This window comes from Streptomyces sp. NPDC031466 (assembly GCF_055581265.1).
Window position 1 is genome coordinate 56,024 of the sequence record NZ_JBVIJT010000005.1, and the last position, 55,242, is coordinate 111,265.

Sequence of the window (55,242 nt, forward strand, 5' to 3'; positions counted from 1 at the left end):
CCCCGGACGCCGGCGGGCCGGTGGAGACCGCGGCCGTGACCGAGCGGCGGCTGCATCCCGTGACGCCGCTGCGGCGCGCCTGGGCGCCCTTCGCGGTCCTGGTGGGCTGGTCCGTCCACGACCCGAACGGCACCCAGCAGCGCCTGACCGAACTGACCGCCACCACACTGCTGCTGGGCTGCCTGGCCGTGGTCCTCGGGGGCGCCGCGTACGGCTTCCTGAGCTGGTGGTTCACCCACTTCGCGGTCACCGAGACCGAACTGCGCATCCGGACCGGGCTGTTCTTCCGGCGCACCGCCCACATCCGGCTCGACCGGCTCCAGGCCGTCGACGTGACGCGGCCGCTGCTCGCCCGCATCGCGGGGGTCGCCAAGCTGAAGATGGACGTCGTCGGGGCGGACACGAAGGACGAGCTGGCCTATCTCGGCGAGCGCGACGCCGCCGAACTGCGGGCCGAACTGCTCGCGCGGGCCGCCGGTTTCACCCCGGCGCGGGCCCGCGAGGTCGGCGAGGCGCCGGTGCGGGGCCTTCTGCACGTACCGCCGCGCATGCTCGCCCTCTCCCTGATGCTGACCGGTGCCCCCTGGGCGATGCTCGTCGCCGCGGCCGTCGTACCGGCCTTCCTGTGGTTCGTCACCCACAACCTGTGGACAGTCCTCGCCACCGGGCTGCCGATCCTGGGCGGCGCGTTCGCCGGCAGTGTCGGCCGCTTCGTCAAGGAGTACGACTGGACGGTGGGCGAGTCCCCCGACGGTCTGCGCATCGACCGCGGGCTGCTCGACAAGGCGCACGAGACGGTGCCGCCGGGTCGTGTCCAGACCGTGCACATCGTGCAGCCGCTGCTGTGGCGGCGGCGCGGCTGGGTGCGGGTGGAGCTGGACGTGGCGGGTTCGGCGGGCGGCGTGCTGGTGCCGGTGGCGCCGCGGGAGCACGCCGAGGCGGTCATCGGGCGGATCCTGCCGGGCACGCGCGTGCCGGACCCCGCGGAGCTGTCCCGGCCTCCCGCGCGGGCGGCGTGGTGCGTGCCGCTGTGGTGGAAGGGTTACGGCCTCGCGGTCACGGACACGGTGTTCGCGGCGCGGCACGGCCTGCTCAAGCGCCGCCTGTCGCTGGTGCCGCACGCCAAGGTGCAGAGCGTACGGCTGTCGCAGGGGCCGTGGGAGCGGTTCAGGGGCGTGGCCGATGTACGCGTCGACACCGGGGCCGGCAAGACGGTGACGGCCCGCCTGCGGCCCTTCGCCGAGGCGGCGGAACTCCTTCACTCCCAGGCGGACCGCTCCCGCACGGGCCGCAAATCGGCCCGCCCGGACCGCTGGATGGCCCCCTAAGGGGCGGAGGCCGGCCCCCGCAAGGGGCGGGGAACTGCGCGACCAGCTCAGAACAACCCGCGGACGACTCACGACCGACGAGCCGGTGCCCCGCACGGTCAGCGAGACGCCTACGCGCGGAGCGCCGTCCGCAGGCCCGCCACGTCGATCTGCTCCGTCTCGTCGTGCGCGGTCAGGTCGATGACCTGGCCCACGCCCCGCGCCGCGTCGCCCTCGGGCGCGTCCTTGAACTCGGCCTCGGCCTGCGCCTTGTGGACCGCGAGGGCCTCCTCGCCCACCACGTCGGCGAGGTCCTCGTTCTGCACGGACTCCAGCGCGGCCGGGGCCGCGCCCTTCGTGCCGAAGAAGTCGAACTCTCCCTGGGGCGCCGTGCGCCGCGCCGGTACGGGCGGCGCGACGGCGACCGCGCGCTCGTGCCCGCCGAATCCATCGGCCGCCCCGGACTTCCCCCGCGACTCGTCCTCCGCTTCCCGGCGCGCCTCGGGCGCCGGTGCCGGCTTGGGGGCCAGGCGGTCGAGCGCCGTGTTGGCCCGCAGGAAGAGCGACGACGTCAGACGCGCGTCCGCCCGGGCGGCGGACGGCCCTGCGGCACGACCACCCCGCGCACCGGCACTGTCATCCCGCGAGGCCGATTTCTCGGCGGCGCTCGTGGCGCGCGCCGTCGGCACCGGCGCTCCCGCCCGTACGGCGGGCACCAGTTCGGACGCTCCCGTACCGCCGCCCGCCGCGGAGCCCTCCTCGGGCGCCGACAGTTCGGGCGTGGACGAGGTCGCCTCGATGGCGAGCAGCCGCCGCCCCTCGAGGGCGCTGGCCCGCTCGGTCTCGGCGGTCGCGTACCGCCGCAGCAGCGCGGCGTGTTCGTTGCGCAGCGCGGCCAGCTCGGCCCGCTTGGCGCGCAGCTTGGTCTCCAGCCTGCCCCGCAGCTCGCGGGACTCCTCGAGGTCGGACTCGGCCTCGGCCAGCCGCTCCTCGTAACGCCACTCGTCGCTCGCTCGCGCGCGCGTGAGTTCGGCGACGCGCCGGCCGGCCGCCTGGTCCCAGCGGCGCATGACGACCGAACCGACGACGGCGGCGGCCGCCGCGGCCGCGACGAGCCCGCGGAGCACGACCGGTTCCGCGAACATCCAGGCGCCGCCGGCGCACAGAACGGAGACGCCTGCGACCGTCGAGGGGGGAAGCAGCCTGTGCAGGGGTGGGGAATGGCGGTGACGTCCACGTGGCATGGCCAGAAACTTACCGCGCGTAGGCGAAGTATGGTGCCCCGCCCGCCAAAAAGCAGGCCTCTCATCGGTGACTCGCCGCAACTCCCCGCCCCTTCCCCGCTTTACCGCCGTCTGATCGACTTCCTGATCCAGATCCTGATCGGGTTGCTGACCGGGTTCCTGTCCGGGTTCCTGATCAGGATCTCGACCGGGTTCCTCGTCAGCCGTCGATCAGGCCCTTGGACTCCAGATACTCCTGGGCGACATCCGCCTCCTTCTGCCGCTCCTCGTCGACCTTCCGGTTGAGTTCGATGAGGTCTTCCGTCGTGAGCGTCTTCGTCAGCTTCGCGAGCGCGGCGGCTATCTCCTTGTCGCCCGCCTCCTTGGCGTTGACCACGGGAAGGATGTTGTCCGCGTTCTGCAGCTTCTTGTCGTCCTCGAGGATCACGAGGTCGTAGTTCTTCAGCGTCGCGTCGGTCGTCGTGGTCAGCACCAGCTGGTCCGTGCCGTTCTTGACGGCCTGCTTGGACTGCGTGGTGCCGACGCCCTTGGGGTCGATTCCGGCGACATCGATCCCGTACTTCTTCTTCAGGCCGGGCGCGCAGAACGGCCGCGACTCGCATTCGTCGCCCGCCGCGATCTTGACCTTCTCGCCCGACCTGCCGAGATCCGAGAGCGTCTTGAGCTTGTGCTTGTCGGCGTATTCCTTGGAGACCGCGAACGCGTTCTGGTCGACCGCCTCGCCCGCCGGGAGGACCTTCAGCCCCTGCGGCTTCGCGAGCTTCTCCAGGGCGCTCACCGTGGCGTCGAGATCACTGGAGGCGACGGCCTCGGCCTTCGGGCCGTTCTTCTCCAGGTTGAGGAATTCCGCGAGGGTCGCCGCGTATTCGGGCGCGACGTCGATCGAGCCCTTCTTCAGTTCGGGCTTGTAGATCTCGCGGTTCTGCACGGTCTTGACCTGCGTGTCATATCCGGCGTCCGCGAGAACGCCCGCGTACAGCTCGGCGAGCACCTTCTGCTCGGTGAACCGCGCCGAACCCACCACCAGCGAGCCCTTCTTGCCCCCGCCCGCCTTGTCCGAGCCCTTGCCGTCGTCCTCCAGGCTGTCCCCGCCGCACGCGGCGAGCCCCGCGGTCAGCGCCACGACGGCCGCGGCCGCCCCTGCCATCCGTCGCGCGCGACGCGTTGTGCTGTTCATCGGTGAACCACCATTTCGAAGGGAGAGAAGTCAGATCTCAGGTAGACAGAACTCGGGTGGGCAGAACTCAGCGGGTCGCCCCGCCCGACCGCCGCATGGGATCGAAGACGCGCCCCGCCACCGCGAGGACGCCCTCCACCAGGAGCGCGAGCAGCGCCACCAGGAAGGCCCCCGCGACCACTTGGGGTGTGTTCTGGAGGTTGAACCCGGCGGTGATGATCCGGCCGAGGCCGCCCTCGCCCGCCATCGCGGCGAGCGTGGCCGTCGCGACGACCTGCACCCCGGCGGACCGCACCCCGGTCATGATCAGCGGGTACGCGAGCGGCAGCTCGACCCCCACGAACAACTGGCCGCCGCTCATGCCCATCCCGCGCGCGGCCTCCACGACCGCCCGGTCCACCTCGCGCATCCCGAGGTAGGCGTTGGTCAGCAGCGGCGGCACCGCGAAGAGGACCAGCGCGATCAGCGTCGGGGCGTCGCCGTGCTCACCGAGCGGGGTGAGCGTGAGCAGGATCAGCAGGGCCAGCGTGGGCACGGCGCGGCCGACGTTGGAGATGTTGACCGCGAGGGCGCCGCCCTTGCCGATGTGCCCGAGCCACAGCGCGAGGGGCAGCGCGATCAGGCAGGCGACGGCGAGGCAGACCCCGCTGAAGTAGAGGTGCTCGGCGAGGCGGTGCCACACGCCCTTCTCGCCCTGCCAGTTGGCGCCCGTGGTCAGCCAGTCGTACGCACCGGTGATCGCGTTCATGCGGGTTCAGCCACCTTGGCCGCGGCCGCGTCGCGCGCGGTGCGGTTCGTCCGTATGCGATGGACCCGCGTCCACGGCGTCAGCCAGCGCTGGAGTCCGAGCAGCAGCAGATCGGCGACGACGGCGAGGAGCACGCACAGCACGGAGGCCGTGAGCACCTGGGCCTTGAAGGTCGTGTCGAGGCCGTCGAGGATGAGGGTGCCGAGCCCGCCGTAGTCCACGATGGCGCCGACCGTGGTCAGCGCGACCGTGGAGACCGTGGTGATGCGGACGCCGGCCAGCAGCGCGGGCAGCGCGAGCGGCAGTTCCACCTCCCACAGCAGGCGCAGCGGGCCGTACCCCATTCCCCTGGCGGCGTCACGCGCCTCGTCGGGGACGGCTTCCAGGCCGGCCAGGATGTTGCGCACGAGGACCGTGAGGGAGTACAGCACCAGGCCCGTGACGACCAGCGAGGCGGAGAGGCCGAAGAACGGCAGCAGCAGCGAGAACATCGCGAGCGAGGGGACCGAGTACAGCACGGTCGTCACGCCGAGGATCGGGCCCGTCAGGAAGCGCCAGCGCCGGGCGAGGAGCGCCAGCGGCAGCGACACGGCGAGGCCGATCGCCACCGAGGCGAGCGTGATGCCCACGTGCTGGAGGGTCGCGTCGGTCAGCTCCTGGCTGCGGGTGCGCAGGTACTCCCCGCAGATCCAGTCGTTCGTCACGAGACAGTTCCGCTCGGCCACGCGCCCACACCTCCCCCGAATCCGCGAACGTATGCCGCACACACGTCCCCCCGTGTCTGGCGACCCTAACGCGCGGCACCGACAATCGCCGAGAGTCGTTGTACGGCCGCAACACCGCCGTCACGCGCAGCCCGCCGCCGCCCGCCACAATGGGGAAACATGATCCGGTTCGAGCACGTCACCAAGCGCTATGCGGACGGCACCACCGCCGTCGACGATCTGTCCTTCGAGGTCGCCGAGGGCGAACTGGTCACCCTCGTCGGCCCTTCGGGGTGCGGCAAGACGACCACGATGAAGATGGTGAACCGGCTCATCGAGCCGAGTGAGGGCCGGATATCCGTCGACGGCGACGACATATCCGCGATCGACCCCGTGCGGCTGAGGCGCCGCATCGGCTATGTCATCCAGCAGGTGGGCCTCTTCCCGCACAAGACCGTCCTGGAGAACACGGCGACCGTCCCGCACCTCCTGGGCGTCAAGCGCGGCAAGGCCCGCGAGCGCGCCGCCGAACTCCTCGACCTCGTCGGCCTCGACCCCGCCGTCTTCGGCGACCGCTACCCGGAGCAGCTCTCCGGCGGCCAGCGCCAGCGCGTCGGCGTGGCCCGCGCCCTGGCGGCCGATCCGCCGGTGCTGTTGATGGACGAGCCGTTCGGCGCGGTCGACCCGGTGGTGCGCGAGCACCTGCAGAACGAGTTCCTGCGGCTCCAGCAGGCCGTGCGCAAGACCGTGCTCTTCGTCACGCACGACATCGAGGAGGCGGTCCGCCTCGGCGACCGCATCGCCGTCTACGGCCAGGGCCGCATCGAGCAGTTCGACACCCCCTCGACGGTCCTCGGCGCCCCGGCGAACGCGTACGTGGCCGACTTCGTCGGCGCGGACCGGGGTCTGAAGCGGCTCTCCGTGACGCCCATCGAGGAGGGCGACCTGGAACAGCCCCCCGTCGTGCATCTGGACGACGTGCTGCCCAGGGAACTCGACGCCCGCTGGGCGGTCGTCCTGGACGGTGCCGACAACCTGCACGGCTGGATCTCCGCCGAGCACGCGCGCGCGGGCAAGGGCACGGTCCGCGAACACGCCCGCCGCATGGAGGCGTGGCTGCCGGTGGGCGCGAGCCTGAAGCAGGCGTTCGCGACGATGCTCCAGCACGACGCGGGCTGGATCGCGGTCATCGACAAGGACAGCGAGGGCCGCTTCCTCGGGGTGCTCACCCCGGCCCGGCTGCACGAGGCGCTGCGCCGCTCGACGGCGGCGGACGCGCGGGACATCGCGCGGGCGGAGGTGGAACTGGAGACGGTCGCGGCCATCGCCGCCGACTGACCGCCGCTCACCTCGGCCGCCCGGTGCGTCAGTTGTCGTTCAGGCGCCCGCTCAGCCACTGCAGGGTGGCGGGGATCTCCCTGCGCCAGGTGTTGAAGTTGTGCCCGCCGCTGTTGAGCGTGATCGACGACACGCGCGTGGGCGCCTTCACCTTGTCGATGAACCTCAGGGTGTCGCGGTAGTTGTCCTCGCCCTTCTTACTGCTGGTCACCAGGAGGGACGTCTTGGGCGCCGGCTTGTGGTCGAGGTACCACATGAGGTCGGCGTCGCGCTCCAACTGCTCGTCACCGTGGAAGAGATCACCGGTGGTGACGTCGATGGGCGCCTTGTAGTACGCGGACAGGCCCGCGGCGGCGCCGTACCGGTCGGGGTGGTGGATGGCGAGCTTCAGGGCGCAGTAGCCGCCGGTGGAGTCACCGATGACGCCCCAGTTCTGGGCCTTGGTGCCCACCCTGTAGTGCTGCGAGATCGCGTCGGGCAGGTCCTTGGCGAAGAACGTCTCGGTCTGCGGGCCGCCGGGGATGTTCACGCACTCCGTGTCACGCGGCGGTGCCACGGTGGGCCGCATCATGATCAGGATCATCGGCTGCATCCTGCCCTCGCCGGCCAGCCGGTGGGCGGTCTGGGGGTAGTGCAGCCCTTTGATGAGCGCCTCGGCGGTGCCCGGGTAGCCGGTCAGGGCCACGGTCGCGGGGAACGTGCGGTTGCGGTACTGCGGCTGGAAGTACTCGGGGGGCAGGTAGACGTAGGCGGGGCTGCCTATCTTCGACTCCCTGCCGCCCACCTCGATCTTCTGGATCTGGCCCCCGGTGACGGGCCGGCCGCCCCCGGGCACGTTCACGGTCTGGGTGTCGACGACCTTCACGGGCCCCGAACCCCCTTTGGCCGGATCGTGGTCCACCACTATCCCCGGACTCGTCTCCTGCCCGAAGAGGTCGGCCCACGTGGCGTAGAAGCCGAAGGCCTGGTTGGCCGCGAGGCCCACCGCGGCGAAGACCATGACCTGGGTGGCCAGGAGCAGGCCGACACGGCCCGTGACCGCCTTCCAGGTACGGCCGGCGAGCCGCGGCCAGAGCCAGATGGTGCCGACGAAGAGCACTACGGCCAGCAAGACCGCAAGGGCGAGGACCTTGTTGCTCGTGAGACCCATGGGGTGTTCCTGCCTGCGCTTTCTACGTGCCGTCGCCCCGGGCGGACCGCGGCGTCACTTACCGTCGCCACGGACGTGCCGCGGCGTCACCTATCATTGCCCCGGGCCTGCCGCGGCTTCTCCTCACGTTGCCCCGGGCCTGCCGTGGCGCGACCGACCGGAGCCGAGGCCTCGTCGGCACCCGCCGAAGGCCGTGCCCTACTTTTCCAGCGGTTTCCGGTCGGGAATGAACCCGTTCCCCTGAAGGACCGTCCTAGAGGGCGCAATGGTGCCGGATGCCGCTTTGGCACCGGATTCAAGCTCTCTCGCACAACTACGGGATGCGATGTCTGTCAGGATAGATGGGGAAATGTCGGGTGGGGTTCCGGGCGGTGACGTCCGCCACCGCGACGGCCGCCTCCACCGGATCACGCGCGGCCCGCGCCCCGAGGCCGTGCCGACCCTCGTCGCCAGAGCCTGCACGCTCGTAGGCCTGCTGAACGTCGCGGCGGGTGTCTTCCCGCGGTTCAGGTACAGCCGCATGCACGCCCTCGCCGAGGTGCTCCCCGGGGCGCTCGGCCCCTTCGCGGCCGCGCTCGCGCTCAGCTCCGGCATCCTGCTGCTGCTGCTCGCGCACGGCCTGCGCCGCCACAAGCGCCGCGCCTGGCGGGCCGCCGTGGTGCTGCTGCCCGCGGGCGCCGTGGCGCAGTTCGCGTACCGGCACTCGGTGATCGGCGTGCTGATCTCACTGGCGCTCCTCGCCCTGCTGCTGCGCCACCGGAGTGAGTTCACGGCCCTGCCCGACCCGCGCAGCCGCTGGCGGGCGCTCGCCAACTTCGTTCTCCTCGGCGCCGGATCGATCCTGCTCGGCCTGGTGATCGTAAGCGTCCACCCCGGCAAGGTCATCGGGGACCCCAGCATCACGGAGCGCCTGGAGCACGTCCTGTACGGCCTCTTCGGCTTCGAGGGCCCGGTCGGCTACTACGGCAGCACCTCCTGGACCGTCGGCTTCTCGCTGGGCGCCCTCGGCATGCTCACCGCCCTCACCACCATCTACCTGGCCTTCCGCCCGGAACACCCGGCCGCGCGCCTCACCGAGGACGACGAGGCGAAGCTGCGCGCGCTGCTCGACAAGCACGGCGCGCGCGACTCGCTCGGCCACTTCGCGCTCCGCCGCGACAAGGGCGTCGTCTTCTCCCCGAGCGGCAAGGCCGCCGTCACCTACCGCGTCGTCTCCGGGGTGATGCTCGCCAGCGGCGACCCCATCGGGGACGTCGAGGCCTGGCCCGGCGCCATCGAGCGCTTCATGGACGAGGCGAAGGCCCACTCCTGGACGCCCGCCGTCATGGGCTGCTCCGAGACGGGCGGCGAGGTCTGGACCCGCGAGACCGGTCTGGACGCCCTCGAACTGGGCGACGAGGCGGTGGTGGACGTCGCGGATTTCTCCCTGTCCGGGCGTGCGATGCGCAACGTACGCCAGATGGTCAAGCGGATCGAGCGCAATGGCTACGAGACGCGCGTACGGCGCATCCGTGACCTCGGTGAGCGGGAACTCGCCAAGATCCAGCGGGCCGCCGACGACTGGCGCGGCACCGACACCGAGCGCGGCTTCTCCATGGCGCTCGGCCGCATCGGCGACCCGAACGACGGCGACTGCCTGATCGCCACCGCCCACAAGGCGGACGAGGAGCCGGGGGCCTACGGAGACCTCAAGGCCGTCCTCCACTTCGTCCCCTGGGGCAAGGACGGCGTCTCCCTGGACCTCATGCGCCGCGACCGCTCCGCCGACCCCGGCATGAACGAACTGCTCATCGTGGCCGCCCTCCAGGCCGCCCCGAAACTGGGCATCACGCGCGTGTCCCTCAACTTCGCGATGTTCCGCGCGGCCCTCGCCCGCGGCGAGAAGATCGGCGCGGGACCGGTGCTGCGCGCCTGGCGCGGCCTGCTCGTCTTCCTCTCCCGCTGGTTCCAGATCGAGTCCCTGTACAAGTTCAACGCGAAGTTCCGCCCCCGCTGGGAGCCTCGCTTCGTCGTCTACCGCTCCAGCAAGGACCTGCCCCGCATCGGCTTCGCCGCCATGCAGGCCGAGGGCTTCGTGACCCTCGCGCTGCCCCGCTTCCTGCGCCGGGGCACCCCGCAGCGCCGTCCATGCTCGCACCAGAGCGCCGAACGCGAGATGCAGGCGGCGTAACCCGCCGCCGTCCGGGCCTACGCTGGAGGCATGAGTACGTTGCGCGGGCGGGGAACGGTCCAGGGGCTTCCGGGGTGGGACCGCTGTGCGGTCATGGGCGTCGTGAACGTCACGCCCGACTCCTTCTCCGACGGCGGCCGCTGGTTCGACACCACGGCCGCCGTCAAGCACGGGGTCGACCTCGTCGCCCAGGGCGCCGACCTGGTCGACGTCGGCGGCGAGTCGACCCGTCCCGGCGCCACCCGCGTCGACGAGGACGAGGAGCTCAAGCGCGTCGTCCCCGTGGTGCGGGGCCTGGCCGCCGAGGGCGTCACCGTCTCCGTGGACACCATGCGCGCCACCGTCGCCGAGCAGGCGCTCGCCGCGGGCGCCGTCCTCGTCAACGACGTCAGCGGCGGCCTCGCCGACCCGCACATGGTCCCCGCGGTCGCCGCCGCGGGCGCCCCCTTCGTCGTCATGCACTGGCGCGGCTTCCTCACCGACATCCACGCCGAGCCGGTGTACGAGGACGTGGTCCGCGAAGTCGTCGACGAGCTGCACGCGCGCGTGGCGGCCGCCATCGAGGGCGGCATCGCCCCCGAGCACATCGTGGTGGACCCCGGCCTCGGCTTCTCCAAGGAGGCCGAACACGACCTCGCGCTCCTGGCCGGCCTGGACCGGCTGCGCGGGCTCGGCCACCCCGTCCTGGTCGCCGCCTCCCGCAAGAGGTTCCTCGGCCGTGTCCTCGCGGGCCCCGAGGGCGCCCCGCCCCCGGCCCGCGAACGGGACGCCGCCACCGCCGCCGTCTCGGCCATCGCCGCCCACCAGGGCGCCTGGGCGGTCCGCGTGCACGAGGTGCGGGCCACGGCGGACGCTGTGCGCGTCGCCCAGGCCGTGACGGACGCCGGCGGCCACCGGTGACCGGGACGGCGCGAACCGACGTCGAGCAGGTCGAGCTGGCCAACACCGCCTTCTACGAAGCGCTGGAGCGCGGTGACTTCGACAAGGTCTCCGAGCTGTGGCTGGACTCCGCGCCGGACCTCGGGGCCGACGCCCCCTCGGCGGACGACATCGCCGACGAGAGCGCGGACGACGGCGAGGGGGACGCGGTCTCCTGCGTCCACCCCGGCTGGCCGGTCCTCACCGGCCGCGGCGAGGTCCTCAGGTCGTACGCGCTGATCATGGCGAACACCGAGTACATCCAGTTCTTCCTCACCGACCTGCGGGTCGGCGTGTTCGGTGACACCGCCCTGGTGACCTGCACCGAGAACATCTTGAGCGGCGGCCCGCCCCCGGCGGGCGGCGGCGAGCTGGGCCCGCTCGTGGGGCAGCTCGTGGTCGCCACGAACGTGTTCCGCCGCACCCCCGACGGCTGGAAGCTGTGGTCGCACCACGCCTCGCCCGTCCTGGCCGAAAACGACGACGAGGAGAGTGACGAGACTCCCTCCTGAATGGGTAGGGGCGAGAGGGAGAGCGGGGACGAGGGGGCCGGCGGGCCCCGTCGCGAGGCCCCGCGGGCGGGCGCTGTCAGTGCCCGCAGGTAGATTCCATCGAGGCCGGTGTGCCGACCGCACTCGGCGCAGGCCTGCCGATACCGACGATTGCAGGAGTGATTCGCGTGGATCGTGTCGCGCTGCGCGGCCTCAAGGCCCGCGGGCACCACGGTGTCTATCCGCGGGAGCGCGAAGAGGGTCAGACCTTCATCGTGGACCTGGTTCTCGGCCTGGACACGCGAGCGGCCGCGGCCGACGACGACCTGGCGAAGACCGTGCACTACGGCATCGTGGCCGAGGAGGTGGTGGCCGTCGTCGAGGGCGAGCCCGTCGACCTCATCGAGACCCTCGCCGAGCGCATCGCCCAGACGTGTCTGAAGCACGAGGGGGTCCTGGAGGTCGAGGTGTGCGTGCACAAGCCGGACGCCCCGATCACCGTGCCCTTCGACGATGTGACCGTCACCATCACCCGGAGCCGAGTATGACCGCGCCTTTCCCGGGTCAGAGCGACCCGACCGTCCAGCCGGTGCCGACCTCCGTGGTCGAGCAGGTGGACGCCGCGGACAGCACCCTGTCCAACCCCCACCGTGCCGTGATCGCCCTCGGCAGCAATCTCGGCAACCGCCTGGAGACGCTCCAGGGCGCCGTCGACGCCCTGGAGGACACCCCCGGCCTGCGGGTCAAGGCGGTCTCCCCGGTGTACGAGACCGAGCCGTGGGGCGTCGACCCCGGCACCCAGCCCTCGTACTTCAACGCCGTCGTCGTGGTGAAGACGACCCTGCCGCCCGCCTCGCTCCTGGAGCGCGCGCAGGCCGTCGAGGAGGCCTTCCACCGCGTCCGCGACGAGCGCTGGGGCCCGCGCACGCTCGACGTGGACATCGTGGCGTACGCCGACGTCGTCTCCGACGACCCGGCGCTCACGCTCCCCCACCCCCGCGCGCACGAGCGCGCCTTCGTCCTCGCCCCCTGGCACGACGTCGAGCCCGAGGCCCGGCTGGCCGGCCGCGGCCCGGTGGCCGAGCTGCTCGCCACGCTCACGCGCGAGGGCGTCGCGCCGCGCGCCGACCTGGAACTCCGGCTGCCCGAATAGTCGTTAGGGTCTACAAGATCCGTACGACGATGAAGGCGCCGAAGGCAATGAAGGGTCACCCGTGAAGCAACTGCGCATCAGGACACTGGCCGGCCTCTTCGTCGTGGCCGGAGTGCTGTCCTGGTCGGGCGCCCGGCTGTGGGACTCCGTCGGCACACTGCCCCGGGTCCCGCTGGCCGCGCCCGTCGTGCTCGCGGTGATCGCCGCGGTGCTCCTGGCGACGGCGCTCTCGCTGCGCTCGCGCCTGCGCGCCCAGCGTGAGCGCCGCCCCGGCGCGAAGGGCGTGGAGCCGCTGATGGCGGCCCGCGCCGTCGTCTTCGGCCAGGCCAGCGCCCTGGTCGTGGCGCTCGTCGCGGGGATGTACGGCGGCGTGGGGGCGTTCCTGCTGGAGTTCCTCGACCTGCCGCCCCGCCGCGACCAGGCGATCTACGCCGGGCTCTCGGTCCTGACGGGCATCGCGGTGATAGCGGCGGCCCTGTTCCTGGAGCGGGTCTGCCGACTCCCCGAGGACGACGACGAGAGCGGCGGCGGCCAGGCGGCCCCGGCGGCCTGAAGCCACCGAGGACCGCCCTGGGGGCCGTGGGCGCGGATCAGAGCAGCGTTCCGCCCTCGACCTCGTATCCGAGCGCGGAGACCTCCAGGCCGCCGAGCATGCGGGTGGGCAGCGGACGCTCGCCGGCGGGCGACTGTGTGTTCGCATTCGTCATGCGCACAGTCTTTCGGCAGGAGCCGATGGGCGTCCGGGCATTCCCCGACAACGTCCGGTCACCCGGGGGAAGTCGAGAGGATCAGCCGAATCCGGGGGATGCTCAGCGGGCCATGATCAGGCTCATCGCCTCATTGCGGGTGGCGAGGTCCCTGAGCTGACCGCGCACCGCCGAGGTGATCGTCTTCGCGCCGGGCTTGCGCACCCCGCGCATCGTCATGCACATGTGTTCGCACTCCACGACCACGATCACCCCGCGCGGTTCCAGTATCCGCATCAGGGAGTCCGCGATCTGCGTGGTCAGCCGCTCCTGCACCTGCGGGCGCCGGGCGTAGACGTCCACGAGCCTGGCCAGCTTCGACAGGCCGGTGATCTTGCCGTCGGTGGACGGGATGTACCCGACGTGGGCGACGCCGACGAAGGGGACCAGGTGATGCTCGCAGGAGCTCATGACCTCGATGTCCTTCACCAGGACCATCTCGTCGTGCCCGAGGTCGAAGGTCGTCGTCAGCACCTCCTCCGCCGTCTGCCGCAGCCCGGAGAATATTTCGCGGTACGCCCGCGCGACGCGCGCCGGGGTCTCCCGAAGACCTTCCCGGTCGGGGTCCTCCCCCACGGCGATCAGCAGCTCGCGCACGGCGTTCTCGGCCCGCTTCTCGTCGAACTCGCCGATCGAGTGCCCGCCGTCCAACGTCACCGGGTCGGTCATGTTGTGCCTCGTTCCTGTGCGTCCCACGCGGGAGTACGAAAGTGCCGCGCCCCCCAAGGCTAAAACCTGGGGGGCGCGGCGTTCATTCCGGGCCTGACGAGGCACTCGGATCAGCTCTCGGGGCGGTCCTCCGGGGCCACCTCGAGGGACTTCTCCGGGCCACTCGGCGTCACCGAAGGGGTGGCGCCGTTCGCACCGTTCGTCAGTGACAGCTCCTTGGGGGAGAGCACCGGCGGGCGGGTCGAGGGCGTGCGCCGCGAGGAGCCGGTCCACGCCGGGCGGGCCGGGCGCTTCACGATCCCCGCGAAGACCTCGGCGATCTGCTCCTTGCCGAGGGTCTCCTTCTCCAGGAGCTGGAGCACCAGGTTGTCGAGGATGTCGCGGTTCTCGACGAGGATCTCCCACGCTTCGTTGTGCGCGGTCTCGATGAGCTTCTTGACCTCTTCGTCGACCAGCGCGGCGACCTCTTCCGAGTAGTCCCGCTGGTGCGCCATCTCGCGCCCGAGGAACGGCTCGGTGTTGTCCCCGCCGAACTTGATCGCGCCAAGGCGCTCGGTCATGCCGTACTGCGTGACCATCGCGCGAGCGGTGGCCGTGGCCTTCTCGATGTCGTTCGCCGCGCCCGTCGTCGGGTCGTGGAAGACGAGCTCCTCGGCCGCGCGCCCGCCCAGCATGTACGCCAGCTGGTCGAGCATCTCGTTGCGCGTGGTGGAGTACTTGTCCTCTTCGGGCAGGACCATGGTGTAACCCAGGGCCCGGCCGCGGGACAGGATCGTGATCTTGTGGACCGGGTCCGAGTTCGGCAAGGCCGCCGCGACCAGGGCGTGTCCGCCCTCGTGGTACGCGGTGATCTTCTTCTCCTTGTCGGACATGATCCGGGTCCGCTTCTGCGGGCCCGCCACGACGCGGTCGATCGCCTCGTCCAGCGCGTGGTTGTCGATCAGCTTCTTGTCGCCGCGCGCCGTCAGGAGCGCCGCTTCGTTCAGCACGTTCGACAGGTCGGCGCCGGTGAAGCCCGGCGTGCGACGGGCCACCGCGCCGAGGTCCACGTCCGGGGCGACCGGCTTGCCCTTCTGGTGGACCTTGAGGATCTCCAGACGGCCCTGCATGTCCGGGCGGTCGACGGCGATCTGCCGGTCGAAGCGGCCGGGGCGCAGGAGCGCGGGGTCGAGGATGTCGGGGCGGTTCGTGGCGGCGATCAGGATGACGCCACCCTTCACGTCGAAGCCGTCCATCTCGACGAGCAGCTGGTTCAGCGTCTGCTCGCGCTCGTCGTGACCGCCGCCGAGGCCGGCGCCGCGGTGACGGCCGACCGCGTCGATCTCGTCCACGAAGACGATCGCCGGGGCGTTCGCCTTGGCCTGCTCGAAGAGGTCGCGCACCCGGGAGGCGCCGACACCGACGAACATCTCGACGAAGTCGGAACCGGAGATCGAGTAGAACGGCACCCCGGCCTCACCGGCGACGGCGCGGGCGAGGAGGGTCTTGCCCGTGCCGGGCGGGCCGTACAGGAGCACACCCTTGGGGATCTTGGCGCCGACGGCCTGGAACTTCGCCGGCTCCTGGAGGAACTCCTTGATCTCGTGGAGCTCCTCGACGGCCTCGTCCGAACCGGCCACATCGGAGAACGTCGTCTTCGGGGTGTCCTTGGTGATGAGCTTGGCCTTGGACTTGCCGAAGTTCATGACCCGGGAGCCGCCGCCCTGCATCTGATTCATCAGGAACAGGAAGACGACGACGATGAGGACGAAGGGGAGGAGGGAGAGCAGGATGCCGACGAAGGGATTCTGCTTCGACGGGGAGACGGTGTACCCGTCCTTGATCTGCTTGTTCTCGAACTTGGCCTGCAACAGCTTGGCGAGGTCGACGCCCTGGTCGCCGATGTAGCTCGCCTGGATCTTGCTGCTGTCCTTGACCTTCTGGCCGTCCTTGAGCTCGACCTTGACGATCTCCTCGTCACCGGTGGTGAGCTTGGCCGATTCGACCTTGTTGTCGTTGATCGCCTGGACGACCTCGCTGGTGTCCACCGTCTTGTAGCCACCGGACGAGCCGACGACCTGCATCAACACGACCACGGCAAGGACGGCCAGCACGATCCACATGACTGGCCCACGGAAGTATCGCTTCACGTCCATCCATACGGAGCGAAGACGCCCCGTCCCTCCTGCCATAGTGAGTTTGATAAAGACTGTTCTTCGGACGGTACCCCAGCATTGTGACCCGAAGCCGCACGGGACGGCTGGCAAACCCGCCTTCGCAGTGTTCAACGGCGGGAAACGGGTGAGGGTTCCCCACCGCCGTACGCAGTCCCGCGGCTTGCGGCCCCGAAGGGGTCAGCCGCCGTAGACGTGCGGGGCCAGCGTGCCGACGAAGGGGAGGTTGCGGTACTTCTCCGCGAAGTCCAGGCCATAGCCCACGACGAACTCGTTGGGGATGTCGAAACCGATCCACTTCACGTCGATCGCGACCTTCGCCGCCTCCGGCTTGCGCAGCAGCGTGCACACCTCCAGGGAGGCGGGCTCGCGCGAGCCGAGGTTGGACAGCAGCCAGGACAGCGTCAGACCGGAGTCGATGATGTCCTCGACGATCAGGACGTGCTTGCCCTTGATGTCCGTGTCCAGGTCCTTGAGGATCCGGACCACGCCGGAGGACTGGGTGCCCGCGCCGTACGACGACACTGCCATCCAGTCCATCGTGACGGGGGTGGACAGCGCACGCGCCAGGTCCGCCATGACCATCACGGCGCCCTTGAGCACACCGACGATCAAAAGGTCCTTGCCCGCGTACTCCGCGTCGATCTTCGCGGCCAGCTCGGCCAGCTTCGCGTCGATCTCTTCCTTGGTGATGAGCACCGACTTGAGGTCGGTGCCCATGTCTTTCGCGTCCACCCGCATCACTTTCGGTCGTCCCACCGGCCGACCGGCCCGCGATGAGCACGGGCCTCCGGTCAGCCTTGCCGGATCACCAGTCTGCCACCCTGGCGCCGAGCCACGACTTTGCCCGGGAGATTGATGGCTCCCTGGCCCCGCCAGCCGGTGATCAGACGGTCGACCTCTTCGATGTGCCGGGCGAAGAGCGAACCGGCGGGCGCCCCCGCCTCGATGGCGGCTCTGCGCACGATGCGGCGACGCACGGCGGGCGGCAGGGCGTAGAGCTTGGCGCACTCCAGGCCGCCGGTCTCGTCCCGTACGGACGCCTCGGCCCGGGCGGCCCAGGCGTCCAGGGCGTCGGCGTCGTCCCGGGAGAGCTGGGCCGTGCGGGCGAGGGCTTCGACGACGCCCTTGCCCAGCGCCTTCTCCAGGGCGGGCAGCCCTTCGTGGCGCAGCCGGGAGCGGGTGTACGCCGGGTCGGCGTTGTGCGGGTCGTCCCACACGGGCAGCGACTGGACCATGCACGCCTTGCGGGCGGTCTGGCGGTCGATGTGCAGGAAGGGGCGGCGGTAACGGCCCGCGACCCCCGAGGTCGCGGCCATTCCGGACAGGGAGCGGATGCCGGAGCCGCGGGCGAGGCCGAGCAGGACGGTCTCCGCCTGGTCGTCGCGGGTGTGCCCGAGCAGGACGGCGGCCGCCGCGTGCCGTTCGGCGGCGGCGTCCAGGGCCGCGTAGCGGGCGTCGCGGGCGGCGGCCTCGGGGCCGCCGTCACGGCCCACGCGCACGGTGACGGCCTCGACCGGTTCGAGGCCGAGGGCCGTCATGCGCACGGCGACCTCGGCGGCGCGCAGGTCGGAGCCGGGCTGCAGGCCGTGGTCGACGGTGACGCCGCCGGCGCGGATGCCGAGCTTGGGGGCTTCGAAGGCGAGGGCGGAGGCGAGCGCCATGGAGTCGGCGCCGCCGGAGCAGGCGACGAGCACGAGCGGCGCCTGGGGGTGCTCGCTCGCGGCACGCGGGGGGACGTGCTCGGAGCTGCGCTGTACGTCGGTCAGAACGTCATGGAGTACGCGGCGGACCGCCAGGCGTATCGCCGCGACCGCAGGATGGGGACCCATGTCCGGTTCCCTTCGTGAATTTCGGGGGGTGAGCCTCGGACCAATCACTCAGGACCCACTCCGGAGACCGGGTCCGGTCACCCGGACCCCGGAAACCCGAGCGTTCAGTCACTCAGAGTGTGTCGATGGTGACAGAGCCGAGCCGTTCCCCGAGCATTGCACGCCTACCCCTCGCCCACGGTCCCTCGGACGGGTGATTACGGGGGCGTCCTCCTGCCATCGGCCGCATCCGGCCCCTCAGTCTCCCTTACGGTGCACCCTCGCGACCCAGTCCGCCGGTTTGGCGATCTCCGCCTTCGTGGGCAGGGTGTTCGGCGAAGTCCACACCCGGTTGAAGCCGTCCATCCCGACCTCCCGCACGACCGCTCGCACGAAGCGCTCGCCGTCGCGGTATTGGCGCAATTTCGCGTCGAGGCCGAGGAGCTTGCGCAGGGCCTGGTCGAGGCGGCCCGCACCGCGCGCCCTGCGCTCCGCGAACTTCTCCCGGATCTCCGCGACGGAGGGCACCACGTCGGGGCCGACGCCGTCCATCACGAAGTCCGCGTGGCCCTCCAGGAGGGACATCACGGCTGTCAGACGGGCGAGGATCTCGCGCTGGGCGGGGGTCTGCACCAGCTCCACGAGGGAACGGCCCCCCTCGTCGGCCTCCTCGTCCTGCGCCTCGGACCGTCCGCCGGCGAACGTCTGGGCGGCCTCCCTGACGCGCTCCAGGACCGTCATCGGATCGACCTCGGTCTCACCGAGGAACGACTGGATCTCGCCTTCGAGGTGGTCGCGCAGCCAGGGCACGGCGGTGAACTGGGTGCGGTGGGTCTCCTCGTGCAGGCAGACCCAGAGCCGGAAGTCGTGGGGGTCCACTTCCAGTTCGCGCTCGACGTGCACGATGTTCGGCGCGACGAGCAGGAGCCTGCCGCCGCCGTTCTCCCCGGCGGGCAGGTCGCGGGTGGCCGGGGCGAAGGTCTCGTACTGCCCGAGGACGCGGGAGGCGAGGAAGGACAGGAGCATCCCCAGCTCCACACCCGTCACCTTGCCGCCGACCGCGCCGAGGACCGCGCCGCCGGGGCCGGAGCCCCGCTTGTCCTGCATCTTCTCCAGGAGGGGCTTGAGGATCTCGCGGAAGCCCGCGACGTTCGCCTTGATCCAGCCCGCTCTGTCCACGACGAGCACAGGGGTGTCGTGGGTCTGCTCCGTGCCCATTCCCGTGAAGGAACGGACGTGCTCCTGCGAGGACTTGGCATGCCGTCGCAGCTCGGCGACGACGGCGCGCGCCTCGTCCCGGCTCACCTCTGGGCCCGGCCGCACGAGCCGGGTCGCGGTCGCCACCGCGAGATTCCAGTCGACCATCTCCGCACCACCGATGCTCGTCATGCGTCAACGGTACGTGCTCCCCCTCCCGTGCGGAGGGTGTTGACCCCCCAGATTGCCCCGGTCCCGGCCCCTAGGGGGCCGCCGGTCTCAGCGGCAGCCGCAGTTCGCCACCGTCGAGGCCATCTGGTCCAGGGCCTTCTGGGCCCCCTGGGCGTCCGTGGTGCCGGTGGTCATGAAGGCGAAGAGCAACAGGCGGCCGTCCGCGTCGACGACCGTGCCGGCGAGGGTGTTCACGCCGGTGAGGGTGCCCGTCTTGGCGCGCACGAGGCCGGTACCCGGGGAGTCCTTGGGGTAGCGGTCGACGAGTGTGCCGGTGAAGCCCGCGACGGGCAGGCCCGTCACCACGGAGCGCAGCTCGGGGTGGGAGGGGTCCGCGGCGCGCTCCAGGAGGGCGGCCAGGAGTCCGGCGGAGACGCGGTCGGCGCGGTCCAGGCCGCTGCCGTCGGCGAATCGGGTGCTCGAAAGCGGCAGGTCCAGCTTGCCGAGCCGGGCGGCGACGGCCCGTCCGGCGCCGTCGAAGCTGGCCGGCTCCTTCGCGGCGAGGGCCGTCTGGCGGGCCAGGGCCTCGGCGATGTCGTTGTCGCTGTGCGTCAGCATCCGCTCGACCAGGGCGGACAGGGGCGGCGACTCGACCTTGGCGAGGGTCCGGGCGCGCGGGGAGGCCTTGGTGGGGCCGACGGCGTCGGCCGCCGCGGTGATGCCGTGGTCCTTCAGGAGGTCCGCGAACTTCCGCGCCGCGTCGCCCGCCGGGTCCCCCGCGCGCGGGGCGGGGCCGCTGGTGGAGTCGTCGAGGCGGCCCTCGTCGATCATCAGGGCGCTGACCTGGGTGATGTTCTCGTTCGGGCCGATGGGGTGCTGCGGCGGCCCGGAGTACAGCGAGGTGTCGTAGGAGAGCGTCACCTTGTCGATGTCGCGGGCCTTGAGGGCCCGCGCGGTGTCGGCGGCCAGCGTGCGCAGGCCGGCGGCGGTGTCGGTGTAGCGGCCGTCCTTGCGGGCGGTCAGGGTCGGGTCGCCGCCGCCGACCAGGACGACGTCCTCGGAGTCCGGCTCGACGACCGCCTTGGTGGCGATGCGGTGGTCGGGGCCGAGCGCCGACAGCGCGGCGACGGCAGTGGCGATCTTGATCGTGGACGCCGGCGTCAGGCCGTCGCCCGCGCCCTTGCCGTAGACCCGCTTCCCGGAGGTCGCGTCGAGGACGACGGCCGAGCGCTGCGGGCCGAGGGCCGGGTCCGCGAGGAGCGGATCGAGTACGTCGGCCAGGGCGCGGTCCGTCGGTCTCGGGGCCGTCCCGGCGGGCGCGCCGAGTCCGGCGAGCACGGAAGGGGCGCTCGGGGCGGCCTCGGGGCCCTGTCCGGACGTGCGGCCTCCGTGATCTGCGCCACCTGCGGCCTCCTGGGCGGCGGCCCGGTCCCGCTCCGCCGTACGCTGGCCGGAGGAGTCCCAAGGGCCGGCCGCGGCCACCGCCCCGGCCGAGATCACCAGGCCGATGGCGGCGGCACCCGCCGTGAGCTGCCAGGTCGTGAGCTTCCCCGACATCCGGGGGAGCTTGCCGGCGGAGGGCTTGGGCAGCTGTTCCCACAGCTGCCGAGGCCGCCGCCAAGGCTTGAGCTCCGGCATGACGACCAGCCCCTTTCGCGATCACACATGTGCGTGAGGGACACTTAATCACCCGAAGTATGTGCTGATCATGGAGGAGCCACCCGTGGAGTTCGACGTCACCATCGAGATTCCGAAGGGTTCGCGGAACAAGTACGAGGTGGACCACGAGACCGGTCGGATCCGTCTGGACCGTCGCCTCTTCACGTCGACCAGCTACCCCGCGGACTACGGCTTCGTCGAGAACACCCTCGGCGAGGACGGTGACCCGCTGGACGCCCTGGTCATCCTGGACGAGCCGACCTTCCCCGGCTGCCTCATCAAGTGCCGCGCGATCGGCATGTTCCGGATGACCGACGAGGCGGGCGGCGACGACAAGCTGCTGTGCGTCCCGGCGTCGGACCCGCGGGTGGAGCACCTGCGTGACATCCACCACGTCTCGGAGTTCGACCGCCTGGAGATCCAGCACTTCTTCGAGGTCTACAAGGACCTGGAGCCCGGCAAGTCCGTCGAGGGCGCCGACTGGGTCGGCCGCGCGGACGCCGAGGCCGAGATCGAGAAGTCGTACAAGCGCTTCGAGGCGCAGGGCGGCCACTGAGCCTGCCGCCTCGAACGGGCCGCGCGATCCGATCACCGGGCCGCGCGGCCCATTCGTGTATCTGTGCCCATACTGGCCATACGGGAGGGTGCGTAAGAGTCGTTTGAGAAGTGAGGGCAGTAGTGGCCGAGCACGAGGCCGAGGACCAAAAGCCTCAGTCGGACGAGGCCCGCAGCGCGTTCGTGCAGCCCAGCGGGGTGGCGACGCAGCCGGTGGCGTCCGAGGAGGAGTCCCAGACCACCTCTGAGTTCGCCCTCCCGACCGGTCTGGCCGCCCCCTCGCCCTCGACGACGCAGGAGACGGAGAGGTCGGCGAAGTCGGCCTTCACGACCCCGAACACCTACAGCGCCCGCAACGCGCCGCCGGCCTTCACGCCCGCCCAGGGCATCCCCCTGGTGAAGCTCACCAAGGAAGCGCCCTGGCAGGACCAGATGCGCACGATGCTGCGGATGCCGGTCACGGAGCGGCCCGCTCCGGAGCCCGCGCAGAAGCAGGAGGACGAGAGCGGGCCCGCCGTGCCGCGCGTCCTGGACCTGACGCTGCGTATCGGGGAGCTGCTGCTGGCCGGCGGGGAGGGCGCCGAGGACGTGGAGGCGGCGATGTTCGCCGTCTGCCGGTCCTACGGGCTCGACCGCTGCGAGCCGAACGTGACGTTCACGCTGCTGTCCATCTCCCACCAGCCCTCGCTGGTGGAGGACCCCGTGACGGCCTCGCGGACCGTGCGCCGCCGCGGCACCGACTACACCCGCCTCGCGGCGGTCTTCCATCTGGTGGACGACATCAGCGACCCGGAGCTGGAGGTCTCCCTGGAGGAGGCCTACCGCCGCCTCGCGGGCATCCGGCGCAACCGCCACCCCTACCCGGGCTGGGCCCTCACGGCCGCCGGCGGGCTGCTGGCGGGCTCCGCGTCCGTCCTGGTGGGCGGCGGGGCCCTGGTCTTCGTGGTGGCCGCTGTGGGCGCGATGCTCGGCGACCGCCTGGCGTGGCTGTGCGCGGGGCGCGGGTTGCCGGAGTTCTACCAGTTCGTGGGGGCCGCGATGCCGCCGGCCGCGATGGGCGTCGCGCTGAGCTTCGCGCACACCGAGGCGACGATGGCCTCCGCGGTCATCACCGGTGGGCTCTTCGCGCTGATTCCCGGTAGAGCCCTGGTGGCGGGCGTGCAGGACGGGCTGACCGGTTACTACATCACCGCGGCCGCCCGCCTGCTGGAGGTCATGTACCTGATCGTGGGGATCGTCTGCGGTGTGCTGTTCGTGCTCTCGCTCGGCGTGATGCTGGACGCGACGAACCTGACGCCGGAGACGGCCTTCGGGGTCTCGTCCTCGCGCCCGGTCATCCAGATCCTGGCGTCGATGGCGCTCAGTCTCGCCTTCGCGATACTGCTCCAGCAGGAGCGCAACACCGTCCTGATCGTGACGCTCAACGGCGGCATCGCCTGGGTGATGTTCGGGGCCCTCGCGCACACTCCGCTGGGGCTGTCGCCGGTCGCGGCGACCGCCGTGGCCGCCGGTCTGGTCGGCCTGTTCGGGCAGCTCTTCTCGCGCTACCGCTTCGCGTCCTCGCTGCCGTACGTGACGGCCGCGATCGGGCCGCTGCTGCCCGGCAGCGCGACGTACTTCGGGCTGCTCGCGCTCGCGCAGAACGACCTGAACACCGGCATCAACTCGCTCACCAAGGCCGTCGCGACGGCGCTGGCCATCGCGATCGGCGTGAACCTGGGGAGCGAGGTGTCCCGGCTGATCCTGAAGGTGCCCGGGGCCGCCAGCGCGGCCAATCGCCGGGCGGCGAAGCGGACCAGGGGGTTCTGAGCCCGGGGCCCGGCCGGCTTCTCAGCGCTTCGCGTGCCGGCCGCGCTGGCCCTGGGGGGCGCCTTCCGCCGACGCCGCCTTCTTGGACTTGCCGCGCGCCCGCAGGAACTCGATGGCGATCGGGATCACCGAGATCAGGACGATCAGGATCAGGATCGCCTCGATGTTCTTGTGGACGACGTCGATGTTGCCCAGCCAGGCGCCGAGCAGCGTGACGCCGGCGCCCCACAGGACGCCGCCGATGATGTTGAACGTGATGAACGAGCGGTACCGCATGCCGGAGACGCCGGCGATGATCGGCGTGAACGTCCGGACGATCGGCACGAAGCGGGCGAGGACCAGGGACTTCGGGCCGTACTTCTCGAAGAAGTCGTGCGCCTTGACCACGTTCTCCTGTTTGAAGAGCTTGGAGTCCGGGCGGTTGAAGAGCGAGGGGCCGACCTTCTTGCCGAAGAGATAGCCCGCCTGGTCGCCGAGGACGGCCGCGAGGCAGATGAGCAGGCAGGCCAGCCACAGCGGGGTGTCCAGCTTGTGGGTGGTGATCAGCAGGCCCGTGGTGAACAGCAGCGAGTCGCCCGGCAGGAAGAAGCCGATGAGCAGGCCCGACTCGGCGAAGACGATCACCAGCAGGCCCCAGAGACCGAACTGGTTGAGCAGGTGGTCCGGATCCAGCCAGCTTGGTCCGAGCGCAAGCGTCGTCACGGTTCCGGGCTCCTGAGGGTGAGGGGGCGGTGCGGCGGCGGGGTGCAGCCGCCCAAAGTTATCAACGCCAGGCGGCCCGGCCGGGTTCCACCGTGCGCGAAGGCACCGCGGTAAGGGGCGCTTTCCCCTGAAAACGCCCCTTACCGGTCACCTGTTCCGTGCCGCGTTCGCCAGGATCGCGTCCCGCGTGTACACCGCGAGCCCCGGCCGGATGGCCTCGTAGAACGCGGTGAACCGCTCGTCGTCCACGTACATCCGCCCGAGGCAGGCGTGCATCTCGTGCGGGCACTCGTAGTGGTGCCGGCAGATGTGGCGGCGGTGCTCCTCGGCGCCGTCCATGGCCGCCACGGAGTCCGCCGCGACGCCCTGGGCCAGCAGGTCCGCCAGGTGGGCGTGGACCGCCGCCAGCTCGTCGTTGATCCGCTTCCAGTCGTCCTTGGTGTACGAGGCGGACCTGCGCCGCGACTCGCGGTAGGCCTCGGTGTCGCCCCAGCGCTCCTCGACCTCCTGCGCGTACTGGTCGGGGTCGTGGTCCCCGAAGACCTCGAACTTCTCCTCGGGGGTGAGGTTGATGCCCATCTTCTTCGCCTCCATGGCGCTCTCGACGGCGGCGGCCATCTTCTGGAGCCTCGCGATGCGGGAGGTCAGCAGCTCGTGCTGACGGCGCAGGTGCGCGCGCGGGTCCGCGTCCGGGTCGTCCAGGAGGGCCGCCACCTCGTCGAGGGGGAAGCCGAGCTCGCGGTAGAACAGGATCTGCTGCAACCGGTCCAGGTCCGCGTCGCCGTAGCGCCGGTGTCCCGCGTGGCTGCGCTCGCCGGGCACGAGCAGGCCGATCTCGTCGTAGTGGTGCAGCGTGCGCACCGTCACCTTGGCGAAACCGGCGACCTGTCCCACGGAGTAGCTCATGGCTGCCGCCCCTCTCTTCTCGGTACGCGGATCAGCCTGGGCCCTCACGTCGCGTGAGGTGCAAGCCCGGCTCGTGGGACCGCCCCCTCAGCCGTGGTCCCCCGCGTGCCGCTCGCCGGTCGCGTACGGGTTCTGTTCGCCGTCCGCGAGCACCGCGACGAACGGTTCGCCCTCACCGGCGAAGGTGTACGCGCCGCCCCGGATCCGCTCGATCAGGCCGCGCGTCCATTGGGCGCCGCCGTCGGCCTGGTGCACCCAGAGGTTCATGATCTCGCCGATGTGCCCGAGCTGCCCGGGGCCCCCCTCGGGCGTGTAGTACTCCGTGACGGACGCGCGCCACGCCTCGATGCGCTCCACCCGCTCCGTCAGGAGGGCGACCGCCTCCTCGCGCGGCAGGTCGACGATGAAGCCGAGGGCGGCCGTGAGCATGTCCGGCTTCTGGCCGTGTTCGACGAGGGCGCCGCGCAGCAGCGTCAGATACTCCTCGGTGCCCCGGTCCGTCACCTCGTACTCGGTGCGCGGGGGGCCGCCCGCCGTGGACGGGGCGATCTCGTGGGCCAGCAGGAGGCCTTGCTTGGCGAGCTGCTTCAGCGCGTGGTAGATCGAGCCGGGCTTGGCGTTGGACCACTCGTGGGCGCCCCAGTACTCCAGGTCGTTGCGGACCTGGTAGCCGTGGGCGCGGCCGTGCTGGCGCACGGCCCCGAGAACCAGTAGCCGGATCGCTGACATGTACCGCGCCCTTCGCCAGTCCCCCAGTCATCAATTTTGACTAGGGTAGCCCCGTTCCTGCGCCACCAGCTCGAAAGCCGTCTTTCCGTCCAGGGACTCGCGGATGATGTCGGCGTGGCCCGCGTGCCGGGCGATCTCCTCGACCAGGTGCAGCATCAGCCAGCGCATGGACACCTCGCCGTCCTTGGGGAACCACGGCGCCTCGGGCAGCGGGAAGGTGTCGTCCAGGCTCGGCACCGCGCGCAGGAACTCCTCGGTCTCGTGGGCGACCCGGTCCCAGAAGGCCAGGGTCTCGGCGAGCGTCTCGCCCTCCACCAGCCGGAAGCTCTCCCGCCAGGTCTCCTGGGTGCGGGCCTTCTCGTTGGGCTTGCGCTGTGCCATGCGCAGCCAGTTCAGCTCCATCTCGGCGACGTGCTTCACCAGGCCGGACAGGGACAGTTCGCTGGCGCTCGGCCGCCGGCCGGCCTGCTCGTCGGTGAGCCCGAGCACCGAGCGGCGGATGCCGCCGCGCTGGGCCTCGACGAAGGCGAGGAGGGCGCCGCGCTCGTCGCCGCGGGCCTCCGAACTGACGTGGGTGACCATCTGATCCGCCTCTCTTGGGCCTGCTGTTCGCAGGCTGCCCTCGCGGGCCTTTCCCCGACACCTCACACGCTACGGACCCTTGCGGTCAGGTTCTGTCCGCAAGGGTCCGGGGAAGCACCGTGGAATCCGAGAGGGGGCGGGCGGTTCAGAACGGGAAGCGGGAGCGCCCGTGCTGCACCGAGATCCACTTCTGGGTGGTGAAGGCGTCCACCGTCGCCTCGCCGTTCAGCCGGCCCACGCCGGAGCTCTTCTCGCCGCCGAAGGGCACGATCGCCTCGTCGTGCACCGTGCCGTCGTTCACGTGGATCATGCCGGTCCTGATGCGCTTGGCGATCCGCACACCGCGCTCGATGTCGCCCGTGTGCACGGCGCCGCTCAAGCCGTACGGGGTGTCGTTGGCGATGCGCACCGCCTCGTCCTCGCCGTCGAAGGGCAGCAGGAGGGCCACGGGGCCGAAGATCTCCTGGGCGAGGACCGGGGAGTCGGCCGGCAGGCCGGTCAGGACGGAGGGGGCGACGACGTTGCCCTCGGTGCGGCCGTGCAGGAGCGCCGTGGCGCCCGCGGCGACGGCCTGCTCGACGACGGCCGTCACGGCGTCCGCCTGCGAGGAGTTGATGAGCGGGCCGATGTGCGTGCCGGGCTCGGCCGGGTCGCCGACCTTGAGCGAGGCGGCCTTGGCGACGAACTTCTCGGTGAACTCCGCCTCCACCGACCGGTCCACGAGGATGCGGTTGGCGGCCATGCAGACCTGGCCCTGGTGCACGAAGCGGCTGAAGACCGCCGCGTCCACCGCGTAGTCGAGGTCGGCGTCGTCCAGGACGATCAGCGCGCTGTTGCCGCCCAGTTCCAGGATCGAGCGCTTGAAGTGCGAGGCGCAGACGGTGGCGACGTGCCGTCCTACGCGGTCCGAGCCGGTGAAGGAGATGAGGCTCGGCACCGGGTGTTCGAGCAGCGCGTCGCCGATCTCGGCTATGTCGGTGATGACGACGTTCAGCAGGCCGGCCGGGAGTCCGGCGTCCTCGAAGACCTTGGCCACCAGGCTGCCGCCGAGTACCGGCGCGTTCTGGTGGGGCTTGAGGACGACCGCGTTGCCGAGGGCGAGCGCCGGGGCGACGGACTTGATCGACAGCAGGAACGGGAAGTTGAAGGGGCTGATGACGCCGACCACGCCCACCGGGACGCGGTAGAGGCGGTTCTCCTTGCCGTCGTCCGGGGAGGGCAGGATGCGGCCCTCGGCCCGCAGCGCGAGGTGCACGGCCTCGCGCAGGAACTCCTTGGTGAGGTGCAGCTCGAAGGCCGCCTTCAGCCGGGTGCCGCCCAGTTCGGCGACGATCGCGTCGGCGATCTCCTCCTCGCGGTCCTCGATGATCCGCAGGGCGCGCTCGAAGACGGTACGCCTGGCGTAGGGGTTGGTGTCGGCCCATTCCCGCTGGGCGCGCTCGGCGGCGCGGTAGGCCTGGTCGACCTCGTCGGCCGTGGCGACGGTGATGGACGCCAGCTTCTCGCCGTTGTACGGGTTGAAGTCGATGATGTCCCAGGAGCCCGATCCGGCCTTCCACTCCCCGTCGATGTACTGGTGAGCCAGATCAGTGAAGAAGGACATCAGACGGACCCCTTGCCGCGGCAGCAGACGGAAGCAGATATCCGAACGGCATCAGACACCTGAGGTCACGTCATAGTACTTATGTTTCAGGTGAGTTGAAGGGGCGTACCGCGGGTGAATTGACGGCGTCCGGTGCGGGTGGGGCGCAGGGGCACGCTTCAGGTGAGTTGCAGGAGTCCGCGCAGCAGGTCCCGGCTGTCCGCCGGGTCCGGGCTGTCCTGGTGCAGCTGCGCGGCCACACGCTCGTACTGAGCGACCTCCTCGGCCTTGTCGAGGTAGAGGGCGCCGGTGAGCTGCTCCACGTACACGACGTCGGAGAGGTCCGACTCCGGGAAGCTCAGCATGGTGAAGGCGCCGCTCTCGCCCGCGTGGCCGCCGAAGCTGAACGGCATCACCTGGAGCGTGACGTTGGGCCGCTCGGAGATGTCGATGAGGTGCTGGATCTGGCCCCGCATCACCTCGCGGTCGCCGTACGGGCGGCGCAGCGCGGCCTCGTCCAGGACACAGTGGAAGCGGGGCGCGTGTTCGGAGGCGAGCAGTTTCTGGCGCTCCAGGCGCAGGGCGACGCGGCGGTCGATCTCGGCCTTGCTCGCGCCCTTCATGCCGCGCGCGACGACCGCGTGGGCGTAGTCCTCGGTCTGCAACAGGCCGTTGACGAACTGCACTTCGTAGACCCGGATGAGCGAGGCCGCGCCCTCCAGGCCGATGTAGGTCTGGAACCAGCCCGGCAGGACGTCGGAGTAACTGTGCCACCAGCCCGTGAGGTTGGCCTCCTTGGCGAGCGAGAGGAGAGCGCCGCGCTCGGCCTCGTCCGTGACGCCGTACAGCGTCAGAAGATCCTCGATGTCCCTGGACTTGAAGCTCACCCGTCCCAACTCCATGCGGCTGATCTTCGATTCGGAGGCGCGGATCGAGTAGCCGGCCGCTTCGCGGGTGATGCCCCGGGATTCTCTGAGGCGCCTCAGCTGCGAGCCCAGCAGGATGCGCCGTACCACCGAGCCACTCGACTCCCCTGCGGTCACTTCGCTCAATCCTCCCCATCGACTGGAAGCCAGCAGTCTGCCATTAAACGCTTCGGCCCGTACACGCCCGGTTACAGAAACGGAAAGCCTCCGAAAGCTCCTCACAAGAAGTCCGGGGAAGAAATGGGCGAGAAGTGGCACGGGAGGCAACAAGTCGGTCTCGTGCACGTGCATCTGCCCTTGCATCTGCTGTGCGCATTCGGAACCATGGTCCGCGCGCCACCGCTGTACCGACCGCGTACCACCGCACCATCGGCGACCGACCGCGCCACCGCTCCATCGCTATGTACCGCGAAACCGGGGAGTGCCTCGCATGGGGACGAATGGATCGACCATGCTCGAGCCGTTGAGGCAGGGCCTTCCTCCACTCGACCCCTCGGCGGTCTCCAGCACGGCCTCCTGTGCGCTGCCCGCCCGCTACGAAGCGGTCGGCAGCGCCCGGCAGTTCACCCGCAAGACGCTCGGGCAGTGGGATCTGGACGAGCGCTTCGACGACGTGGCGCTCGTCGTCTCCGAACTCGTCACCAACGCCCTGCGGCACGCGCTGCCCGCCGACACCCCGCGCGAGCCGCTCGACCCGCCCGTGCGGCTCCATCTGATGCGGTGGGCGTCGCGTCTGGTGTGCGCGGTGCGCGACCCCAGCGACGACAGTCCGGTGGCGCGCGACGCCGACGACGACTTCTCCGCCGAGTCGGGCCGGGGTCTGTTCCTGGTGGAGTCCTTCAGCGACGGCTGGGGCTGGCACCCGCTCGCCGGCGCGCTGCGCGGCAAGGTGGTCTGGGCGCTGTTCCAGCTGCGCTGAGCCGGGGGCGGGGGCGCCCAGGGCGCGGACGCGGGCGGCGCGTTCGCGTACTCAACCGGCTATCAGGTGGTCGAACTCCCCGTCCTTCATCCCGAGGAGCATCGCCTCTATCTCCGCGCGCGTGTAGACGAGCGCGGGACCGTCCGGGAAACGCGAATTGCGCACGGCGACATCGCCGCCCGGCAGTTTCGCGAACTCCACGCAGTTGCCCTGCGAGTTGCTGTGTCTGCTCTTCTGCCAGACCACCCCGTGAAGCTCCGTGGCCGCCATGCCGTTAAACGCGTGGTGCACAGATCGCTCCCCGGTGGTGCAGTGCCTGTAGTGGCCCTAGAGGCAGTAGCTCTAGATGCAGTGGTCAACTGTCCCGGATCATAGCTGTGTTCACATGCAAGTGCATGGGCAGATGCACGTGCACGCGCGGTGGTGCCTTGATTACAGCTCTGCCGGTCCGCCATGTGCCAGGTCGTGCTCTAAGAACAGACGCGCACCGCGCCGGATGTGTTCCGTCCGAAAGGCGGAAAACAACCGGCGCGGTGCGGTCCGGGGAGCGGGGAGGGAGAAGTGGTGCGGGTGCGGAAGAAGAGGTTTCAGCGCCCGGCGCCGTAGGGCAGGAGCGCCATTTCACGCGCATTCTTGATCGCCGCGGCGATCTGCCGCTGCTGCCGCGCGGTCACCCGCGTGACCCGCCGGGCGCGGATCTTTCCGCGGTCCGAGATGAATTTCCCGAGCAGATCCGTGTCCTTGTAGTCGATGGAGTCGATGTAAGTGACGCCGCTCCGGTCCAGCGGGTTGGGGCGCGGCTTCGGCGCACGGGACGGGGGCTTGCGGGGGGGGGACAAGGGTCAGACCTCCAGGAGGGCGTCGAAGGCGGGCGGCAGATTTCGCCAGGCGGCGCGCCCGGCGGCGTACTCCTCGTCGGTCAGCAGGCAGGACTCCAGGAGCTGCCGGAGGTTTTCGCGGTCCAGGCCGGGCGAGGTGAACCGTCCACGGAGAGCATGCCGGTGCCGTCGCGCACGGTGCGTACGACCGTGCCCCGCTCGGCACTCGACAGGTCGTGGTGGAGGGCGACGCTGCCGGGGACGGCGGCCAGGAGGTGGGCGACGGCCGCTCTGCGGGCGTCCGCGTGGAGGCCGCCGACGATCACGGTGTCCATCGGGCGGGCGGTGCGCCCGCCGTGCCGGTCGTCCATCAGCGCTTGCCGAAGCGTCGCTCGAAGCGCTCGACGCGGCCGGCGGTGTCCATGACGCGGGCGGTCCCCGTGTAGAAGGGGTGGCTCGCGGAGGAGACCTCGACGTCGATGACGGGGTACGTGCGCCCGTCCTCCCACTCGACCGTCTTCCCGCCGGTCGCGGTGGACCGGGTGAGGAAGGCGAAGCCGGCGGCCTTGTCGCGGAAGACGACGGGGGCGTACGGGGGGTGGATGTCCTTGCGCATGGGGGTCAGCGCTCCTCTCGGAAGTCGACGTGGCGGCCAGCCATCGGGTCGTACTTGCGCAGCGTCAGGCGGTCGGGGTCGTTGCGGCGGTTCTTGCGGGTCACGTACGTGTAACCCGTTCCGGCTGTGGAGCGGAGCTTGACGATCGGGCGGAGTTCGTTGCGGGCCATGTGGGTAGTATATGAAAACGACTCCCGTTTTCAATAGGGATCCCCTTCCGTCGACCGAGAGGTGCGTCACCATGTCCGCCCACTGCCAGCTGACCGGGGCCGGGCCCGGCTTCGGCAACCACGTCTCCCACTCCCACCGGCGGACCTCCCGCCGCTTCGACCCCAACGTCCAGCGCAAGCGGTACTGGCTGCCGAGCGAGGGGCGGTACGTCCGGCTGCGGCTCGCCACGAAGGGGATCAGGACCGTGGACACCCTCGGGATCGAGGCGGCCGTCGCGAGGATCCGGGCGCGCGGCGGGAAGGTCTGACCGATGGCGAAGAAGAGCAAGATCGCGAAGAACGGGAAGCGGCGCGAGATCGTCGCGCGGTTCGCCGAGCGGCGGGCCGAGCTGACGGAGATCGTGCGCAGGCCGGGCATCGGTGCCGCCGAACGGGCCACTGCCCAGCGGGAGTTGGCGCGGCAGCCGCGTGACGCGAGTGCCACGCGGGTGCGGAACCGGGACAGTGTCGACGGGCGCCCGCGCGGCTATGTGGGGGCGTTCGGCCTGTCGCGGGTGAAGTTGCGCGAGCAAGCGCACGCCGGGTTCCTTCCCGGGGTGCGCAAGTCATCCTGGTAGCTCGGCGCGGCTGCGCCGGGGGTCCTTGGTTGTCCGGGGGCCGCAGTCCTGGCGGCCGGCGTCGGGCCGCCACCGCGCCTGTCAGCGGGCCGGAGGGCCTTCTTGGCTGCTCGGTCGGCTCGGGCCGTTCGGGCCGTTCGGCCGGTTAGATCCGCTCGGCGTCTGTGAGCCGTCCACGAGCATCGGGGGCGGGGTCGTGTCGAGGGCGTCGGAGAGTTCTTCGAGGGTGTCGAGGAGCAGGCCCGCACCCCTGCGGACGACGCGGTCGGGGACGCCCTCGCCGTCCCACTCCTCCAGGGCCTCGCGGACCGCGTCCCAGCGCGGGACGCGGCGTTCGCGCAACGCCTTCGCGCCCTGTTCCGTCGACTTGCGCAGCGCCTCGGCCAGGCGGGCCGCCGCGGGGACGGGCGTCGCGTCCCGCTCCGGCAGATGCGCCTCCATCAGCATGGCCACGCGGCCCAGCTGGGCCAGGGCGTCCTCCGCGTCGGCGGCCACGGCGCGGGACAGGCCCCGGTGGCGCACCGGCTCGTTCGTCGCGCGGGCCGTGGCCTCCTGCCAGGCGACGCGCGCGTCCCGGGCCGCGAGCAGCGCCTCGCGCACGTCGGGGCAGGCCTTGCCGGCCGGATGCGCGTAATGGTCGACGACGGCGGCCGCGTACCGGCCGTCCTCGATCAGCCAGTCCGCGAGGCGGGTGCGCAGGCGCGGGGTCTCCCAGGCCGGGTACACCGCGTACGCGATCATCGCGAGGACTCCGCCGATGAGCGTCAGGACGACGCGCTCGGGGACCGTCTGCGTCCACTGCTGGCCGCCCATGCCGAGCAGGAACACGACGTACGCCGCCACGCAGGCCTGCGCGGCCACCTGGCCGGTGCGCATCAGCAGGTACATCATCCCGGCGCAGAGCACGGCGAGGGCGGCGGACAGGCCGGTGCGGGGGTGCACCACCTGCACCAGGCCGGTGGCGAGCGCGACGCCGACGAGGGTGCCGCCGAAGCGGGCGACGGCGCGGGAGTACGTCTGGGAGAAGTCCGGACGCATCACCATGACCGCGGCCATGGGCGCCCAGTAGCCGTGGCCGAACGGCAGCCAGGTCCCGAGCAGGTAGCCGGCGGCCGCCACGCAGGTGACCCGGATCGCGTGCCGCGTGACGGGGGACTCGTGCCGCAGGGCGGCGCGCATGGCACGCAGGCCGGCGGGGACGAGGGCGGGGAAGGTGGGGCGGAGGCGGGGGTTGGGGGTGGGCTTCAGGGACGGCTGGGGGGTCTGGGAGTCCCGGGAGTCCTGGTCGTCCTGGGGGCTCTGGGAGCCCTGGGGGCTCTGGGAGCCCTGGGGGCCCTGAGAGCCCTGGGAGCCCTGGGAGCCCTGGGGGCCGCCCGCTGTTTCCAGGACGTCTTTCAGGAGGGCGCCGAGGCGGGTGGCCGCGCGGTGGGCGGGGCCCGTGAGGATCGCGTCGGTGTCCGGGGGGCTGAGGGCCGCGAGGGCCGCCGAGGGGATTCGCACCGGCTCCCCGTGGCGGATCGCCCGCGCCGCCGCGTCCAGGACCGCGCCCGCCGCGGCGAGCAGCTCGCGCACCCGGTCGCGTTCCTTGCCCTCCGGCGGGACGCCGACCGCCGGGTCGGCCAGGGAGGCGAGGACCGGGCGGATGCGTTCGGCGATGCCCCGCGCGCCGTGCAGTTCCGCCGGGCGGCGGCGGGCCTGGCGCGGGGTGATCGCCGCCGCGTCGCGGGCCGCCATCAGGGGCGAGGGGTCGAAGGGGGCGACGGGGTCGTGCCGGAGCCTGCGGGCGTAGTCCGCCTCGGCGGCCAGCGCGTCGGCGAGGGCGTCCCGGTGCGCGCCCCATCTGCGCACCGGGAGCAGGATCACCAGGCCCGCCTGGACGCAGCCACCGACGACCATCATCGCCGCGTGGCCGGCGGCCGCGGCGACCGAGCCCGGGATGGTGACCGTCACCAGCATGATCGCGACGTTCGAGGAGGCGATGATGCCGACGGTGGGGCCCGCGGCCCAGCTCAGGCCCGCCAGGAACGTCCATAGGCACAGGAGGGCGAGGAAGAGGAGGAGATGGGAGCCGGTGAGGTAGCCGAGGAAGGTGGAGACGGCGAGGCTCGTGCCTGAGGCGAGGGCGAGCTCGGGGCGGGGGCGCCAGCTGCGCTGGAACGTGGCGATGGCCGCCTGGAAGGCGCCGAACGCGGAACTCGCGGCGACCGCGGGTCCGAAGAGGGTGAGGCTGAGACCGATGACGAGGGCCAGACCCGCGGCACCGCGGGCGGCCACCAGGGGTTCAAGCCGCTTGCGCTCGACGGTCAGGCCTGAGCGGGCTGTCTCTTTCAGCGCGCGAAGCCAGGTCACTCTGTGATGATACGGGGCATATGGGGCGGTCTGGCTTCGGGGCCGGGCTCGGGGGCACGTTCGCCACACCCCCCGGGGCGGACGCGGCAGGGGCTCCACCCAAGGCCCGGCGCGGGTCGATCTCGGTGTGGCGCCGTCATACGGGGCATCGGCCCCGGACCGCTGCGGGGCGCGTCCGCCGTGTCCCCCAGGGCGGACCGCGGCGGGGGTTCCGCCCGGCGGCCGGTGCAGGGCGGTCTCGGTGGGGCGCGGGGCCGTACGTACGTCAGGGCAGCGCCGGGCCCCGGTTCCAGGGTGGCAGGTGGGCGCGGTCGGCCGCCGCCGTGCCGTGGGTCCAGCCCTCGCCGTCCGTCGCGCCGCGCACGCGGGTCGTGGTCGTCTCCGGGAACATCCGCTCCGCCCGCTCGGTGACGGCGACGTCGCGTGCCGCGAGGACGGGAAGCAGCGAGTCCTTCGCCGCCACGCCCTGCGCCGCCGCCTCGGTCACCGCGTGCTCCCCCGCCTGCGCCAGCCGCGCGCCGATCCGGTGCGCGTACGCCAGCAGGAACGTCTGCCGGAACGTCTTCGTGCGCTTGCGGCCCGCCGCCCGCTGCCCCGCCTCCGCCTTCGTCATCGCCGCCGTGCCCTGCACGAGCAGCGAGGTGTACAGCAGTTCCACGGCCTCCAGGTCGGCCGCGAAACCGACGACCGTCGAGAAACCGTACGCCTCGTTCCACACCGCGCGGCAGCGGTTCGCGGCGGCGACGGAGTCCAGCAGGATCGCCTTCGCCGTCTCGTACGGGGCGTCGACGCCGACGCGGCACGCCCCCGGGGTGTCCCGCGCGTGCGTCCGGGCGGCCAGCAGCGCCTCGTCGAGCGAGTGCCGCGCCATCAGCTCCTGCGCCTTCGCGGTGAGCGCCTCCGCCTCCTCGGGATAGCCGGTCGCCTCGGCCTTGGCCAGCAGGGCACGGATGCGGGTGAGCGTGCGGGGCTCGCCCTCGACCGGGCCCGGCACGGTGTCACCGGGCGGCGGACCCACCGGCTCGATCCGGGGCAGGCGCAGGAGCAGGCGGTACAGCTCAAGGTGGACGGTGGCGTCCGAGAAACGGTCCCGGGGGCGGGGCGGGGCCGCGCCGGCCGGGGCGAGGTCGGCCAGCTGGGCCGCCCAGCGGGGCGGCAGGTGGGCGTAGCCGGCGGTCTCGGCGCGGATCAGGGAGACGGCCAGCCGGACGTGGGGCTCTTCCAGGTCGCGGCGGACCAGCCGTACGACGTCGGCGGGCTGCCAGCCGTCGCGCCAGGCCCTGCGCAGGTACTCCTCGCCTCTGCGGCGCAGCTCGGGGTCCGCGCCGGGCGCGGCCGCGAGGAGGGAGGCGCCGGTGTCCAGGCCCTCGTGGCCGTCGCCGTACAGCGCCGCCGCGAACGCCTTGTCGATCACCGAATCCATGGGGAAAGGGTATGTGCGTCGCCGAACGGGCGGGCGGCGGGACCGCGGCGCGGTCGCCCCCGGTCGCCCAGGGCAGAGCTTCCTGATCTTCGGCATCTTCGGCCGAATCCTTTGTGGCGTCCCGATCCTCTTATGTACGTGCCGTCGGACGTCGCCGGCACGGGATATGGAGGTAGTCGTGGTCATCGGAATCGTTGGCGCGGTCGTCGTCCTGGTGCTGCTCTGCACCTGCCTGCTCGTCGTGAAGCGCAGGCGGGCCGGACGTGGCTGACTTCGCCTGGCCGGACGAGCGACTGGTCACCGCCGCGCGCGGCGGTGACCTCGACTCGATCACCGCGTTGGTGTCGGGCTCGCACCCGAATGTGCAGCGGTTCGCCCACTCCCTGTGCGCCACCCCGCAGGACGCGGAGGACGCGGCGCAGGAGGCCCTGATCATCCTGTACCGGAAGATCGGGATGCTGCGGGCCTCCGGCGCCCTGGCGTCGTGGATGTTCCGCGTCGTCCGCAACGAGTGCGTCCGGCGCGCGCGGGCCCGGCTGCGGGACCACGCCGCGCCGTTGCGGCAGGACACCCCCGTGGCCTCGGCCGAGGACGAGGTCATCCAGCGCCTGGAGGCGGGCAGGGTGGCGGCCGCGATCGCCGCGCTGCCGCCCGACCAGCGTCGCGTGCTGATCATGCGGGACGTCCAGGGCCTCAGCGGCCGGATGGTCGCCGACGCGCTGGGCGTCAGTACGGCGGCGATGAAGTCCCGCCTGCACCGGGCCCGCGCCTCGGTCCAACGGGCCCTGCGGGAGACCCCCGCACCGGCCCCCGCACCAGCCCCTGTGTCAGTTCCTGGAGGCAACGATGATTGAGACAGGACCCCGCGCCGGCACCGCTCCAAGCGGCCCCGACTTCGCGAGCAAGTCCCTGCCCGAGCACATCGCGCGCGGCGTGGTGGGATTCGCCTCGCTGGTCGCCTCGGTCGCGCTCATCCCGGTGGTCGGCCTGGTCAGCCTGGCGCTGCTGCCGCTCGGCCTGCTCGCCCTGCGCGGCTGCCCGACGTGTTGGGCGGTCGGCCTGGTGCAGACCATCTCGCGGGGCCGCCTGCGACGCTCCTGCGAGGACGGCCGGTGCAGTCTGACCGTGGGGCCGGGCGCCTGAGGGCTCCTCCGCGGTCGATACGGGTGCTCGTACGGGCGAACCGGGCAGCACCCCGGCCCTTGGGGCAAGGCCCCCATGGCGCCCCCGCCCGATTGTCGGTGCCGGATGCGAGACTCCCCGCATGACCGAGCGCTGGGCCATCGCCGCAGCCGAGGGGGGCGGGGCCGACCTCGTGCCCCTCGGGGGCGACGGGCTGCCCGCGGGACCCGTCGTCCACGAGGCGGACCTGGCCGGGGCCGTGCGCGAGCGGGGGCACGTCGACCGCTGGGTGTGGCGCTCCACCCCCGACCTGTACCCCCGCCTGCTCGCCGCGGGCGCCCGCGTGGAGCGGTGTTACGACGTCGAGGCCGCGGAGCTGCTCCTCCTCGGTCACGAGGGGCGTCTCGGCGAGCCCCGTTCGGCGGCCGCCGCCCTGGCCCGGCTCCGCGACGCCCCCGTACCCCCCGATCCGCCACCCCGCGCCGCCGAGCCCGGCTCGCAGGACTCACTCTTCGAGCCGCGCCCGGGCGGCGCCCCGGTCACACTCGAAGAGCTGGCCGAGGTGTACGCGCGCCAGCAGCGCAGACATGACGCCACCGCCCACCCCGGCCGCATGCGCCTGCTCACCGCGTCGGAATCGGCGGGCATGCTGGTGGCCGCCGAGATGAACGCCGCCGGCCTGCCCTGGCGCGCCGACGTGCACCGCGCGCTCCTGACGGAGCTGCTCGGCGAGCGGTACGCGGGCGGTGGCGAGCCCCGCCGCCTGGCCGAGCTGGCCGACGAGGTGTCGGCGGCGTTCGGCCGCCGCGTCCGCCCGGACCTGGCCGCCGACGTGGTGAAGGCCTTCGCGCAGGCCGGCATCAGGGTGAAGTCGACGCGGCGCTGGGCGCTGGAGGAGATCGACCATCCGGCGGTGCGGCCCCTCATCGAGTACAAGAAGCTGTACCGGATCTGGACGGCGCACGGCTGGAGCTGGCTCCAGGCCTGGGTCCGCGACGGCCGCTTCCGGCCCGAGTACACCCCGGGCGGTTCGGTCAGCGGCCGCTGGACGACCAACGGGGGCGGGGCGCTGCAGATCCCGAAGGTGATCCGCCGGGCGGTGGTCGCCGATCCGGGGTGGCGGCTGGTGGTGGCGGACGCCGACCAGATGGAGCCGAGGGTGCTGGCCGCGATCTCCCGGGACCCGGGGCTGATGGAGGTGGCGGGCAGCGAGGAGGACCTCTACACCCGGCTTTCGGACCGCGCGTTCGCCGGCGACCGCGACCACGCCAAGCTCGCACTGCTGGGCGCGGTGTACGGCCAGACGTCCGGCGACGGCCTGAAGAACCTGGCGGCGCTGCGGCGCCGTTTCCCGCTGGCCGTCGCCTACGTGGACGACGCGGCGAAGGCGGGCGAGGAGGGGCGGCTCGTACGGACCTGGCTGGGGCGGACGAGTCCGCCGGCGGCGGGCGCCGGGGAGGACGACGAGGCGGGCATCCCCCAGGAGGACCCGGCCGCGCCGCCCGGACTCGCCTCGCCGGGCGCGGAGTTCACTCCGGGGTACGCCTCGTCGGACGCGCGGGCCCGCGGCCGGTTCACGCGGAACTTCGTGGTGCAGGGCAGCGCGGCGGACTGGGCGCTGCTGATGCTGGCCGCGCTGCGCCGGACGCTCTCCGAGGCCGGGATGCGGGCCGAGCTGGTCTTCTTCCAGCACGACGAGGTCATCGTGCACTGCCCCGCCGAGGAGGCGGAGACCGTGGCCCGGGCGGTGCGCGCGGCGGGTGACCTGGCGGGGCGGATCGCCTTCGGGGAGACGCCGGTCAGGTTCCCGTTCACGACGGCCGTGGTGGAGTGCTACGCGGACGCGAAATAGTGGACGCGAAATAAGGGGCGGTCCTGAGGGTGTACCGGGGCCGGGGCCGGGGCCGGGCTTTCAGCCTGGCGGGAGCAGGGTGCGCAGTTCGTCGGCCACCTTGCTGTCGGTGCCGTCCAGGGCGTCCAGCGCCGCCCTCCACTGTTCGTACGCCTCCTCCTCGCGCCCCTCGTCCCGCAGGAGCAGCCCCCGCTGGTGGCGGGCCAGGCCCGTCGTATGGGTGTCGCCGCGGTGTTCGGCGCGCTCCAGGAGGCCGGCGCACTCGCGGGTCGCGTCCTGCGCGCGGGCGAGGCCGCGCAGCGCCCGGACCAGGCCGAGGCGCGCCTGGGACTCGCCGTGCCAGTCCTCGTACTCGCCGTGGATGCGCAGGCTCTCCTGGAAGTGCGCCAGGGCGGCGGCCGGTTCGCCGAGGGTGAGGTGGGCGTAGCCGATGTTGCAGTGGGCGGACTGACGGACGATGGCGTGCCCGAGGACCTCGCCGATCGCGAGGCTGCGTTCGTGGTGGTCGATGGCGGCACGGGCGTCCGTGTGTTCGTAGAGGTTGCCGAGGTGGCTGAGGGTGATGGCCTCGCTGAGCGGGTCGGCGAGGTCCTCGGCCAGCGCGAGGCTCTGCCGCAGGGCCTCGGCGGACTCCTCGTGGTGGCCGAGCCCTTCGAGGAGGAGGCCGCGGTTGTTAAGGCCGCGCCGTACGCAGGAGACGAGGCCGAGGTCGCGCCAGAGGGCGAGGGCCCGGTCGTTGAGGGCGAGCGCCTCGCGGCTGCGGCCGGACATGAAGTGCATGCCGGCGAGGTCGTTGAGGGCCTGCGCCTCGGCGGCGCTGTCGCCCTCGTGGCGGGCGGCGTCCAGGGCGAGGGCGCCGAGGACGGCCAGTTCGGTGAGGCGGCCCCGGCGCTGGAGGTAGGGGAAGAGGCAGCGGACCAGTACGGGCAGCAGCTCGTGGGCGCCGCCGTGCCGTTCGGCGAGGGCGACGACATTCGCCAACTCGGCGTCGCCCCAGGCGAAAGCGGCGTCCAGGGAGAAGGCGGCGTCCGGCGAGAGGGGCGGGGCGTGCCGGCGGGCCGGGGTGGTTCCGCGCCTTCCGGGGCGGGCCAGGCGGGGCTCCACTCCCCGGAGGCGGTCCGCCCTGTCGAGGCCCTCCGGAAGGATCGCCAGCAGGGTGCGGCGGGCGGACTCCGCGTACCAGAGCAGGGCCTCTTCCACGATGTCCGCGACGTCCACTGCGTCCATGTGGTCCACGACATCCGCGTCGTCCATGTCGTCGCCGGTGGCCGAACCGGTGACCGTCACGGCGGCCCCCTCCGCGTCGGCGGCAGCCGTCTCGCGGGCGAAGTCGCGTACGAGGTCGTGGGGGGTGTAGCGGCCGTAGGCCGTCTCTTCGAGGAGGGCGACGTCGACGAGGCGGTCGAGGGCCGCGCCGGCGCGCAGTTCGTCGACGCCCAACAGGCGGGCCAGGAGCGGCACTCCGTACGTGGGGAGGTCGAGCGCGCCGATCCTGGCGAGGGCGCGGGCGGCGTCGCGGTCGGCGCGGCGCTCCGAGGTGCGCAGGGCCTCCAGGGCGACGGCGAGGGAGCGGCGCACGCTCAGGTCGTCGTACTCCAGGTGGTGCAGCCGGCCGCCGCTGACGGTGAGGAGTTCGGCGAGGGCGTCCGGGGTGAGGGCGCGGCGCGCGGCGAGGCGGGCGGCGATGATGCGCAGCGCCAGCGGGAGGCGGCCCGCCAGTTCGACCAGGGGGTGCCCGGCGTCGAGTCCGTCGCGTCCGGAGACGGCACGCAGGAGCGCGGCGCTGTCCCCGTCGGAGAGGGGCTCCAGCGGGAAGCGGGCCGCGCCGTCGAGGGTCGTCAGCGGCGAACGGCTGGTGACGACGACCGCGCAGCCGGGGCCCGCGGGCAGCAGGGGGCGCACCTGCGCGGCGGTGGCGGCGTCGTCCAGGACCATGAGGGTGCGGGTGGGCGCGAGCAGGGTGCGCAGCAGGGCGGCGGCCGCCGAGGGGTCCTCGCGGGTCCCGGGGGCGGGGCACGGTTCGGCGCCGAGGTCGCGCAGGAGCGACGTGAGGGCCTGGCCGGGGGTGAGCGGGGTCATGCCCGGTGTCGCGCCGTGCAGATTGACGTGGAGCTGGCCGTCCGGGAACTGCTCGCGCAGGTCGTGCGCCACGTGCAGCGCGAGGGCGCTCTTGCCGACGCCGGCCATCCCGGAGACGACGGCGACGCGGGGTCCCGCGCGCAGGGCGTCCCGCAGGGCCCGCACGGTTGCCTCCCGGCCGGTGAAGTGGGCGGGGCCGGGCGGCAACTGGGCGGGCGAGACGCCTCGCGGCCCTGACACGGGCCCCTCGCGTCCCGCGTCTCCGCAGCCACCGTCGGCGTCGGCGTCACTGTGCCGGTCCTGGCCGCCGGCCCCCTCGCTGCCGTCACCGTCTCGGTGCCGGTCCCGGTCACCGGCCCGACCACCCGCCCCCTCGCTGCCCTCACCGTCGCCGTACCCGTTGGGGTCCACGTCCCCGCCCCGGGCGCCGATCCCCTCGCGGACCGGGTGTCCCTCACGGACCAGGTGTCCCTCGCGGACCGGGCGTACGTTATCGCGGACCCGGTGTACGTCATCGCGCCCGGAGACCCCCGTGACACGAGGCTCCCGTACGGCCCCGGGCCGTTCCGTGGTGCCGGACGTCAGGTCCGCGGCGCTCGGCCGCCCCGCAGATCCGGCGGGGTCTGCCATGGCCTCGGGACGCGCCGCGGCCTCCGGAGTCCGCAGTACTTCCTGGTGCGCATGCCGGATGGCCGTCCCCGGTTCCACGCCCAGCTCCTCCACCAGCCTGCGCCGCAGTTCCCGGTGGAGGGCGAGGGCCTCCGCCTGACGGCCCGTGCGGTGGAGCACGAGCATCAGCTGCCGGTGGAACGCCTCGCGCAGCGGATGCTCGGCGACCAGCGCCGCCAGTTCGGGGGCGAGCGCGGCGAGATCGGCGCCGAGTTCCAGTTCGGCGTCGTACCGCCACTCCAGGGCGAGCAGTCGGGCCTCTTCCAGGCGCGGTACGAGGAAATGGTCCGCCAGCGGCTCCGGAAGGCCGCTCAACGGCCTCCCGCGCCACAGCGCGAGCGCCTGCGAGGCGCAGTGGACGACGCGCTGCCAGTCCCGCTCGGCGTGCGCCGCCCGCGTCCGCGCCACCCGGCGTTCGAAGACGCGGACGTCCACCTCGTCCTCGCGGGCCCGCAGCCGGTACCCCGGCGGTACCGCGTGCAGCCGCTCCGGGTCGTCGAGCAGCCGGCGCAACCGTGTCACGTGGTTCTGGAGGGACGCCTGCGCCGACGGGGGCACGGCGTCACCCCACAGCGCGTCCTTGAGGGCGTCGAGCGAGACGACCCCGTCCGGTTCCAGGAGGAGCGCGGCCAGCAGCGCACGCCCCTTGGCGCCGCGCACGGGACGCGGCTCGCCCGTGGCGTCGTACAGCGCGGGCGCCCCCAACAGCCCGAACCGCAGGCCGCCGCACGCCCCGGACCGCAGCCCCGACCGCCGCTCGTCCCGCTCACTCAACGCCGTCTCCCCGTGCCGACCGTCGCTTATCAGCCGACCGTTGGCCATATGTTAGCGATCTGTTGGCAACGCCTGATGTGATCACTACATCGGACCTGACCCGCCGGTACTCGCGCACAGCGCGTAGCTCGGGGGAGTGTCGCCGCCGCGGTCGGGTCCGGGGGCAAAGAGAGAGCCCCGGTCGGCCGAGGTGACCGACCGGGGCTTTTGTCCTGCCCGGGCCCCTCAGGCCGCAGGCAGGCCCTGCCACGGCGCAAGCTTCTCGGGGTTCCGGACCGCCCAGAGGTGTGTGATCCGGCCGCCGACGACGTGGAACGCCAGCACGGTCCGGGTGACACCACCCTGCCGCACCACCAGCCCCGGCCGGCCGTTGACCGTACGCTCCAGGATCGTCATGCCGGCCACCCTGCTCGCGACGGTGACCAGGTGGCGCGCGATCTCCTCGCTCCCGCCGGTCGGCGGGCCGGCGTTCACCAGGCCGCCGCCGTCGGCGAGTCCCCTGGCGTCCGGATCGAGGATGCTCACCAGGGCCTCGATGTCCATGGCCTCCCACGCCCGCTTGAAGTCCCGCACGACCTCGGCCCGTTGAGCGGCGGGCGACCCGTCCGTCGTACGCGTGTCCGCGCTCGCCCCCCGTCCCACCCCCGGCCCGGGAGCCCGCGACGCCCGGACCCGGCGGCGGCCCGAGGAGGCCAGCTGACGGCACGCCCCCTGGGTGCGGCCGACGACCTCGGCCACTTCCGCGAAGGAGTAGTGGAAGACGTCGTGCAGGATGAACGCGACGCGCTCGGCCGGGGTCATCGATTCGAGGACGACGAGGAAGGCCATGTCGACCGACTCGTCCAGCGTGATCTGGTCGGCCGGATCGGCCGCCTCGCCGCCCGTCCGCCCGCTCACCCACTCCGTACGGTCGGGCAGCGGCTCCGGGAGCCATGGACCGACGTAACTCTCCCTGCGGGCCCGCGCCGAGCGGAGCAGGTCGAGGCAGATGCGGCCGGCGACGGTCGTCAGCCAGGCGCCGGGCGACGCGACCGCCCGTCGCCGCTGCGGGGACATGGCGTACCAGCGGGTGTACGTCTCCTGCACGACGTCCTCGGCGTCGGTGAGGGAGCCCATGAGCCGGTAGGCGACGTTGATCAGTTGCCGCCGCTCACGCGTGATCGTGCCCGGGTCCGACCCGGCGTCCGGCCCCCGCCCCGGCTCCGGCTCCGACTCCGGTCGCCCGTCCTCCTCCGCCGCCGCCACGCAGTAGGTGTTCATGGATTCGCCGCTCCCCCTTGGCCATCGGCCGTCGGCCGTGTCCGACGTCACCCGTACGACGAGACGGGCCGGCCGGGATGTGACATGAGCGGCGCCGCCACTCCGGGACCTGGCCCTCCCCCGGCCCCCCGGTCCCTTCGCCGCCCGGAGTCCGGCCGCCGCCTGACATTCCGGCGGCCCGTCTCGTCGTACAGCTGGGAGGGACGCACTCGCTTCCCCACGAGCACCACTACTCGAACGCCACCACTCGAACGCCACCACTCGAACACCGTCTGACCCAACGCTCGGACATCCGCTGATCCAACGAAGGGGATCGCCATGGAAACCCGTCTCGACTTCCACACCAACCCCGTCGCCGCGAAGGTCGTAAAGGTCCTCGCCTCGGCGGCGAAGCCGATCGTGGAGTCGTCCCTCCCGGCGAAGACGCGGGAGTTGGTGCTGCTCCGCTCGAGCCAGATCAACGGCTGCGGCTACTGCGTCGACATGCACACCAAAGAGGCCGTCCACGCGGGGGAGGACCAGGTCCGCCTCAACCTGGTGGCGGCCTGGCGCGAGGCCACCGTGTACACCGACGCCGAGCGGGCCGCCCTGGAGCTGGCGGAGCAGGGCGCCCGCATCGCCGACGCGGCCGGGGGCGTTCCCGACGACGTCTGGGCCAACGCGGCCAAGCACTTCGACGAGGGTCAACTCGGCGCCCTGGTGGCCCTCATCGCCCTGATCAACGCCATGAACCGGCTGAACGTCATCACCCAGCGCCCGGCCGGCGACTACCAGCCCGGCCAGTTCGGGTGACGGCGTCCGCGTCCCGCCGCGGACCTCACCACGGGAGCACCACGCCAGGTACTCGCCCTGAGTGACCCGTCTCCCGGTGACCTCCTCCGGACAGGCCGCCACGGGTCAGGCGCCCCGAGGCGGCCCCTCCGCAGCGAGCGCGGCGAGCGTGTCCAGCGCCGCCGCGAGGACGTCCGTCGGCGGGGACGCGAGGCCGATCCGCACCGCGTCGGCCGCGCGGTACCCGCCGACGGCGAAGGCCGGGCCCGGCGTCACAGCGATGCCCCGGGCGGTGGCCGCCGCGACGAAGGTCTCGGCGCGCCAGGGCGGCGGCAGCTCCCACCAGCAGTAATAGGAGCGGGGGTCGGTACGGATGCGCCCCTTGACCCCCGCCGAGGCGAGGCGCTCCCGCAGGGCCCGTACGAGCGCGTGCCGCGCGGCCGCGTCGGCCCGTTTGGCGGCGACCAGCGTCTCCACGGTCCCGTCGCCCGCCCACCGCACGGCCGCCTCCAGGCCGAAGGCCCCCGCCGCCCAGCCCCCCGACCGCAGGGCACGCGCGAGGGTGTCCCGGTGCGCGGGCGGCACGGCGAGCATGCCGAGGGTCAGCCCCGGGGCGAGACGCTTGGAGAGGCTGTCGATGAAGACGACGCGCTCGGGCAGCAGGGCGGCGAGCGGCGCGGGGGCGTCGTCGGCGAGAAACCCCCAGATGCCGTCCTCGACGACCCAGCACCCCACTTCCCCCATGGTCCGCGCGAGTTGGGCCAACCGTTCCTGGCCGGCCGTGACGGACAGCGGGTTCTGCAGGGTCGGCTGTACGTAGACGGCGGCGAGGGAGGCGCGGCGGTGGGCGTCCGCCAGCGCGCCGGGCAGCATGCCCTCCTCGTCCATGGCGATCGGCACGAGCCGGATGCCGAGCTGTTCGGCGATGGCTCCCACCAGCGGGTACGTGACTTCCTCGACGCCGACGCGGCCGCCCGGGCGGACCAGCGAGGAGAGCGCGGCGGCGATGGCCTGCCGGCCGTTCCCGGCGAAGAGCAGCCGGTCCGGGTCCGGGCGCCAGCCGCCGCGGGCGACGACCGAGGCGGCGGCCTCACGCGCCGCGGCGGTACCGTCCGGCGCGGCCGCCCGGGTGGCCTCCAGCAACACGTCGGCCCGCGACAGCGGCCCGAGCGCCCGCGCCATCAGCTCGGCCTGGCCGTCCACCACGGGGTAGTTGAGCTCAAGGTTGACGGCGGGCGGCCGGGGGAGGTCGTGCCCCTCCTGCCCTCCCGGCTCTCTCCGCTCCGTCAGCGCGGCGCCGCCGGTGTGCGGCGCGGCCGCCCGGACGAAGGTGCCGCGCCCGACCTCGCCGACGACCAGACCCCGTCGCGCCAGCTCCCCGTACACGCGGATGGCCGTGGAGTTGGCGATGCCCCGGCGCCGGGCGAAGGCGCGCTGGGTGGGCAGCCGTTCGCCGCCCCGCAGGGTTCCCGCCTCGATCTCCCGGGCCACCGCGTCGGCCACCTGCCGATAGTCGCTCCGCCGCACCACGCCCCACCACCCCCGCCGTACGCTCCCTCGACATTGCACCGAGAGCAAAGATCCTATTGCACCGAGGAGTTGCCTCGACCTAGCCTCCCCTCATGGCAACCGCACAGCTCAACGGCGTCACCCTCGGCTACGACGACACGGGCGAGGCCGACGCCTCGAACCGGTCCCGCCCCGTCCTCGTACTGCTCCACGGCCACCCCTTCGACCGCTCCATGTGGACCCCGCAGCGGGAGGCGTTCGCCGCGACCCACCGCGTCGTCACGCCCGACCTGCGCGGGTACGGCGCTTCGAGCGTCGTCCCCGGGACCACGGACTTCGCCGCGTTCGCCGAGGACCTGACAGCGCTGATGGACCACTTGGGCGTGGGGCGATTCGCGCTGGGCGGCCTCTCCATGGGCGGGCAGATCGTGATGGAGTGCTACCGCCTCTTCCCCGAACGCCTCACGGGGCTCCTCCTCGCGGACACCTTCCCCGCGGCCGAGACCCCGGAGGGCAAGGCAGGGCGCAACGCCCTCGCGGACCGCCTCCTGGCCGAGGGCATGCAGGGGTACGCGGACGAGGTACGGGACAAGATGGTCGCCCCGTACAACAAGGAGGCGTCCGCCCACGTGCACCGGATGATGCTCGCCGCCCCGCCCGAGGGCGCCGCGGCGGCGCTGCGGGGACGGGCCGAACGTCCCGACTACCGCGCCCTGTTGACCCGGGTCTCCGTGCCGACCCTCGTCGTCGTGGGCCGCGACGACACGTACACGCCGGTCACCGACGCGGAGGCCATGCACGCCGCGCTCCCCGACTCCACGCTGAGCGTCATCGAATCGGCGGCGCACCTGCCGAACGTGGAACGCCCGGCCGAGTTCAACGCGGCGGTCCGGAACTGGCTGAACCGGGTGGGCACGGGAGGGGCGTGAACGGCGCGCTGTCGAGCGGGCGGCGTGCTGGGAGGCGCGGTTCGCTCGGCGCCGGGGCGTGCCTCGCATCCCGCGCCCCGCGCCCCGCACCCGGCACCCCGCACCCGGCACCCGGCACCCCGCACCCCGCACTCCGCACCCCACACCGAAAGGACAGGCGGTTCTCCCCCGCCCCCAGGCCCAGCCCGGCAGGCCCGTCCTTGGGCTCCGGCCCCCTACCAAGCCGGCCCCGCCCCCACCCCGCCGTCCACCACCAGATCCGTCCCGGTGATCCAGGACGCCGCGTCGGACGCGAGGAACACGCAGGCGTCGCCGATGTCCTCGGGCCGGCCGAGCCGGCCGAGCGGCGCCGCGCCCTGCCACCGCTCCACGCCCTCGGGCCACTCCTCGGCCAGCCCCGGCCGGTCGATGAGGCCGGGCGAGACACTGTTGACGCGGATGCCGCGCGGCCCGTACTCCAGGGCGGCCGAGCGGGCGAACATGATCAGGGCGGCCTTGGATGCGCTGTAGTGGGCATGACCGGCGGCGGGACGCGAGCCCTCGATGGACGCGATCTGCGTGATCGTGCCACCGCCCTCCTGCCGCGCCATGAGCGCCGCGGCGGCCTGCGTGCAGCAGAACGCGCTCGTGACGTTCGCCTCGGAGAGCCGCCGCCAGTCCGCGGCCGTCATCTCCGCGAGGTCCTGCACCGGCTGGATCCCGGCGCTGTTGACGAGCGCGTCCAGGCGCCCCTTCCAGTCGTACGCGGCTTCGACCAGCCGATGGCACCGCTCCTCCCGGGACAGGTCCGCCGACAGGGCGACGGCCTCGCCGCCCGCCTCCTCGATCCCCGCGACCAGCTCCCGGGCCCACGCCTCGCCCCGCCGGAAGTGCACGACGACCGCCGCACCGGCCCGCGCGAACCGCCGCACGATCCCGGCCCCGATCCCCCCGCTCCCCCCGACCACCAGCACCACCCGCCCCCGCAGGGACAGCACGTCCGTCCTCTCCCCGTCACTCACTTCCGTCCCTCACTCCCGTCGCCCTCGGCCGGCATCCGCACCGGCTCGCCCGGCCTGCACAGCCGGCGGATGAGCCGCGCTCGTGCCGGATGGCGCGCGGCCAGTTCGTCCGGGTCGGCGCCCTCGTAGTCCTCGGGCAGGAAACCCGGCGCCATCGTCGTGCCGAACAGCGACCACCCGTACCGGCCGCCGCTCGCGACCCGCGCGCCCATCCACGTCCCGGCGGGGACGACGAACTGGACGCACCCGGTCCGCCCGAGCGCGACCAGGCGGTCCGTGCCGTCGGGGGCGAGGAGGAGCAGGTCCAGGGCGTCCCCCTCGTAGAAGTGCCAGACCTCGTCCGTGGGCAGCCGGTGCAGGGCGGAGAAATCCCCCGGGGCATCCGTGAGCAGCACGATGATCGCCGAACCGGCGGGGCGGCCGTCCGCGCCCGGCGGCCCCACCCACGTCCGCCGGAACAGTCCGCCCTCCACCGGCAGCGGCCGCAGCCCGTACCGCGCGGCCACTTCCTCCGCTGTCCCGCCCGTCTCGACCATGGTTCCAACGCTCCCCGGCAAAGCCGCGTCGTAACCGCGCGGCCCGCCGGCCCACCCCCCGTCAGGGCGTGAGCGACCGCCAGATCCGCTCCGGCAGCACGCGCGCCGCCCGGTCGAGGTCGACGTCGTCGATGCCGGACAGGCGGCGGCGCGCGGTCGCGACGATCGGTCCCATGACCAGCGCCTCGATCAGGGGCGCGTCCAGATCGGCGATCTCCCCGGACTCCACGTGCAGCCGCACCCAGGCGGTCAGCGGCGACAGCCTGGCCTCCTGCGTGTCACGGAGCTGCCTGCCCCGCGCCATGCCGAGGCGGTCGGCGTAGGAGGAGTGCAGGAGCCGGGAGGCGTCCGGATGCTCCTGGATGAACGTGAGATACGTCCGTACGAGCGCGCGGACCCCGCCGCGCGCGGTACGGGAACGCTCCACGGCGGCGGCCAGCTCGCCAAGGAGACGGTCGAGCCAGCGCAGCAGCAGAGCACCCATGAGGCCGTCGACGCTGCCGAAGTGATGGTAGAGACTGCCGAGGCTGACGCCGCTGTTCCTGGTGAGGGCGCTGACGGTGACGCCCTGCTCGCCGGACTCGGCGTACACCTGGAGGGCGGCGTCAAGAAGGCGCTCGACGGTTTCCGCGCCGCGTTGTTGCTTGGGGCTCATGGTGCCCACCAGCGTAGACCCACATCCGGAACCCAAGATTTCTGGAGAATGGAACGCTTTTCTAGAAAGATCTTCCAACCGGAAGGACCGATGGTCCACACTGGTCACCGGCCCGGCCGGGGCCGGTGACCGTCCGCGCGGACGGGGGTGCGCACGGGAGCGGCACAGGTCCGGCCGGGAGGCCGGTGAACGGGGAGACGGTGGACGGGGCAGGCGGACAGGGCGCGTTCGACCTCACGGGCAGCGGCGCCGAGCCACTGCGCGAGCGGGACCCGCGGTGGATCGGGACGATCCCGCTGGTGGGCCGGCTCGGGGCCGGCGGCATGGGACGGGTGTATCTCGGCGTCGTCGAGGGGCGGTACGCCGCCGTCAAGCAGATGCTGGCATCCGTCGTCGCCGAGGACGAGGGGTTCCTGCGCCGCTTCGGTCAGGAGATGGACAACCTCGCGCGCCTGCCGGCCGAGGCCACCGCACCGCTGCTGGCCAGCGACCGGGACGCCGAACCACCGTGGTTCGCCACGGCGTACGTCCCCGGCATCACGCTCGCCGAGGCCGTCGAGCCGCACGGCGGCCCGTTGCCCGCCGGCGCCCTCTGGCGGCTCCTGCGGGGAGTGGCCGGCGGGCTCGTCCCGGTCCACGCCCTCGGCATGGTGCACCGGGACCTCAAACCGTCGAACGTCATGCTGACCCTCGACGGCGTCACCCTCATCGACTTCGGCATCGCGCGCGCCGCCGAACAGAGCCACCTGACCCAGACCGGTCTGATCGTCGGCACGCCCGCGTACATGTCGCCCGAACAGGCGTCGGGCAAGCGGCGGTTGGGCAGCGCCTCCGACGTGTTCACGCTGGGGCTGCTGGTCGCCTACGGGGCGAGCGGCCGCTGGCCGTTCAAGGACGGCGCGGAGGGCAGCCCGCTCTACCGCATCGTCCACGACTTCCCGGACCTCGGCCCGCTGCGGGCCCTGGACCCGCGCCTCGCCGAGACCGTCACCGCCTGCCTGGACAAGGACCCCGAGGGCCGCCCGACGGCCGCGGAACTCTTCGCCGCGGCGGCGGAGCACGCCCCCACGCCCCCCAGCGGCCGGCAGGGCGCGGGCTGGCCGCCCCACATCACGGACCGCCTGGCGGGCCGCGCGGCCTTCGCGGCGAAGACGCCCCCGACGTTCGCCCCACCCGCACCGACCCAGGTGCCGACCGCGCCCGCCCCCGTGCCGACGCCCGCACCGGCCACCCCCGAGACCAGCCCCGACGCGACGTCCCGCCCTCCGGAACGCCACCGCCGCACACGCGTCCTGATGGCGGTGGTCCCGGTCGTCGTGATCGCTGCCGGGACGACGCTGGCCCTGCAGAACCTCCCGTACATCACCGACGCGGACCGCGCGACGGACACGCCCCCCTCCGCCTCGACCCCACTGGACCCAGCCGCGTCCCCGGATGCGAAGGGCCCGACGGAGGCATCGGACAAGGCGAAGAAGAAGAAACGGAAGAAGCAGAACGACAAAGACGGCGCGAAGCCGGACAAGGACGACGCCACCAAAGACGACGCCAAGAACGGTCCCGGAACCAACGACGGCGACGGCACAACGGACGGGGACTCATCCGGGTCCGACACCGAGGCCGACTCCGGCAAAGACACCGGCACGGGTACGGGTACGGGTACGGGCTCCGGGTCGTCCGGCGACAAGGATGACGCCGGCCACGGCAACGGAAGCGACGACGACAAGGGCGACGACGACTCCCCCGCGGGGTCCACCACCGGCCCGTTCCGCCTGAAGAACGCCGACAACGGCTCCTGCCTGATCCAGGTCTACGGCTCCGCGGACGACGGCTCGTGCGGCGACCCCAGCGCCTCATGGAAGACGGTGAGCGCCGAGAACAACAGCTTCAAGGTCGTCAACAGGCAGTCCGGCTCCTGCCTGGTCGCCAACATGCTCGGCCAGGCGGTCTTCGTGGGCGACTGCACCCAAGGCGCCGCCCGCCTCTGGCGCTGGGGCTCGAACGCCACCCTGAAGAGCACATCGAACGGCGGCTGCCTGGACCTGGCCTACGGCGGAGGAGTGGCCGCCGCCACCTGCCAGTCCGGCAAGGCATCCCAGAAGTGGACCCGATAACCGAATCGTCTCCCCGTCTCACTCACGCACGTCGCCCAACAATGCGGCGATGTCTCGCGCCGACCAGTGGCCATCGGCCCCCGGACACGCGGCGACGTAGGACGAGACCGCTTCGGCATCCCACATACCGGCGGAAAGCAGGCCGTTGGCCAGGAAGCGTACGTAGGCCATGGACGGCGGAACCCAACGCACATCGTTCATTCCCCATGGGGCCGTGAACGTGAGCACGGGCAAGCCATCGACTCGTCCGGCACAGATCAACGTCTCGTAGCGCCCTCTCCCCAGCACGGCCCGCCCGTGCGTGAGCACCTCGGTCAGGTCGAGGTCGGCGCCCGGCTCCTTGTACATCTCCTGAGCCGCGATGTCCGCGAACTGTTGCGCGGTCACCAGATGCGCCCTGGCCATGACGCGCCCCGGCGCCAGCGGATCGTAGAAGGCCCTGCCTCCTCCCCACACCGGCGACTCAGTGGCGAAGTACATCGCTCCCGTGAGTTCCAACGGAATGGACCGAGCCGGCATAGCGGGGTCGCGGCACCCCGGATACTCCTTCGCCGCCCCTGGCGGACGCCCGCCCTGGATGTACGCGGCGAGCCGCCCCAGATGCATGTTCGACCCGTACGACGTGTACCAAACCCGCTCGGGGCGCGGCTCATGCGGCAGGGACATGACGGTCTCCCGGCACCGACGCCATCCGGTAAAAGCAAAAGCCCCAGGTCACGGCGAGTGAGTCCTGAGGCTTCGGCAGAGCCGCCTTCGGGATTCGAACCCGAGACCTACGCATTACGAGTGCGTTGCTCTGGCCATCTGAGCTAAGGCGGCGCGCTGTCCGCACCATCGTGCGATCAGCAACGCGGCCAAGTCTACACAGTTTCCGGGGGTGCTCCGCACACCCCTCTCGGGGCGGGGGTTCAGCCCTGCGAGCAGCGCTTTCCGTCCGGTGGGGCCTTGCCCTCCAGGAGGTACGCGTTGATCGTCGCGTCGACGCAGCGGCTGCCCCTGCCGTACGCCGTGTGGCCGTCGCCCTCGTAGGTGAGGAGGCGGCCCGAGGAGAGCTGGGAGGCCAGGGCCCGCGCCCAGCGGTAGGGGGTGGCGGGGTCGCGGGTCGTGCCCACGACCACGATGGGCGCCGCGCCCTTCGCCTCGATGCGGTGCGGCTTCCCCGTGGCCTTCACCGGCCAGTACGCGCAGTTCAGCGAGGACCAGGCGAGGCCCTCGCCGAAGACGGGGGAGGCCTTCTCGAAGTCCGGGACGGCCTTCTCGACCTCGGCCGGCGATGTGAAGGCGGGTGGCAGGTCCAGGCAGTTCACGGCGGCGTTGGCGAACATGAGGTTCGCGTACGTGCCGTCGGAGTCCCGCTCGTAGTAACTGTCGGAGAGCGCGAGCAGCGCCGAGCCGTCCTTGTCCTTCATCGCCGAGGTCAGCGCGTCCCGCAGCTGGGGCCAGGCCCCCTCGTCGTACATCGCGGCGATCACGCCGGTCGTCGCGAGGGCCTCGCCGAGTCTGCGGCCGGAGGTGTCGCCGGCCGGCAGCGGCGCGCGGTCCAGCTCGCCGAAGAACGCCTTCAGGCGCCTGCCCGCCGCGGCGGAGTTCCCGGAGCCGAGCGGGCACTCCGCGCCGAGCGCCACGCAGTCCTTGGCGAACGACTGGAACGCCGTCTCGAAGCCCGCCGTCTGGTCGCGGTTCATGCGGCGCGCCGGCAAGGAGGGGTCCATCGCGCCGTCCAGCACCAGGCGCCCCACGCGCTGCGGGTAGAGGTCGGCGTACGTCGCGCCGAGGAACGTCCCGTACGAGGCGCCCACATACGACAGCTTGTCGTCGCCCAGCGCGGCTCGCACGACGTCCATGTCGCGCGCCGCCTCCACGGTCGAGACATGCGGCAGGACGGCCGCCGACCGCTTCTCGCAGCCGGCCGCGAACTCCTCGAAGGAGGTGCGCAGCTGCTCGGTCTCCCGCCTGTCGTCGGGGGTGACGTCGGTCTGCGTGTACGCGTCCATGCTCTTGCCGTCGAGGCAGGTGACGGGCTCGCTGCGGGCCACGCCGCGCGGGTCGACGGCGACCATGTCGTAGCGGGCGCGCACCTCCTCGGGGTAGCCGAGCGCCGCGTACGACTGGAGATAGCCGATCGCCGAGCCGCCGGGCCCGCCGGGGTTCACCAGGAGGGAGCCGAGCCGTCCGCTCCTCTTGGTGGCCTTCTTGCGGGCCACCGCCAGCTTGATGTCGCCCGCCGCGGGCTTGTCGTAGTCGAGCGGGACCTTCAGCGAGGCGCACTCGAAGCCGGCGACACCGCACTCGCGCCAGCCGAGCTTCTGGTCGTAATAGGGGGCCAGCCCCGCAGGCGTCGAACTGGCCAGCGCGGCCATGGAGGTGTCCGCCGTCGAACTTCCCGACGAGCACCCGGAGACGAGCAGCCCGGCGGTCACGAGCAGCGTGCCGCACATGCGGAAGGAGAGCTGGCGGCCGCGGCTGGGTCCGGGGCGGCCGTGACGGCTGATGTCCATCACGCGAGCCTAACTCTCCGAGAGCGGGCGATCACACGTCGTACTCGGCCCTTACTCGTACGGGTGACGCCGTCCAACGGCCGACAACTCGCTGGGCTCCCCGTCGCCGTCAGCCCGCCCGGAGCGCCACCGTCATCGCCTCGACCGCGAGCAGCGGCGCCACGTTGCGGTCGAGGGCCGTGCGGCAGGCGCCGATCGCCTCGATGCGGCGCAGCGTGGACTCGGGCGAGGACGCCAGGGCCAGGCGCTCCAGCATGTCCTGCACCTCGGTGTTGGCGATGGCCACGCGCGAGCCCAGCTGCAGGGCGAGGACATCGCGGTAGACCCCTATGAGGTCGATGAGCGCGAGGTCGAGGCTGTCGCGCTGCGTACGCGTCTTGCGGCGCTTCTGCCGGTCCTCCAGCTCCTTCATCACGCCCGCGGTGCCGCGCGGCATCCGGCCGCCCTGCGACGCGCCGAGCGCGTTCTTCAGGTCCTCGGTCTCCTTGGTGTCGACGTCCTCCGCGACCTGCTTCGCGTCGTCGGACGCGGTGTCGATCAACTCCTGCGCCGCCTTGAGGCAGCCGCCGATGTCCTGCACCCGCAACGGCAGCTTCAGGACCGCGGCCCTGCGCTCACGCGCGCGTGGATCGGTGGCGAGCCGCCGGGCGCGGCCGATGTGCCCCTGCGTGGCGCGGGCGACCGCCGCCGCGACGTCCGGCGCGATGCCGTCCCGTCGTACGAGCACGTCGGCGACGGCCTCCACCGGCGGCGTACGCAGGGTCAGGTGCCGGCAGCGGGACCGGATCGTCGGCAGCACGTCCTCCAGGGAGGGCGCGCAGAGCAGCCACACGGTGCGGGGGGCGGGCTCCTCCACGGCCTTCAGCAGGACGTTGCCCGCGCCTTCGGTGAGGCGGTCGGCGTCCTCCAGGACGATCACCTGCCAGCGACCCACGGCGGGCGACAGCTGCGCCCGGCGCACCAGCTCGCGGGTCTCCTTGACGCCGATGGACAGCAGGTCCGTACGGACCACCTCCACGTCGGCATGCGTGCCGATGAGGCTGGTGTGGCAGCCGTCGCAGAACCCGCATCCGGGGACCCCGCCGAGGGCGCGGTCCGGGCTGGTGCACTGCAGGGCGGCGGCGAAGGCGCGCGCGGCGGTGGACCGCCCGGAGCCCGGCGGGCCCGTGAACAGCCAGGCATGCGTCATCTTCGACGAGTCCGGCACGGGGGTGTGGGCGGCGACCGCGGTCACCTGCGCGTCGGCGTCCCGGGCGGCGGCGCTCAGCTGCTCGCCCACCCGCTCCTGGCCCACCAGGTCGTCCCAGACGCTCACGAGGCCACCACCGAGTCGTCCCACACGCTCATGGGGTCCACCGCCTTACGCCGCGCGCCGCTCCGCGCCGCTCTGTCCGCTCTGCTTGCTCTTGCCGGATTCCCGGATTGCCCATTGTGGGACACGCCACTGACAATCCGGACCGCCCGCCTTCCGGACCGCCCGCTTCCGGGCCGCGCGCCTTCCGGGCGACCCGCCTCCTGCTGCTCGCGGGTGCCTCCGCGCTCAACGCCGACGGCCGCCGCGACGGCCGCGCCCGCCTTGGCCATCAGCGCCACCGGCGTCTCCCGGGTGGCCCTCGGCGTCCTCGGCGTCCTCGCGCGAGCCGAGCAGTTCGTCGGCCAGCGTCGGCAGGTCGTCCGACGGCGTCTCCTCCGCCCAGCGGGACTCCGAGCGCCGCGGCGTGCCCCGCTCGTCGATCTGGGGCAGCTCACGGGTGCGTTCGTTGTCCCCCTCGGGAGCGGGGGCCGCGGCGGGGGCCGCCGGACGCTCGTCCCTGAAGTACCCCGGCGGCACCTTGTCCTCGGTGATGGCGGGCAGCACGGCCGTCTCGTCGGCAGCACCCGGGACCGGCGGCTGCGGCAGCACCGCGGTGTCCTCCGGGCCGGGCCCGTCGGGCCGCACCTGCGGCAGTACGGCGGTCTCGTCGGCC

At 72.4% G+C, this 55,242-nt stretch carries 52 protein-coding genes, 1 tRNA gene and 2 pseudogenes (2 of these 55 only partly in view); 19 read left to right on the forward strand and 36 right to left on the reverse strand.

Translation table 11 applies throughout. The features are described 5' to 3' along the window. On the forward strand, positions 1 to 1,328 hold the 3' portion of the coding sequence (locus ACZ5GP_RS12180) for a PH domain-containing protein (RefSeq protein ID WP_468750779.1). Its footprint begins 55 nt before the window's first position; the window shows 1,328 of its 1,383 coding nt (coding positions 56–1,383); its start codon lies beyond the left edge, outside the window; the stop codon is at positions 1,326 to 1,328. 110 nt (positions 1,329 to 1,438) lie between these two features. Here ACZ5GP_RS12180 and ACZ5GP_RS12185 read toward each other — a convergent pair whose 3' ends face one another. From ACZ5GP_RS12185 to ACZ5GP_RS12200, 4 genes are all read right to left on the reverse strand, one after another. Then, positions 1,439 to 2,551, reverse strand: coding sequence for a hypothetical protein (locus ACZ5GP_RS12185; RefSeq protein WP_468750780.1), 1,113 nt, complete (start codon positions 2,549 to 2,551; stop codon positions 1,439 to 1,441). Positions 2,552 to 2,750: 199 nt separating this feature from the next. Further along, positions 2,751 to 3,728 carry an ABC transporter substrate-binding protein gene (locus ACZ5GP_RS12190; RefSeq protein ID WP_468750781.1) on the reverse strand — a complete coding sequence of 326 codons (978 nt, stop codon included), beginning with the start codon at positions 3,726 to 3,728 and terminating at the stop codon, positions 2,751 to 2,753. A 67-nt stretch (positions 3,729 to 3,795) separates the two neighbouring features. After that, positions 3,796 to 4,476 carry an ABC transporter permease gene (locus ACZ5GP_RS12195; protein WP_468750782.1) on the reverse strand — a complete coding sequence of 227 codons (681 nt, stop codon included), beginning with the start codon at positions 4,474 to 4,476 and terminating at the stop codon, positions 3,796 to 3,798. After that, positions 4,473 to 5,201 (reverse strand): ABC transporter permease, encoded by a 729-nt coding sequence (locus ACZ5GP_RS12200; RefSeq protein ID WP_468750783.1) that lies wholly within the window; start codon positions 5,199 to 5,201, stop codon positions 4,473 to 4,475. Before ACZ5GP_RS12200 ends, ACZ5GP_RS12195 begins: the two co-directional genes overlap by 4 nt. Before the next feature lie 159 nt (positions 5,202 to 5,360). Between ACZ5GP_RS12200 and ACZ5GP_RS12205 the strand changes: the two genes are divergently transcribed. After that, entirely contained in the window at positions 5,361 to 6,518 is a 1,158-nt protein-coding gene (locus ACZ5GP_RS12205) for an ABC transporter ATP-binding protein (protein ID WP_468750784.1), read from the forward strand. A 28-nt stretch (positions 6,519 to 6,546) separates the two neighbouring features. Here the strand turns inward: ACZ5GP_RS12205 and ACZ5GP_RS12210 are convergent, their stop codons facing one another. After that, a complete protein-coding gene (locus ACZ5GP_RS12210) occupies positions 6,547 to 7,668 on the reverse strand; it encodes an alpha/beta hydrolase (RefSeq protein WP_468750785.1) in 1,122 nt (373 codons plus the stop codon). Positions 7,669 to 8,017: 349 nt separating this feature from the next. Between ACZ5GP_RS12210 and ACZ5GP_RS12215 the strand changes: the two genes are divergently transcribed. The 6 genes from ACZ5GP_RS12215 (at position 8,018) to ACZ5GP_RS12240 (ending at position 12,953) form a co-directional block, all read left to right on the forward strand. Continuing rightward, on the forward strand, positions 8,018 to 9,838 hold the full coding sequence (locus ACZ5GP_RS12215) for a phosphatidylglycerol lysyltransferase domain-containing protein (protein WP_468750786.1): 1,821 nt from the start codon (positions 8,018 to 8,020) through the stop codon (positions 9,836 to 9,838). A gap of 30 nt (positions 9,839 to 9,868) precedes the next feature. Continuing rightward, the gene (gene folP / locus ACZ5GP_RS12220) at positions 9,869 to 10,738 is read left to right on the forward strand and encodes a dihydropteroate synthase (RefSeq protein WP_468750787.1); all 870 of its coding nucleotides are present in this window, start codon (positions 9,869 to 9,871) and stop codon (positions 10,736 to 10,738) included. Beyond that, positions 10,735 to 11,268: a nuclear transport factor 2 family protein gene (locus ACZ5GP_RS12225; RefSeq protein WP_468750788.1), complete on the forward strand. Its 534-nt coding sequence runs from the start codon at positions 10,735 to 10,737 to the stop codon at positions 11,266 to 11,268. Before folP ends, ACZ5GP_RS12225 begins: the two co-directional genes overlap by 4 nt. A 167-nt stretch (positions 11,269 to 11,435) precedes the next feature. Further along, positions 11,436 to 11,795, forward strand: coding sequence for a dihydroneopterin aldolase (gene folB, locus ACZ5GP_RS12230; protein ID WP_358582927.1), 360 nt, complete (start codon positions 11,436 to 11,438; stop codon positions 11,793 to 11,795). Beyond that, the gene (gene folK / locus ACZ5GP_RS12235) at positions 11,792 to 12,400 is read left to right on the forward strand and encodes a 2-amino-4-hydroxy-6-hydroxymethyldihydropteridine diphosphokinase (protein ID WP_468750789.1); all 609 of its coding nucleotides are present in this window, start codon (positions 11,792 to 11,794) and stop codon (positions 12,398 to 12,400) included. The genes folB and folK overlap by 4 nt, the downstream gene beginning before the upstream one ends. 61 nt (positions 12,401 to 12,461) lie before the next feature. Further along, positions 12,462 to 12,953 carry a DUF3180 domain-containing protein gene (locus ACZ5GP_RS12240; protein ID WP_468750790.1) on the forward strand — a complete coding sequence of 164 codons (492 nt, stop codon included), beginning with the start codon at positions 12,462 to 12,464 and terminating at the stop codon, positions 12,951 to 12,953. A 256-nt stretch (positions 12,954 to 13,209) separates the two neighbouring features. On the opposite strand, the gene folE is transcribed toward ACZ5GP_RS12240, so the two are convergent. From folE to dacB, 6 genes are all read right to left on the reverse strand, one after another. After that, positions 13,210 to 13,815, reverse strand: coding sequence for a GTP cyclohydrolase I FolE (folE, locus tag ACZ5GP_RS12245; protein ID WP_468750791.1), 606 nt, complete (start codon positions 13,813 to 13,815; stop codon positions 13,210 to 13,212). 110 nt (positions 13,816 to 13,925) lie between these two features. Next, positions 13,926 to 15,950, reverse strand: coding sequence for an ATP-dependent zinc metalloprotease FtsH (ftsH, locus tag ACZ5GP_RS12250; protein WP_468750792.1), 2,025 nt, complete (start codon positions 15,948 to 15,950; stop codon positions 13,926 to 13,928). 198 nt (positions 15,951 to 16,148) lie between these two features. Beyond that, positions 16,149 to 16,709 carry a hypoxanthine phosphoribosyltransferase gene (hpt, locus tag ACZ5GP_RS12255; protein WP_030785774.1) on the reverse strand — a complete coding sequence of 187 codons (561 nt, stop codon included), beginning with the start codon at positions 16,707 to 16,709 and terminating at the stop codon, positions 16,149 to 16,151. 53 nt (positions 16,710 to 16,762) lie between these two features. Next, positions 16,763 to 17,800 (reverse strand): tRNA lysidine(34) synthetase TilS, encoded by a 1,038-nt coding sequence (tilS, locus tag ACZ5GP_RS12260; protein WP_468750793.1) that lies wholly within the window; start codon positions 17,798 to 17,800, stop codon positions 16,763 to 16,765. A 237-nt stretch (positions 17,801 to 18,037) separates the two neighbouring features. Beyond that, positions 18,038 to 19,168, reverse strand: a complete 1,131-nt coding sequence (locus ACZ5GP_RS12265) for a zinc-dependent metalloprotease (protein ID WP_468750794.1) — start codon at positions 19,166 to 19,168, stop codon at positions 18,038 to 18,040. Between the two features lie 87 nt (positions 19,169 to 19,255). Further along, positions 19,256 to 20,785 carry a D-alanyl-D-alanine carboxypeptidase/D-alanyl-D-alanine endopeptidase gene (gene dacB, locus ACZ5GP_RS12270; RefSeq protein ID WP_468750795.1) on the reverse strand — a complete coding sequence of 510 codons (1,530 nt, stop codon included), beginning with the start codon at positions 20,783 to 20,785 and terminating at the stop codon, positions 19,256 to 19,258. A gap of 85 nt (positions 20,786 to 20,870) precedes the next feature. Between dacB and ACZ5GP_RS12275 the strand changes: the two genes are divergently transcribed. After that, a complete protein-coding gene (locus ACZ5GP_RS12275) occupies positions 20,871 to 21,362 on the forward strand; it encodes an inorganic diphosphatase (protein ID WP_030785786.1) in 492 nt (163 codons plus the stop codon). Positions 21,363 to 21,484: 122 nt separating this feature from the next. Then, entirely contained in the window at positions 21,485 to 23,170 is a 1,686-nt protein-coding gene (locus ACZ5GP_RS12280; protein WP_468750796.1) for a threonine/serine exporter family protein, read from the forward strand. Positions 23,171 to 23,191: 21 nt separating this feature from the next. Here the strand turns inward: ACZ5GP_RS12280 and ACZ5GP_RS12285 are convergent, their stop codons facing one another. The 6 genes from ACZ5GP_RS12285 to ACZ5GP_RS12310 form a co-directional block, all read right to left on the reverse strand. Beyond that, positions 23,192 to 23,872: a DedA family protein gene (locus ACZ5GP_RS12285; protein WP_468750797.1), complete on the reverse strand. Its 681-nt coding sequence runs from the start codon at positions 23,870 to 23,872 to the stop codon at positions 23,192 to 23,194. A gap of 147 nt (positions 23,873 to 24,019) precedes the next feature. Further along, entirely contained in the window at positions 24,020 to 24,778 is a 759-nt protein-coding gene (locus tag ACZ5GP_RS12290) for a MerR family transcriptional regulator (protein WP_468750798.1), read from the reverse strand. Between the two features lie 87 nt (positions 24,779 to 24,865). Continuing rightward, positions 24,866 to 25,507, reverse strand: coding sequence for a PadR family transcriptional regulator (locus ACZ5GP_RS12295; RefSeq protein WP_468750799.1), 642 nt, complete (start codon positions 25,505 to 25,507; stop codon positions 24,866 to 24,868). Between the two features lie 30 nt (positions 25,508 to 25,537). After that, positions 25,538 to 26,089, reverse strand: a complete 552-nt coding sequence (locus ACZ5GP_RS12300; protein WP_468750800.1) for a DinB family protein — start codon at positions 26,087 to 26,089, stop codon at positions 25,538 to 25,540. A 145-nt stretch (positions 26,090 to 26,234) separates the two neighbouring features. Then, complete coding sequence (locus ACZ5GP_RS12305) at positions 26,235 to 27,692, reverse strand: aldehyde dehydrogenase family protein (protein WP_358582957.1); 1,458 nt, start codon at positions 27,690 to 27,692, stop codon at positions 26,235 to 26,237. A 158-nt stretch (positions 27,693 to 27,850) separates the two neighbouring features. Continuing rightward, complete coding sequence (locus ACZ5GP_RS12310) at positions 27,851 to 28,714, reverse strand: helix-turn-helix domain-containing protein (RefSeq protein ID WP_468750801.1); 864 nt, start codon at positions 28,712 to 28,714, stop codon at positions 27,851 to 27,853. Positions 28,715 to 29,027: 313 nt separating this feature from the next. Between ACZ5GP_RS12310 and ACZ5GP_RS12315 the strand changes: the two genes are divergently transcribed. After that, the gene (locus ACZ5GP_RS12315; RefSeq protein ID WP_468750802.1) at positions 29,028 to 29,516 is read left to right on the forward strand and encodes an ATP-binding protein; all 489 of its coding nucleotides are present in this window, start codon (positions 29,028 to 29,030) and stop codon (positions 29,514 to 29,516) included. Between the two features lie 51 nt (positions 29,517 to 29,567). On the opposite strand, the gene ACZ5GP_RS12320 is transcribed toward ACZ5GP_RS12315, so the two are convergent. From ACZ5GP_RS12320 to rpmG, 6 genes and pseudogenes are all read right to left on the reverse strand, one after another. Beyond that, entirely contained in the window at positions 29,568 to 29,807 is a 240-nt protein-coding gene (locus ACZ5GP_RS12320) for a DUF397 domain-containing protein (RefSeq protein WP_358582964.1), read from the reverse strand. Between the two features lie 296 nt (positions 29,808 to 30,103). Further along, positions 30,104 to 30,355 (reverse strand): 30S ribosomal protein S18, encoded by a 252-nt coding sequence (rpsR, locus tag ACZ5GP_RS12325; RefSeq protein ID WP_468750803.1) that lies wholly within the window; start codon positions 30,353 to 30,355, stop codon positions 30,104 to 30,106. A 3-nt stretch (positions 30,356 to 30,358) separates the two neighbouring features. Further along, a pseudogene (locus tag ACZ5GP_RS12330) lies at positions 30,359 to 30,496 on the reverse strand (cobalamin biosynthesis protein CobW); the annotation flags it as partial. Continuing rightward, positions 30,490 to 30,669 (reverse strand): annotated as a pseudogene (locus tag ACZ5GP_RS12335) (cobalamin biosynthesis protein CobW); the annotation flags it as partial. The pseudogenes ACZ5GP_RS12330 and ACZ5GP_RS12335, both read right to left, overlap by 7 nt. Before the next feature lie 35 nt (positions 30,670 to 30,704). Next, entirely contained in the window at positions 30,705 to 30,950 is a 246-nt protein-coding gene (locus ACZ5GP_RS12340) for a type B 50S ribosomal protein L31 (RefSeq protein ID WP_358582972.1), read from the reverse strand. Between the two features lie 5 nt (positions 30,951 to 30,955). Then, complete coding sequence (gene rpmG / locus ACZ5GP_RS12345) at positions 30,956 to 31,120, reverse strand: 50S ribosomal protein L33 (RefSeq protein WP_358582974.1); 165 nt, start codon at positions 31,118 to 31,120, stop codon at positions 30,956 to 30,958. A gap of 71 nt (positions 31,121 to 31,191) precedes the next feature. Between rpmG and rpmB the strand changes: the two genes are divergently transcribed. Beyond that, the gene (gene rpmB / locus ACZ5GP_RS12350; RefSeq protein ID WP_468750804.1) at positions 31,192 to 31,428 is read left to right on the forward strand and encodes a 50S ribosomal protein L28; all 237 of its coding nucleotides are present in this window, start codon (positions 31,192 to 31,194) and stop codon (positions 31,426 to 31,428) included. 3 nt (positions 31,429 to 31,431) lie between these two features. Beyond that, positions 31,432 to 31,737: a 30S ribosomal protein S14 gene (rpsN, locus tag ACZ5GP_RS12355; RefSeq protein WP_468750805.1), complete on the forward strand. Its 306-nt coding sequence runs from the start codon at positions 31,432 to 31,434 to the stop codon at positions 31,735 to 31,737. Between the two features lie 81 nt (positions 31,738 to 31,818). On the opposite strand, the gene ACZ5GP_RS12360 is transcribed toward rpsN, so the two are convergent. Together ACZ5GP_RS12360 and ACZ5GP_RS12365 are read right to left on the reverse strand one after the other, a co-directional pair. Beyond that, positions 31,819 to 34,086: an FUSC family protein gene (locus ACZ5GP_RS12360; RefSeq protein WP_468750806.1), complete on the reverse strand. Its 2,268-nt coding sequence runs from the start codon at positions 34,084 to 34,086 to the stop codon at positions 31,819 to 31,821. Positions 34,087 to 34,351: 265 nt separating this feature from the next. Continuing rightward, on the reverse strand, positions 34,352 to 35,509 hold the full coding sequence (locus tag ACZ5GP_RS12365; RefSeq protein WP_468750807.1) for a DUF2786 domain-containing protein: 1,158 nt from the start codon (positions 35,507 to 35,509) through the stop codon (positions 34,352 to 34,354). A gap of 263 nt (positions 35,510 to 35,772) precedes the next feature. Between ACZ5GP_RS12365 and ACZ5GP_RS12370 the strand changes: the two genes are divergently transcribed. The 3 genes from ACZ5GP_RS12370 to ACZ5GP_RS12380 all read left to right on the forward strand — a co-directional run bounded on the left by ACZ5GP_RS12370 (position 35,773) and on the right by ACZ5GP_RS12380 (position 38,483). Next, the gene (locus tag ACZ5GP_RS12370) at positions 35,773 to 36,363 is read left to right on the forward strand and encodes an RNA polymerase sigma factor (RefSeq protein ID WP_468750808.1); all 591 of its coding nucleotides are present in this window, start codon (positions 35,773 to 35,775) and stop codon (positions 36,361 to 36,363) included. After that, positions 36,356 to 36,652, forward strand: coding sequence for a hypothetical protein (locus ACZ5GP_RS12375; protein ID WP_468750809.1), 297 nt, complete (start codon positions 36,356 to 36,358; stop codon positions 36,650 to 36,652). The genes ACZ5GP_RS12370 and ACZ5GP_RS12375 overlap by 8 nt, the downstream gene beginning before the upstream one ends. 121 nt (positions 36,653 to 36,773) lie before the next feature. Then, positions 36,774 to 38,483: a bifunctional 3'-5' exonuclease/DNA polymerase gene (locus ACZ5GP_RS12380; protein WP_468750810.1), complete on the forward strand. Its 1,710-nt coding sequence runs from the start codon at positions 36,774 to 36,776 to the stop codon at positions 38,481 to 38,483. Between the two features lie 60 nt (positions 38,484 to 38,543). On the opposite strand, the gene ACZ5GP_RS12385 is transcribed toward ACZ5GP_RS12380, so the two are convergent. Both ACZ5GP_RS12385 and ACZ5GP_RS12390 read right to left on the reverse strand, forming a co-directional pair. Then, positions 38,544 to 42,005, reverse strand: coding sequence for an AfsR/SARP family transcriptional regulator (locus tag ACZ5GP_RS12385; RefSeq protein ID WP_468750811.1), 3,462 nt, complete (start codon positions 42,003 to 42,005; stop codon positions 38,544 to 38,546). A 225-nt stretch (positions 42,006 to 42,230) separates the two neighbouring features. Continuing rightward, a complete protein-coding gene (locus ACZ5GP_RS12390) occupies positions 42,231 to 43,265 on the reverse strand; it encodes a sigma-70 family RNA polymerase sigma factor (RefSeq protein ID WP_468750812.1) in 1,035 nt (344 codons plus the stop codon). Positions 43,266 to 43,583: 318 nt separating this feature from the next. On the opposite strand from ACZ5GP_RS12390, the gene ACZ5GP_RS12395 reads away from it, so the two are divergent. Next, positions 43,584 to 44,057: a carboxymuconolactone decarboxylase family protein gene (locus ACZ5GP_RS12395; RefSeq protein WP_468750813.1), complete on the forward strand. Its 474-nt coding sequence runs from the start codon at positions 43,584 to 43,586 to the stop codon at positions 44,055 to 44,057. A 105-nt stretch (positions 44,058 to 44,162) separates the two neighbouring features. Here the strand turns inward: ACZ5GP_RS12395 and ACZ5GP_RS12400 are convergent, their stop codons facing one another. Beyond that, positions 44,163 to 45,566, reverse strand: coding sequence for an aminotransferase-like domain-containing protein (locus ACZ5GP_RS12400; protein ID WP_468750814.1), 1,404 nt, complete (start codon positions 45,564 to 45,566; stop codon positions 44,163 to 44,165). 92 nt (positions 45,567 to 45,658) lie between these two features. On the opposite strand from ACZ5GP_RS12400, the gene ACZ5GP_RS12405 reads away from it, so the two are divergent. Next, entirely contained in the window at positions 45,659 to 46,474 is an 816-nt protein-coding gene (locus ACZ5GP_RS12405; RefSeq protein WP_468750815.1) for an alpha/beta fold hydrolase, read from the forward strand. A 215-nt stretch (positions 46,475 to 46,689) separates the two neighbouring features. On the opposite strand, the gene ACZ5GP_RS12410 is transcribed toward ACZ5GP_RS12405, so the two are convergent. From ACZ5GP_RS12410 to ACZ5GP_RS12420, 3 genes are all read right to left on the reverse strand, one after another. Further along, positions 46,690 to 47,475 (reverse strand): SDR family NAD(P)-dependent oxidoreductase, encoded by a 786-nt coding sequence (locus tag ACZ5GP_RS12410; RefSeq protein WP_468750816.1) that lies wholly within the window; start codon positions 47,473 to 47,475, stop codon positions 46,690 to 46,692. Next, on the reverse strand, positions 47,472 to 48,011 hold the full coding sequence (locus ACZ5GP_RS12415; RefSeq protein ID WP_468750817.1) for a cupin domain-containing protein: 540 nt from the start codon (positions 48,009 to 48,011) through the stop codon (positions 47,472 to 47,474). The genes ACZ5GP_RS12410 and ACZ5GP_RS12415 overlap by 4 nt, the downstream gene beginning before the upstream one ends. A 61-nt stretch (positions 48,012 to 48,072) precedes the next feature. After that, positions 48,073 to 48,666, reverse strand: a complete 594-nt coding sequence (locus ACZ5GP_RS12420) for a TetR/AcrR family transcriptional regulator (RefSeq protein WP_468750818.1) — start codon at positions 48,664 to 48,666, stop codon at positions 48,073 to 48,075. Positions 48,667 to 48,851: 185 nt separating this feature from the next. Here ACZ5GP_RS12420 and ACZ5GP_RS12425 point away from each other — a divergent pair, with 185 nt between their 5' ends. Next, complete coding sequence (locus ACZ5GP_RS12425) at positions 48,852 to 50,777, forward strand: serine/threonine-protein kinase (protein ID WP_468750819.1); 1,926 nt, start codon at positions 48,852 to 48,854, stop codon at positions 50,775 to 50,777. Positions 50,778 to 50,795: 18 nt separating this feature from the next. Here the strand turns inward: ACZ5GP_RS12425 and ACZ5GP_RS12430 are convergent, their stop codons facing one another. From ACZ5GP_RS12430 to tmk, 5 genes are all read right to left on the reverse strand, one after another. Further along, on the reverse strand, positions 50,796 to 51,443 hold the full coding sequence (locus tag ACZ5GP_RS12430) for a histone deacetylase (protein ID WP_468750820.1): 648 nt from the start codon (positions 51,441 to 51,443) through the stop codon (positions 50,796 to 50,798). 79 nt (positions 51,444 to 51,522) lie between these two features. Further along, positions 51,523 to 51,596: transfer RNA gene (locus ACZ5GP_RS12435), tRNA-Thr, on the reverse strand. Between the two features lie 89 nt (positions 51,597 to 51,685). Further along, positions 51,686 to 53,215 (reverse strand): alpha/beta hydrolase, encoded by a 1,530-nt coding sequence (locus ACZ5GP_RS12440; RefSeq protein WP_468751266.1) that lies wholly within the window; start codon positions 53,213 to 53,215, stop codon positions 51,686 to 51,688. Between the two features lie 169 nt (positions 53,216 to 53,384). Then, the gene (locus tag ACZ5GP_RS12445; protein ID WP_468750821.1) at positions 53,385 to 54,590 is read right to left on the reverse strand and encodes a DNA polymerase III subunit delta'; all 1,206 of its coding nucleotides are present in this window, start codon (positions 54,588 to 54,590) and stop codon (positions 53,385 to 53,387) included. A 225-nt stretch (positions 54,591 to 54,815) separates the two neighbouring features. Next, positions 54,816 to 55,242, reverse strand: the 3' portion of a protein-coding gene (gene tmk / locus ACZ5GP_RS12450) for a dTMP kinase (protein WP_468750822.1). 2,882 nt of this gene lie beyond the right edge of the window; the window shows 427 of its 3,309 coding nt (coding positions 2,883–3,309); its start codon lies off the right edge, out of view; it ends in the stop codon at positions 54,816 to 54,818.

What these genes read in the sequence shown, in the direction of transcription:
- ACZ5GP_RS12185 (WP_468750780.1), bottom strand. Translation starts at nt 2,551, where the DNA reads ATGCCACGTGGACGTCACCGCCATTCCCCACCCCTGCACAGGCTGCTT.
- ACZ5GP_RS12190 (WP_468750781.1), bottom strand. Translation starts at nt 3,728, where the DNA reads ATGAACAGCACAACGCGTCGCGCGCGACGGATGGCAGGGGCGGCCGCG.
- ACZ5GP_RS12195 (WP_468750782.1), bottom strand. Translation starts at nt 4,476, where the DNA reads ATGAACGCGATCACCGGTGCGTACGACTGGCTGACCACGGGCGCCAAC.
- ACZ5GP_RS12205 (WP_468750784.1), top strand. Translation starts at nt 5,361, where the DNA reads ATGATCCGGTTCGAGCACGTCACCAAGCGCTATGCGGACGGCACCACC.
- ACZ5GP_RS12210 (WP_468750785.1), bottom strand. Translation starts at nt 7,668, where the DNA reads ATGGGTCTCACGAGCAACAAGGTCCTCGCCCTTGCGGTCTTGCTGGCC.
- ACZ5GP_RS12215 (WP_468750786.1), top strand. Translation starts at nt 8,018, where the DNA reads ATGTCGGGTGGGGTTCCGGGCGGTGACGTCCGCCACCGCGACGGCCGC.
- folP (WP_468750787.1), top strand. Translation starts at nt 9,869, where the DNA reads ATGAGTACGTTGCGCGGGCGGGGAACGGTCCAGGGGCTTCCGGGGTGG.
- folK (WP_468750789.1), top strand. Translation starts at nt 11,792, where the DNA reads ATGACCGCGCCTTTCCCGGGTCAGAGCGACCCGACCGTCCAGCCGGTG.
- folE (WP_468750791.1), bottom strand. Translation starts at nt 13,815, where the DNA reads ATGACCGACCCGGTGACGTTGGACGGCGGGCACTCGATCGGCGAGTTC.
- ftsH (WP_468750792.1), bottom strand. Translation starts at nt 15,950, where the DNA reads ATGGACGTGAAGCGATACTTCCGTGGGCCAGTCATGTGGATCGTGCTG.
- hpt (WP_030785774.1), bottom strand. Translation starts at nt 16,709, where the DNA reads ATGCGGGTGGACGCGAAAGACATGGGCACCGACCTCAAGTCGGTGCTC.
- tilS (WP_468750793.1), bottom strand. Translation starts at nt 17,800, where the DNA reads ATGGGTCCCCATCCTGCGGTCGCGGCGATACGCCTGGCGGTCCGCCGC.
- ACZ5GP_RS12265 (WP_468750794.1), bottom strand. Translation starts at nt 19,168, where the DNA reads ATGACGAGCATCGGTGGTGCGGAGATGGTCGACTGGAATCTCGCGGTG.
- dacB (WP_468750795.1), bottom strand. Translation starts at nt 20,785, where the DNA reads ATGCCGGAGCTCAAGCCTTGGCGGCGGCCTCGGCAGCTGTGGGAACAG.
- ACZ5GP_RS12290 (WP_468750798.1), bottom strand. Translation starts at nt 24,778, where the DNA reads ATGAGCTACTCCGTGGGACAGGTCGCCGGTTTCGCCAAGGTGACGGTG.
- ACZ5GP_RS12295 (WP_468750799.1), bottom strand. Translation starts at nt 25,507, where the DNA reads ATGTCAGCGATCCGGCTACTGGTTCTCGGGGCCGTGCGCCAGCACGGC.
- ACZ5GP_RS12300 (WP_468750800.1), bottom strand. Translation starts at nt 26,089, where the DNA reads ATGGTCACCCACGTCAGTTCGGAGGCCCGCGGCGACGAGCGCGGCGCC.
- ACZ5GP_RS12305 (WP_358582957.1), bottom strand. Translation starts at nt 27,692, where the DNA reads ATGTCCTTCTTCACTGATCTGGCTCACCAGTACATCGACGGGGAGTGG.
- ACZ5GP_RS12315 (WP_468750802.1), top strand. Translation starts at nt 29,028, where the DNA reads ATGGGGACGAATGGATCGACCATGCTCGAGCCGTTGAGGCAGGGCCTT.
- ACZ5GP_RS12340 (WP_358582972.1), bottom strand. Translation starts at nt 30,950, where the DNA reads ATGCGCAAGGACATCCACCCCCCGTACGCCCCCGTCGTCTTCCGCGAC.
- rpmG (WP_358582974.1), bottom strand. Translation starts at nt 31,120, where the DNA reads ATGGCCCGCAACGAACTCCGCCCGATCGTCAAGCTCCGCTCCACAGCC.
- rpmB (WP_468750804.1), top strand. Translation starts at nt 31,192, where the DNA reads ATGTCCGCCCACTGCCAGCTGACCGGGGCCGGGCCCGGCTTCGGCAAC.
- rpsN (WP_468750805.1), top strand. Translation starts at nt 31,432, where the DNA reads ATGGCGAAGAAGAGCAAGATCGCGAAGAACGGGAAGCGGCGCGAGATC.
- ACZ5GP_RS12365 (WP_468750807.1), bottom strand. Translation starts at nt 35,509, where the DNA reads ATGGATTCGGTGATCGACAAGGCGTTCGCGGCGGCGCTGTACGGCGAC.
- ACZ5GP_RS12375 (WP_468750809.1), top strand. Translation starts at nt 36,356, where the DNA reads ATGATTGAGACAGGACCCCGCGCCGGCACCGCTCCAAGCGGCCCCGAC.
- ACZ5GP_RS12380 (WP_468750810.1), top strand. Translation starts at nt 36,774, where the DNA reads ATGACCGAGCGCTGGGCCATCGCCGCAGCCGAGGGGGGCGGGGCCGAC.
- ACZ5GP_RS12390 (WP_468750812.1), bottom strand. Translation starts at nt 43,265, where the DNA reads ATGAACACCTACTGCGTGGCGGCGGCGGAGGAGGACGGGCGACCGGAG.
- ACZ5GP_RS12395 (WP_468750813.1), top strand. Translation starts at nt 43,584, where the DNA reads ATGGAAACCCGTCTCGACTTCCACACCAACCCCGTCGCCGCGAAGGTC.
- ACZ5GP_RS12405 (WP_468750815.1), top strand. Translation starts at nt 45,659, where the DNA reads ATGGCAACCGCACAGCTCAACGGCGTCACCCTCGGCTACGACGACACG.
- ACZ5GP_RS12415 (WP_468750817.1), bottom strand. Translation starts at nt 48,011, where the DNA reads ATGGTCGAGACGGGCGGGACAGCGGAGGAAGTGGCCGCGCGGTACGGG.
- ACZ5GP_RS12420 (WP_468750818.1), bottom strand. Translation starts at nt 48,666, where the DNA reads ATGAGCCCCAAGCAACAACGCGGCGCGGAAACCGTCGAGCGCCTTCTT.
- ACZ5GP_RS12430 (WP_468750820.1), bottom strand. Translation starts at nt 51,443, where the DNA reads ATGTCCCTGCCGCATGAGCCGCGCCCCGAGCGGGTTTGGTACACGTCG.
- ACZ5GP_RS12440 (WP_468751266.1), bottom strand. Translation starts at nt 53,215, where the DNA reads ATGTGCGGCACGCTGCTCGTGACCGCCGGGCTGCTCGTCTCCGGGTGC.